50 protein-coding genes (1 of these 50 cut by a window edge) are annotated in these 57,021 nt (G+C 71.5%); 27 read left to right on the top strand and 23 right to left on the bottom strand.

The window, feature by feature from the left end; all coding sequences use genetic code 11:
* Positions 1-1,570 carry the 3' portion of a malate synthase A gene (gene aceB / locus EES42_RS29705; RefSeq protein WP_124721354.1) on the top strand. 50 nt of this gene lie to the left of the window's left edge, so 1,570 of the gene's 1,620 nt are visible here — the last part of the coding sequence; the start codon falls outside the window, past its left edge; it ends in the stop codon at positions 1,568-1,570.
* A gap of 71 nt (positions 1,571-1,641) precedes the next feature.
* Here aceB and EES42_RS29700 read toward each other — a convergent pair whose 3' ends face one another.
* A complete protein-coding gene (locus EES42_RS29700; protein ID WP_124721353.1) occupies positions 1,642-2,910 on the bottom strand; it encodes an extracellular solute-binding protein in 1,269 nt (422 codons plus the stop codon).
* 126 nt (positions 2,911-3,036) lie between these two features.
* On the opposite strand from EES42_RS29700, the gene EES42_RS29695 reads away from it, so the two are divergent.
* Positions 3,037-3,666: a TetR/AcrR family transcriptional regulator gene (locus tag EES42_RS29695; RefSeq protein ID WP_124721352.1), complete on the top strand. Its 630-nt coding sequence runs from the start codon at positions 3,037-3,039 to the stop codon at positions 3,664-3,666.
* A 108-nt stretch (positions 3,667-3,774) separates the two neighbouring features.
* On the opposite strand, the gene EES42_RS29690 is transcribed toward EES42_RS29695, so the two are convergent.
* Positions 3,775-6,063: a glycosyl hydrolase family 18 protein gene (locus EES42_RS29690; RefSeq protein WP_124721351.1), complete on the bottom strand. Its 2,289-nt coding sequence runs from the start codon at positions 6,061-6,063 to the stop codon at positions 3,775-3,777.
* A gap of 240 nt (positions 6,064-6,303) precedes the next feature.
* On the opposite strand from EES42_RS29690, the gene EES42_RS29685 reads away from it, so the two are divergent.
* The gene (locus tag EES42_RS29685; protein ID WP_124721350.1) at positions 6,304-9,750 is read left to right on the top strand and encodes an AAA domain-containing protein; all 3,447 of its coding nucleotides are present in this window, start codon (positions 6,304-6,306) and stop codon (positions 9,748-9,750) included.
* Between the two features lie 38 nt (positions 9,751-9,788).
* On the opposite strand, the gene EES42_RS29680 is transcribed toward EES42_RS29685, so the two are convergent.
* Positions 9,789-10,766, bottom strand: coding sequence for a fibronectin type III domain-containing protein (locus tag EES42_RS29680; RefSeq protein WP_124721349.1), 978 nt, complete (start codon positions 10,764-10,766; stop codon positions 9,789-9,791).
* 195 nt (positions 10,767-10,961) lie between these two features.
* On the opposite strand from EES42_RS29680, the gene EES42_RS29675 reads away from it, so the two are divergent.
* Both EES42_RS29675 and EES42_RS29670 read left to right on the top strand, forming a co-directional pair.
* Positions 10,962-12,023 (top strand): amidohydrolase family protein, encoded by a 1,062-nt coding sequence (locus EES42_RS29675; protein ID WP_124721348.1) that lies wholly within the window; start codon positions 10,962-10,964, stop codon positions 12,021-12,023.
* Between the two features lie 29 nt (positions 12,024-12,052).
* On the top strand, positions 12,053-12,658 hold the full coding sequence (locus tag EES42_RS29670) for a TIGR03086 family metal-binding protein (protein ID WP_124721347.1): 606 nt from the start codon (positions 12,053-12,055) through the stop codon (positions 12,656-12,658).
* Between the two features lie 92 nt (positions 12,659-12,750).
* Here EES42_RS29670 and EES42_RS29665 read toward each other — a convergent pair whose 3' ends face one another.
* On the bottom strand, positions 12,751-14,886 hold the full coding sequence (locus EES42_RS29665; protein ID WP_124721346.1) for a hypothetical protein: 2,136 nt from the start codon (positions 14,884-14,886) through the stop codon (positions 12,751-12,753).
* Positions 14,887-15,030: 144 nt separating this feature from the next.
* Positions 15,031-15,714 (bottom strand): alpha/beta fold hydrolase, encoded by a 684-nt coding sequence (locus tag EES42_RS29660; protein ID WP_124721345.1) that lies wholly within the window; start codon positions 15,712-15,714, stop codon positions 15,031-15,033.
* 291 nt (positions 15,715-16,005) lie between these two features.
* On the opposite strand from EES42_RS29660, the gene EES42_RS29655 reads away from it, so the two are divergent.
* Positions 16,006-16,314 (top strand): SH3 domain-containing protein, encoded by a 309-nt coding sequence (locus EES42_RS29655; RefSeq protein ID WP_124721344.1) that lies wholly within the window; start codon positions 16,006-16,008, stop codon positions 16,312-16,314.
* A gap of 212 nt (positions 16,315-16,526) precedes the next feature.
* Positions 16,527-17,405, top strand: a complete 879-nt coding sequence (locus tag EES42_RS29650; protein WP_124721343.1) for a chitosanase — start codon at positions 16,527-16,529, stop codon at positions 17,403-17,405.
* 100 nt (positions 17,406-17,505) lie between these two features.
* Here the strand turns inward: EES42_RS29650 and EES42_RS29645 are convergent, their stop codons facing one another.
* The 9 genes from EES42_RS29645 to EES42_RS29605 all read right to left on the bottom strand — a co-directional run bounded on the left by EES42_RS29645 (position 17,506) and on the right by EES42_RS29605 (position 26,087).
* Entirely contained in the window at positions 17,506-18,966 is a 1,461-nt protein-coding gene (locus EES42_RS29645; protein WP_124721342.1) for a nucleobase:cation symporter-2 family protein, read from the bottom strand.
* Positions 18,967-19,212: 246 nt separating this feature from the next.
* A complete protein-coding gene (locus tag EES42_RS29640) occupies positions 19,213-20,610 on the bottom strand; it encodes an 8-oxoguanine deaminase (protein ID WP_124721341.1) in 1,398 nt (465 codons plus the stop codon).
* 42 nt (positions 20,611-20,652) lie between these two features.
* Positions 20,653-22,047, bottom strand: a complete 1,395-nt coding sequence (locus tag EES42_RS29635) for a nucleobase:cation symporter-2 family protein (RefSeq protein WP_124721340.1) — start codon at positions 22,045-22,047, stop codon at positions 20,653-20,655.
* 67 nt (positions 22,048-22,114) lie between these two features.
* Positions 22,115-23,062, bottom strand: coding sequence for a factor-independent urate hydroxylase (pucL, locus tag EES42_RS29630; protein ID WP_124721339.1), 948 nt, complete (start codon positions 23,060-23,062; stop codon positions 22,115-22,117).
* 5 nt (positions 23,063-23,067) lie between these two features.
* The gene (gene uraH / locus EES42_RS29625; RefSeq protein WP_124721338.1) at positions 23,068-23,460 is read right to left on the bottom strand and encodes a hydroxyisourate hydrolase; all 393 of its coding nucleotides are present in this window, start codon (positions 23,458-23,460) and stop codon (positions 23,068-23,070) included.
* A 5-nt stretch (positions 23,461-23,465) separates the two neighbouring features.
* Positions 23,466-23,975, bottom strand: a complete 510-nt coding sequence (uraD, locus tag EES42_RS29620) for a 2-oxo-4-hydroxy-4-carboxy-5-ureidoimidazoline decarboxylase (RefSeq protein WP_124721337.1) — start codon at positions 23,973-23,975, stop codon at positions 23,466-23,468.
* A gap of 190 nt (positions 23,976-24,165) precedes the next feature.
* Complete coding sequence (locus tag EES42_RS29615; protein ID WP_124721336.1) at positions 24,166-24,543, bottom strand: helix-turn-helix domain-containing protein; 378 nt, start codon at positions 24,541-24,543, stop codon at positions 24,166-24,168.
* Entirely contained in the window at positions 24,540-24,791 is a 252-nt protein-coding gene (locus EES42_RS29610) for a YkoF family thiamine-binding protein (protein WP_124721335.1), read from the bottom strand. The genes EES42_RS29615 and EES42_RS29610 overlap by 4 nt, the downstream gene beginning before the upstream one ends.
* A 57-nt stretch (positions 24,792-24,848) precedes the next feature.
* Positions 24,849-26,087: a lactonase family protein gene (locus EES42_RS29605; RefSeq protein ID WP_124721334.1), complete on the bottom strand. Its 1,239-nt coding sequence runs from the start codon at positions 26,085-26,087 to the stop codon at positions 24,849-24,851.
* A gap of 236 nt (positions 26,088-26,323) precedes the next feature.
* Between EES42_RS29605 and EES42_RS29600 the strand changes: the two genes are divergently transcribed.
* From EES42_RS29600 to EES42_RS29590, 3 genes are all read left to right on the top strand, one after another.
* Positions 26,324-27,163, top strand: a complete 840-nt coding sequence (locus tag EES42_RS29600; RefSeq protein ID WP_124721333.1) for a TIM barrel protein — start codon at positions 26,324-26,326, stop codon at positions 27,161-27,163.
* 47 nt (positions 27,164-27,210) lie between these two features.
* On the top strand, positions 27,211-28,110 hold the full coding sequence (locus tag EES42_RS29595; RefSeq protein ID WP_124721332.1) for a 2-hydroxy-3-oxopropionate reductase: 900 nt from the start codon (positions 27,211-27,213) through the stop codon (positions 28,108-28,110).
* A gap of 198 nt (positions 28,111-28,308) precedes the next feature.
* A complete protein-coding gene (locus EES42_RS29590) occupies positions 28,309-29,766 on the top strand; it encodes a catalase (protein WP_124721331.1) in 1,458 nt (485 codons plus the stop codon).
* A 406-nt stretch (positions 29,767-30,172) separates the two neighbouring features.
* Here EES42_RS29590 and gcl read toward each other — a convergent pair whose 3' ends face one another.
* Complete coding sequence (gene gcl / locus EES42_RS29585) at positions 30,173-31,948, bottom strand: glyoxylate carboligase (protein WP_124721330.1); 1,776 nt, start codon at positions 31,946-31,948, stop codon at positions 30,173-30,175.
* A gap of 338 nt (positions 31,949-32,286) precedes the next feature.
* Between gcl and EES42_RS29580 the strand changes: the two genes are divergently transcribed.
* The 3 genes from EES42_RS29580 to EES42_RS29570 all read left to right on the top strand — a co-directional run bounded on the left by EES42_RS29580 (position 32,287) and on the right by EES42_RS29570 (position 33,865).
* Positions 32,287-32,997 carry a hypothetical protein gene (locus tag EES42_RS29580; protein WP_124721576.1) on the top strand — a complete coding sequence of 237 codons (711 nt, stop codon included), beginning with the start codon at positions 32,287-32,289 and terminating at the stop codon, positions 32,995-32,997.
* 17 nt (positions 32,998-33,014) lie between these two features.
* Complete coding sequence (locus tag EES42_RS29575; RefSeq protein ID WP_124721329.1) at positions 33,015-33,569, top strand: GNAT family N-acetyltransferase; 555 nt, start codon at positions 33,015-33,017, stop codon at positions 33,567-33,569.
* A gap of 77 nt (positions 33,570-33,646) precedes the next feature.
* Entirely contained in the window at positions 33,647-33,865 is a 219-nt protein-coding gene (locus tag EES42_RS29570) for a hypothetical protein (RefSeq protein WP_124721328.1), read from the top strand.
* Between the two features lie 22 nt (positions 33,866-33,887).
* Here the strand turns inward: EES42_RS29570 and EES42_RS29565 are convergent, their stop codons facing one another.
* Positions 33,888-35,495 (bottom strand): AMP-binding protein, encoded by a 1,608-nt coding sequence (locus EES42_RS29565; RefSeq protein WP_124721327.1) that lies wholly within the window; start codon positions 35,493-35,495, stop codon positions 33,888-33,890.
* Positions 35,492-37,168 carry an AMP-binding protein gene (locus EES42_RS29560; RefSeq protein ID WP_124721326.1) on the bottom strand — a complete coding sequence of 559 codons (1,677 nt, stop codon included), beginning with the start codon at positions 37,166-37,168 and terminating at the stop codon, positions 35,492-35,494. The genes EES42_RS29565 and EES42_RS29560 overlap by 4 nt, the downstream gene beginning before the upstream one ends.
* Before the next feature lie 131 nt (positions 37,169-37,299).
* Between EES42_RS29560 and EES42_RS29555 the strand changes: the two genes are divergently transcribed.
* Positions 37,300-38,142: a helix-turn-helix domain-containing protein gene (locus EES42_RS29555; protein WP_124721325.1), complete on the top strand. Its 843-nt coding sequence runs from the start codon at positions 37,300-37,302 to the stop codon at positions 38,140-38,142.
* A 25-nt stretch (positions 38,143-38,167) separates the two neighbouring features.
* Here EES42_RS29555 and EES42_RS29550 read toward each other — a convergent pair whose 3' ends face one another.
* A complete protein-coding gene (locus tag EES42_RS29550) occupies positions 38,168-39,310 on the bottom strand; it encodes a winged helix DNA-binding domain-containing protein (protein WP_124721324.1) in 1,143 nt (380 codons plus the stop codon).
* A 129-nt stretch (positions 39,311-39,439) separates the two neighbouring features.
* Between EES42_RS29550 and EES42_RS29545 the strand changes: the two genes are divergently transcribed.
* Positions 39,440-40,315, top strand: a complete 876-nt coding sequence (locus EES42_RS29545) for a DMT family transporter (RefSeq protein ID WP_124721323.1) — start codon at positions 39,440-39,442, stop codon at positions 40,313-40,315.
* A 139-nt stretch (positions 40,316-40,454) separates the two neighbouring features.
* On the top strand, positions 40,455-40,880 hold the full coding sequence (locus tag EES42_RS29540; protein ID WP_124721322.1) for a cold-shock protein: 426 nt from the start codon (positions 40,455-40,457) through the stop codon (positions 40,878-40,880).
* A 12-nt stretch (positions 40,881-40,892) separates the two neighbouring features.
* Here the strand turns inward: EES42_RS29540 and EES42_RS29535 are convergent, their stop codons facing one another.
* Entirely contained in the window at positions 40,893-41,123 is a 231-nt protein-coding gene (locus tag EES42_RS29535; RefSeq protein ID WP_124721321.1) for a DUF6296 family protein, read from the bottom strand.
* A gap of 235 nt (positions 41,124-41,358) precedes the next feature.
* On the opposite strand from EES42_RS29535, the gene EES42_RS29530 reads away from it, so the two are divergent.
* Positions 41,359-41,811 (top strand): DUF5709 domain-containing protein, encoded by a 453-nt coding sequence (locus EES42_RS29530; protein WP_124721320.1) that lies wholly within the window; start codon positions 41,359-41,361, stop codon positions 41,809-41,811.
* A 141-nt stretch (positions 41,812-41,952) separates the two neighbouring features.
* Entirely contained in the window at positions 41,953-42,321 is a 369-nt protein-coding gene (locus tag EES42_RS29525) for a nuclear transport factor 2 family protein (RefSeq protein WP_124721319.1), read from the top strand.
* Positions 42,322-42,324: 3 nt separating this feature from the next.
* Here the strand turns inward: EES42_RS29525 and EES42_RS29520 are convergent, their stop codons facing one another.
* The 4 genes from EES42_RS29520 to EES42_RS29505 all read right to left on the bottom strand — a co-directional run bounded on the left by EES42_RS29520 (position 42,325) and on the right by EES42_RS29505 (position 45,347).
* Complete coding sequence (locus tag EES42_RS29520; protein ID WP_124721318.1) at positions 42,325-42,825, bottom strand: SRPBCC domain-containing protein; 501 nt, start codon at positions 42,823-42,825, stop codon at positions 42,325-42,327.
* A 93-nt stretch (positions 42,826-42,918) separates the two neighbouring features.
* Positions 42,919-43,836, bottom strand: coding sequence for an alpha/beta fold hydrolase (locus EES42_RS29515; protein WP_124721317.1), 918 nt, complete (start codon positions 43,834-43,836; stop codon positions 42,919-42,921).
* Between the two features lie 30 nt (positions 43,837-43,866).
* A complete protein-coding gene (locus tag EES42_RS29510) occupies positions 43,867-45,117 on the bottom strand; it encodes a beta-ketoacyl-[acyl-carrier-protein] synthase family protein (RefSeq protein ID WP_266489541.1) in 1,251 nt (416 codons plus the stop codon).
* A complete protein-coding gene (locus EES42_RS29505) occupies positions 45,114-45,347 on the bottom strand; it encodes an acyl carrier protein (protein ID WP_124721316.1) in 234 nt (77 codons plus the stop codon). Before EES42_RS29505 ends, EES42_RS29510 begins: the two co-directional genes overlap by 4 nt.
* A gap of 301 nt (positions 45,348-45,648) precedes the next feature.
* Between EES42_RS29505 and EES42_RS29500 the strand changes: the two genes are divergently transcribed.
* The 9 genes from EES42_RS29500 (at position 45,649) to EES42_RS29460 (ending at position 57,011) form a co-directional block, all read left to right on the top strand.
* A complete protein-coding gene (locus EES42_RS29500; RefSeq protein ID WP_124721315.1) occupies positions 45,649-46,365 on the top strand; it encodes a nitroreductase family protein in 717 nt (238 codons plus the stop codon).
* Positions 46,366-46,587: 222 nt separating this feature from the next.
* Positions 46,588-48,141, top strand: coding sequence for a peptidoglycan recognition protein family protein (locus EES42_RS29495; RefSeq protein WP_124721314.1), 1,554 nt, complete (start codon positions 46,588-46,590; stop codon positions 48,139-48,141).
* Positions 48,142-48,451: 310 nt separating this feature from the next.
* The gene (locus EES42_RS29490) at positions 48,452-49,894 is read left to right on the top strand and encodes an MFS transporter (RefSeq protein ID WP_241196649.1); all 1,443 of its coding nucleotides are present in this window, start codon (positions 48,452-48,454) and stop codon (positions 49,892-49,894) included.
* Positions 49,895-49,988: 94 nt separating this feature from the next.
* The gene (locus EES42_RS29485) at positions 49,989-51,560 is read left to right on the top strand and encodes an FGGY family carbohydrate kinase (protein WP_124721313.1); all 1,572 of its coding nucleotides are present in this window, start codon (positions 49,989-49,991) and stop codon (positions 51,558-51,560) included.
* A gap of 74 nt (positions 51,561-51,634) precedes the next feature.
* Positions 51,635-53,308 (top strand): glycerol-3-phosphate dehydrogenase/oxidase, encoded by a 1,674-nt coding sequence (locus EES42_RS29480; RefSeq protein WP_124721312.1) that lies wholly within the window; start codon positions 51,635-51,637, stop codon positions 53,306-53,308.
* Positions 53,305-54,858, top strand: a complete 1,554-nt coding sequence (locus tag EES42_RS29475) for an FAD-binding oxidoreductase (protein ID WP_124721311.1) — start codon at positions 53,305-53,307, stop codon at positions 54,856-54,858. The genes EES42_RS29480 and EES42_RS29475 overlap by 4 nt, the downstream gene beginning before the upstream one ends.
* A gap of 49 nt (positions 54,859-54,907) precedes the next feature.
* On the top strand, positions 54,908-55,567 hold the full coding sequence (locus tag EES42_RS29470) for a glycerol-3-phosphate responsive antiterminator (protein ID WP_124721310.1): 660 nt from the start codon (positions 54,908-54,910) through the stop codon (positions 55,565-55,567).
* Between the two features lie 5 nt (positions 55,568-55,572).
* Positions 55,573-55,875 (top strand): putative quinol monooxygenase, encoded by a 303-nt coding sequence (locus EES42_RS29465; protein WP_124721309.1) that lies wholly within the window; start codon positions 55,573-55,575, stop codon positions 55,873-55,875.
* Positions 55,872-57,011: a zinc-binding dehydrogenase gene (locus tag EES42_RS29460; protein ID WP_124721308.1), complete on the top strand. Its 1,140-nt coding sequence runs from the start codon at positions 55,872-55,874 to the stop codon at positions 57,009-57,011. Before EES42_RS29465 ends, EES42_RS29460 begins: the two co-directional genes overlap by 4 nt.
* Positions 57,012-57,021: the final 10 nt, after the last annotated feature.

Raw genomic sequence — 57,021 nt, 5'->3', positions numbered from 1 at the left:
GCCCCGGCAGGACGAGGTCCTGACCGACGCGGCCCTCGCGTTCGTGGCCGAGCTGCACCGGCAGTTCACGCCGCGCCGTGACGAGCTGCTCGCCCGCCGCGGCGAGCGCCGCGCCGAGATCGCCCGCACCTCCACGCTGGACTTCCTGCCCGAGACGGCGGCCATCCGCGCGGACGACTCCTGGAAGGTCGCGCCGGCCCCGGCCGCGCTGAACGACCGCCGGGTGGAGATCACCGGTCCGACCGACCGCAAGATGACCATCAACGCCCTGAACTCGGGCGCGAAGGTCTGGCTCGCCGACTTCGAGGACGCGTCCGCCCCCACGTGGGAGAACGTCGTCCTCGGCCAGCTCAACCTGATCGACGCCTACACCCGCTCCATCGACTTCACGGACCCGAAGTCCGGCAAGTCGTACGCCCTGCGGCCCGCCGACGAGCTCGCCACGGTCGTCACCCGCCCCCGGGGCTGGCACCTGAACGAGCGTCACCTCCAGCTCGACGGCACCCCGGTGCCCGGCGCGCTGGTCGACTTCGGCCTCTACTTCTTCCACAACGCCCAGCGCCTGATCGACCTCGGCAAGGGCCCGTACTTCTACCTCCCGAAGACGGAGTCGCACCTGGAGGCCCGCCTCTGGAACGACATCTTCGTCTTCGCCCAGGACTACGTCGGCATCCCGCAGGGCACGGTCCGCGCGACCGTCCTGATCGAGACGATCACCGCCGCGTACGAGATGGAGGAGATCCTCTACGAGCTCCGCGACCACGCCTCCGGGCTGAACGCGGGACGTTGGGACTATCTCTTCTCCATCGTCAAGAACTTCCGCGACGGCGGCTCCAAGTTCGTCCTGCCGGACCGCAACGCGGTGACGATGACCGCCCCGTTCATGCGCGCGTACACCGAACTCCTGGTCCGCACCTGCCACAAGCGCGGCGCGCACGCCATCGGCGGCATGGCCGCCTTCATCCCGTCCCGCCGCGACGCCGAGGTCAACAAGGTCGCGTTCGAGAAGGTCAAGGCCGACAAGGACCGCGAGGCGAACGACGGCTTCGACGGCTCCTGGGTCGCCCACCCGGACCTGGTCCCGATCGCCATGGCGTCCTTCGACGCGGTCCTCGGCGAGAGGCCGAACCAGAAGGAGCGCCTGCGCGAGGACGTCGCGGTGGCCGCCGGTGACCTGATCGCCATCGACACCCTGGACGCCAAGCCCACCTACGAGGGCCTGCGCAACGCCGTCGCGGTCGGCATCCGCTACATCGAGGCCTGGCTGCGCGGCATGGGCGCGGTCGCCATCTTCAACCTGATGGAGGACGCCGCCACCGCGGAGATCTCCCGCTCACAGATCTGGCAGTGGATCAACGCGGACGTGGTCTTCGAGAACGGCAAGCACGCCACGGCGAAGCTGGCCCGCGAGGTCGCCGCCGAGGAACTCGCCGCGATCCGCGCGGAGATCGGCGACGAGGCGTTCGCCGCCGGCAAGTGGCAGCAGGCCCACGACCTCCTGCTCCAGGTCTCCCTGGACCAGGACTACGCGGACTTCCTGACGCTCCCGGCGTACGAGCAGCTGGGCTGAGCCCCGCACCACCCGGCCGCACAGCTCCGCCCCCGGCACCGCACAGCGCCGGGGGCGGAGGTGCGTGGCCGTCAGGAGGTCGCCGCCTCCATGTCCGCCTTGACCGCCGACTCGTCGAGCGACGCGAGAACGGTCTCGGGCTCGCCGCCCTTCAGTACCGCCTGGCCCACATCGGTGCGGATGGCGCCCCGGACGGCGGGCCAGGAACGCATGTTGACCGGTGCGAACTGGGCGTTCGCCAGCTGCTCGATGAACGGTGAGAGCGGCTGCTCGGCGGGCTTCCCGGTCGCCGCGTCGGATGCGGAGTACGTCACGGGCAGCGCGGACTGGCTGCCGCCGTAGGTCAGGGCGGACTTCCCGCTGTAGAGGAACGAGAGGAAGGCGCCGCACTCCTTGCGGTGGTCGTTGCGCCGGAACGCCATCAGCCAGTCGCTGATCCCCACCGGAGGGGCGGCGCCGCCGTCCTTCTTGGGGAACGCGGCGTGCGCATAGGGGAGTTTGGCCTGATCGGCCGCGCCCATCAGCATGGGGTGGCCGATCATCATGCCGATCTCGCTGCGCATGAACTGGGTGTACGCGTCGGTCCGGTTGAGTTTCATGGGGTCGGCACCCGCCAGCCCCTCGGCGACCAGCTCGTCCCGCAGCCAGGTCAGGGCCTCGACGTTCTCCGGCTTCACGAAGTCGTACTCCGCGAGCTCACTCGTGTAGCCGCCGCCGGCCGCGAGCAGCCAGGACAGGGCCTCGTCCTCGGCCGCCTCGGGGCCGAGCTGGAGCCCGTACGGCGTCTTCACGCCGATCGCCTTCAGCGCCTGGGCGGACGCCCGCAGTTCGTCCCACGACGTGGGGGCACCGCTGATGCGGGCCCGCCGGAACAGCTCCTTGTTGTAGAAGAGCCGGGGCGTGCTGGCCAGGAACGGAATGCCGTAGGTGGCGTCGCGGACCGTGCCCGCGTCGGTGAAGGACCGGATGAAGTCGGCCTGAGTGGCGATGTCGAACAGCTGGCTCATGTCGTAGAGACGGCCGTCCTCGGCGTACGGCGCGAAGATGTTCGACTGCGCGATGTCGGGCGCCCGGCCCTCCTCGACCCGCTGGGCGAGCGTCTTGTCGATCTTGGTGTAGGAAACCCGCTCCAGCTCGATCCTGATCCCGGCGTGCTGCTTCTCGAAAGCCGCGGCGACGGCGTCCCACTGGTCGCCGAGCGAAGCACCGATGCTCTTGTCGTAACTGGCCACGAGCAGATGGAGCTTCACATCCTTGCTCGCCGAACAGCCGGTGAGCCCCAGCGCGGCCGTGGTGCCGGCGAGGCCGGCCGTCTGAAGAAGGAACTGCCGCCGACGCACCGCTCTTGCCACCTCTTGCTAGCCCAACACATGCACTAATGGCAGATTCTGCCACACAGGCAACTTCTGCCTAACGGTGACTTGGGCCCACCGGACCGAGGAGGTCGAGGGCATAACCTGATCCGCATGCAAGGTGGCTCATTGACGGAGCGGCGCAAGGCCGCGACCCGACTGGATATCGCCCGCACGGCGGCGGCGCTCTTCGTGGAACACGGCCTGCGGCCCACCCGCGCCGAGGACATCGCGCGCGCCGCGGGTGTCGCCCCGCGCACCTTCTACCGCTATTTCGCGACCAAGGAGGAGGCCATCGCCCCGCTGCTCGCCGCCGGGGCCCGGCAGTGGGTGGAGGCTGTCCGGGACGCCCCGGCCGGCCTGTCGCTGCCGGACGCACTGCGGCACGCGGCGGCACGGGCGCTGACTCCGCCGCCCGGTGACACGGCGGCGGCGGAGTCCCTGGAGTGGGTGCGGTCGCTGCTGAGGATGGCGACGCAGAGCCCGGCTCTCCAGTCGGTGTGGAACGACGCGTGCCACGAATCGGACGTCACCCTGACCGGGGTCCTCGCGGCACGCGCCGGACTCCCGGACGGAGCCGGTTCACTGGACATCCGGCTGACGGCCGGGGTGGCCGGCGCGGCGGTGCGGGCCGCGGTGGAGACCTGGGCGGCCGGCGACGCCCCGGCCGCCGGGTCACAGGGCCCGGCGGCACTGGCGCAGCGCTGCCTGACCTCGGCGGAGGGCGCGCTGAAGGGCGTCTGATCGCGGGTGCCGTACGGCCCGGCCGGGAACGGCCCGGTTCGCGGAGCCCCGCCCGGTTCGCGAAGCCCGGCGGAGCTCCGCGAACCGGCGACCGGTGTGCCGCTCCGGCTACTTCAGACCGGTGTCCAGCGCGTTCAGCAATGTGCCCTGTGACGTGTCACCGGACATTTCCCAGATCATCACCCCCAGCAGCCCCTTGGACTTCACGTAGTCGGTCTTCTTGCCGATGGACCAGGTGTCGTCGAAGGACCACCACTGACTGCCGGTGAAGCCGTACGTCGACACCGACTGCTCGTCGTGATGGACCGTCATCGTCGGGTACGCGCCGATGAGGTTGGAGTAGCCGCGGGTCCCGGCCTCCTCCGCGAACTGGCCGGGGGCGGCGCCGCCCGCCGGCTGCCATTCGCCGGCCGCCCCGCCGTCGGCGACGTTCTGCCAGCCCCGGCCGTAGAACGGGATGCCGAGGGTCAGTTTGCGGGGCTCGACGCCGGCGTCGGTGTAGGCCTTGACGGCGGCGTCGGCGCTGAAGTGGAAGTCGTAGGGGTCCTGGTCGTCCGTGTAGAGATTGGCCTGGTGGCCGGTGCGGTTCGGCTCCCAGGAGTTGTCACTGCCGGAGCCGTGGAAGTCGTAGCCCTGGACGTTCGCCACGTCGAGGGAGTCGAAGACCTTGCCCAGGTCCCAGCCCTCGCCGATCTTCTGCGGGTCGGCGGGGGTGAAGGCGGTGAGCAGGCGGTGTCCGCCGCCGAGGGCGTCGAGCTGCTTGCGGAACTCGGCGAGCAGCAGGGTCAGGTTGTCCCTGTCGTCGGGCGAGTAGTGGTTGCCGGGGTGCCCGGTGCCCGTACCCGGCCATTCCCAGTCGATGTCGAAGCCGTCGAAGATCCCGGCGGCGGTGCCGGGGCCGCCCGCGCCGTTGTACTCGGGCAGGTTGCCCTTGATGTACATGTCGATGCAGGAGGAGACGAACTTCTTGCGGGCCGCGTCGGTGGCCGCCACGTCGGAGAAGTACTTCGAGTACGTCCAGCCGCCGAGCGAGACCACGATCTTCAGGTCCGGGTGGAGTTTCTTCAGCTTCTTCAACTGGTTGAAGTTGCCGCGCAGTTTGCCCCAGCCGTCGTCCGCGACGCCGTCGACGGACTGGGCGGCGCTGAAGGGGCGCCCGTAGTCGGCGTCGGCGTCACCGGCTCCGGTGCCCTGCTCGGGGTCCTGGGGGTCGGCGGTGGTGCCCTTGGTGACACCGTTCAGGCAGGTGAGGTTGGACGGATCGATGTTGGCGAAGGCGTAGTTGACGATGTCGAGCTTGTCGGCGGCTCCCGAGTCGTGGAGGTTCTTGACGAAGTACTGGCGGCCGTAGATGCCCCACTGGACGAAGTAGCCGACCTTGGCGTAGTTGCCCGCGCCGACGATGTCGTCGGTCTTCGCCGTGAGCGCGTTGCCGGCCGGGGAGGCGTTGTCCGCCGCGTCGCGCGCCCTGACCGTGAAGGTGTACGAGGTCGAGGGCGAGAGCCCGCCGATGGTGGCGGTGGTCGTGGTGCCCGGGACCGTGGTGGCCAGTGCCCCGTCCCGGTAGATGTCGTACGCGGCGACGCGCTGGTTGTCCGTCGCGGCGGTCCAGGCCAGCGTGACGGACGAGGAGTCGGTCGCCGTGGCGTGCAGCGTGCCCGGTGCGGTGGGCGGGGAGGTGTCGGTGGCCGGGTCGACGGTGGTGACGGCCAGCGGTGCGCTCTCGGCGGAGGTGTTGCCCCGGGTGTCCTTGGCCCGGACGGTGAAGGAGTAGGCGGTGGCCGGGGTCAGCCCGGTGACCGTGGCGGAGGTCGCCGCGGTGGCCGAGCCCACCACCTTGCCGCCCGCCAGGATGTCGTAGGACGCCACCGGGAAGTCACCGGCCGTGGCCGCCGTCCAGGACAGTGACGCGGTACGGGCGGTGACATCGGTCTGCTTCAGCCCGCCGGGCGCACCCGGGGGCGCGTCCGCGGAGCCGTCGCACTTGTCACCGTTGATCCGGCAGCCGACGGGCGCGGCGATCGGCCCGGTCGCGACGAACCAGAAGCTGTACGGCTCGCTGGTGCCGTGCGCGCCGACCGTACCGTTGTAGTGGGCGTTGACGGCGGTGACGTGGCTGCCCTGGGTGGTGACGGTGCCGTTGTACGAGGTGTCGATCGCGACCCCGGCCGGCAGGTCGAATTCCAGGCTCCATCCGGTCACGGCGGTGTCGGTGTCGTTGTGCAGTACGTAAGTCCCCTTCCACCACGACCCGTTGTCGGCCGAGGCGAAGGTGGCGGTCAGCTTGCCCGCCGCGTGCGCGGGTGCGGCCTGCAGGGACAGCAGCGCGAGAAGCAGTCCGAGAACGGCGACGAGGGCGGTCGCCGGTCTCCGTCTGAGTGTCATGTGCTCGAACATGGGGTTCTCCCTTGAGGCAGGGACCGGTGAGGCGGTCCTGAGGGGGAGCGGGATGCTTGGTGCCATGGAGCACAGGGGAAACTAAGAGGTCTGGACCACTACGTCAATAGGTACAGACCAAAGACATGGCCACATCACAACGGTGGTCGGTGCCCGCCCTGGACAAGCATCCCCCGCAGATCCGATCCTGCTCTCTCGACGAGACCGGGGGATCCGCACGTGCCGCGATGGCTGGACGAAATGACGCAAGCGGTCGCGGCCCTGTGCGGGACCCGGGCAGCCGAGCGTTCTTCCGGATCAACGGAGGACCGGCAGTTCAAATACTTCGGCGATGTCGTCCACCTGGAGGACGGGTGGTACGCGTTGAGTACCTACGCCCGCCAGGTCAACCCGGACGATCTCACCGAAATGTGCCTTGCGCCGCGCAGTGGCCCCCCGGCCGCGGGCGACTCGGCCTATCACGTCATCTCCCACGTCGCGGAGACCGAACGACTGCGCCTCCAGGTGGGAGCACACGCACCCGTTCACGGCCTCGGCCTGTGGGCCATGGGCCGGCCCGACGACTTTCTGGACAAGAGCCTCCACGAGGCGCTCTGCGCCATCGAGGACCCCGGCCTCGCCGAACAGCTGGTCTCCGATCGCCTCAGCCCCGTGGCGCCGCTCACCAGCACGGCGTGTGCCGGCGTGCTCCAGGGAGCACAGGCACAGACCTATCTCGCCTGCACCACGCCGGGCATCCGGCTCGTATGGGGGCCGCCCGGCACGGGGAAGACAACGGTGCTCAAACGCGCCATCGACCATCTCGCCTCCCGCAACAAGCGCGTGCTCCTGGTGTCCGGCACGAACATCGCGGTGGACAACGCACTCGAAGGCGCTGTCAAGACGCGTACGGGACTGCTGCCCGGCGAACTGGTCCGGGTCGGTACGCCCCACCTCGCCTCGGTCGCCGACGATCCCCGGGTCTGTCTCGCGCTGCTCGTGCGGGAACGGATCCGGGAGACGGAGGACCGCCGGCAGCAGACGGAGAGCGACCTCCTGGCCCTTCGCGATTCCCCGGTGCTCACTCGCCTCCGCGGCCTGGAGGACGCCCTGTCGGGCTACGACCCCGAGGCGTACCGGCAGGCACACGACCGCCTGGCCCACGGCAGCCGCCTCGCAGCCCTGACGGCCGACGTCGCCGACGCGGACACCGAGGTCAAGAAGGCGACCGGTCACCGCGACCACGCTGCCGAAGTGGTCCGGCGATGCCTCGCGGCCGAACGGTCGGTGGACGATCAGCGCGCTCAGCTGATGGAAGTGGTCCGCTTGCAGGCGGTGCTCGACTCCATGGAGCAGGAACTGCTCCCCGCGCAGTCGGCGGCCCGCAAGGCACGGCTCCCGCTGGAGAGGGCCCGGCAGGAACTGGACACGCTCGATCTGGAGCAAGGCGTCAGGGCTCGCCTGCGCAACCGGAAACGCCGTGCTGAACTCACGCAGGCACTTCCGGGCCTGGTCGCCCGCCAGGTGAATCTCGCCGAGGCGGCCTCCCGGGCCGCCTCGGCGTTCGACCGTCAGCGTGAGCTGCTCGATCCGCGCATCGACGAACTGACACGTCTGGCCCACCCGGTCGACGCCGCCGAGCTGACGCGGCTCGCCGAGGCCACCGCACGGGCTCGCTCGTCTCTCGACGACACGGAGGACTCGCTCTCCGAAGCACGGCAGAAACATGACGGACTGCGTGCGCGGTTCTCCCGCGCACAACAGCAGCAACCGGGGCCACGGCCCGACGACCGCACCACGGTGGAAGCGGCGGAGAGGGCCGACTTCCCGGCCCTGGAGGCGAAACGGACTGCCTTGCGCGGCAAGGCCGCGACGACGCTGAAGCGCTGCCGGGATCTGGAGAAGCAACACGAGCAACTGCTCAAGGAGATCAGCCGGCTTCGTGCCCGAGCGGAGCCCGACATCATCCGGAATGCGAAGGTCGTGGCAACGACCCTTGCCCGGATGCGGATCAACAAGGCGGTCGCGGCGGGCCCCTACGACGTCGTGCTGGTGGACGAGGCCGCCGCCGCCTCACTGCCGGAGCTGGTCGTCGCAGTGGCCAAGGCCGGCGAAACCGCTGTCCTGCTCGGCGACTTCTGCCAGCTCGGCCCGATCGAACACAGACGCACCCCGTCCGACACCGAGCTGTCACGCTGGCTCACCCGTGACTGCTTCGCCGTGGTCGGCATCGGTACGCCGGACGAGGCCATGGCACACCCCGGCTGTGCCGCGCTGCTCACCACTCACCGCTTCGGGCCCGACCTCACCGAGCTGGTCAACCGCATCGCGTACGGCAGCACGCTCCCCGACGGGCCGAGGCTCGACTCCGCCGTGGTGGCACGGAACCGGGAGGAGGATCCCGAGATCGTGCTGATCACCACCGACAGACTCGGCGACGAAGGACTCGGCATCGCCCGCACCCCCAGGAAGGGCAAGGGGCGTTGGTGGACAGCAGGCAGTGTGGTCGCCCAGGCACTCGCCGAACACCATCGTGACCAGGGGGAATCGGTCGGCATCGTGACCCCGTACAACGCCCAGGCCGACCTCACCCACGACTGGCTCGCCGATCAGGGCAGCCTGCACCGGTCACCGCCGGTCGAGGTCGGCACGGCGCATCGTTTCCAGGGCCGGGAGTTCGATGTCGTGGTGCTCGACCTCGTCGAGGACGGCAGGACACTCGGCTGGACCGGTCTCGGCGATCTGGGCAGCGACCGGGACTTCGCACGCACGGGGGCACGGCTGTTCAACGTCGGAGCGACACGTGCCCGTCGGCGGGTCTACATCGTCGCAGCGTGGTCGGCCGTGTCCCGGGCCGCGACCGGAACCGTACTCGCGCACGTCCGGGAGCTGGCCACGCCCGGCCCGGACCGCCGCATTCTGGGCGTGCGGGCCGCGCATCTGCTCGGCATGGAGGAGTCCGAGCTCTCCGCCGAGGATTCCACCGCGATCCAGCGCGAGATCTGGCAGGCGTTCGACGGACATGTGCGGTGGGACGCCGTCCATGACGAGCACGACTACTTCCCCGCCGCGTTGGAAGCCATCGACGCCGCCAAGGAGTCGATCTGGCTCTGGGCACCCTGGTACTACACCCGGCTGTGGGATGTCCTGCCCCATCTGAACGCGGCCCGGCTGCGCGGCGTGCGCGTCGTCGTCTTCGTCGTCGAGGACTCGGACGAAGGTCTGCGACGACAGCTGCGCCACCCCAATGCCGTCACCGCCGCCGATGCCGCCCGGCGCCTTCCCGAACTGCAGGCGGGAGTAGGGCAGGTGGTGCGCATCAGAACCATGCACCAGAAAATCCTCGTCGTGGACGAGCGGACAACCTTCCTGGGCAGCCTGAACACGCTGTCCCACAGCCCCAGGGGCAGCGGGGCCCGCCGCGAGATCATGGTCCGGTTCCGTGGCAGCCGATTCGCCCGGACACTGCTGGAACACGAACACGCCTCGGCCCTCTCCCGCCCGGCCGTATGCACACGATGCGGTTCCGAGATGGAAGCCAGGAAATACAAGATCAATCAGAAGAAGGCGCCACGGAGTCACTACTGGGTGTGGGCCTGCCCCACGAAAGCCACCGACCCGCAGACCGGAAAACCCCGTTCCTGCGGAGCGGTGCGTGAAGTCCATCCGCAGGACGCCGTGTTCGTACCGAGGCAGCGCCGGATCTGATCACCGGGCCTCACCGGCGCCCCGCGTCCGAGCACCCGTCAGCCGCCGAGCACGACCGTCCGCTGCGCGGAGAAGTCGCCCCACTTCCCGTCGGGCAGCTTGGCGCGGAGCTTCATCGAGTAGCGGGTGCCGCGCGGGTCGGTGACGGTGAGCCGGTAGTGCGCCCGGCCCTTGGGCGGGGTGGCGCCCCAGACGATCGTGGTGGTCAGCCGGCCGCCGATGAAGAGCTGGTACGAGGGGATCTCGCCGCCCGTCTCCGGCTGCTGCCAGTCCAGGTCGATCACGTACTCCTTGCCCTGGACGCGGTTGCCGATCCGCAGGTCGGTGGGGGCGGTACCGGCCGGTGCGCCCGGGGCGGAGGCGGTGGTGAGGTCGACGGCATTGCTGTCCGGGGAGGAGGTGTCGGCGGCGTCGCGGGCGCGGACGGTGAAGGTGTAGACGGTGCCGGGGCGCAGGCCGGTCAGATGCGCCGTGGTCCGGGTGCCGGGCACGCTGTGGATCCGGGAGTCCTCCTGGTAGATGTCGTAGGAGGTGACACCGATGTCGTCCGTGGAGCCGCCCCAGGAGAGGTTCACCGCCCGGCTGCCGTCCACCGTTCCGCGCAGCTTCACCGGGCGGGTCGGCGGTTCGTGGTCGGCGGGGGTGGGGGCGGGCGTGGTGACGCGTGCGGCGGTGCTCGGTGCGGAGAGGTTTCCGGCGGCGTCCCGGGCGCGGACGGTGAAGGTGTACGCGGTCGACGCGGTCAGCCCGTCGACGTCGATCATCACCTTGGCGGCCGGGACCGATTCGACCCGCTTGCCCTCGCGGTAGATCTCGTAACCGGTCACCGCCCTGTCGTCGGAGGCCCGCTCCCACATCACGTGCACGGAGGTGGCGCTGCTGGCCTGCGCCGTCACATGGCCCGGCACCGTCGGCTTGCGGGTGTCGGCCTCCGGGGCGGAGTCACATGCGGTGAGCGCGGCGAGCAGCAGGGCGGCGGAGCAGGCCAACGCGGCGCTTGCGTGGAGGCGTTGCACGGTCGTGCCTTCCGTCCGGAAGCAATGGTCCAGACCTGTATCGCATGGCGCGGGGGTCGCCGACAAGAGGGTGGAGCGGAAGCTTCCGCAATGTGGCGATGTGTGCGGGCGGCCGGTGCGCACGGATCGCCCGTCGGCCGGTTCACGTCGGCCGGTTCACGTCGGCCGGTGTTCGATGTGCCGTACGGTCGGACGATGTTGTGCGTACGAGGTGTTGTGCTGCCCGAGCGCGAGGAGCGCACGTTCTGGATCGACGGCGAGGTGCTCCGCGCGGGCAGTCCGCCCGGCGGGCTCGCCGGCCGGGACGCGGAGACGATCGTCGACGGCGGCTGGCTGCTGCCCGGGCTCGTCGATGTGCACACGCACCCGGGTGCACTGGGGCCGGACTCGCCGTTCGACGAGGAGTTGCTGCGCAGGCAGTTGGGCGAGCACCGGGACGCCGGGGTGCTCGCCGTGCGCACCCCGGGCACCGCGCGGCGGATGCCCGCGTGGGTGGCGAAGGACCCGGAGCTGCCGCATGTGACGTCGGCGGGGCGGTGGCTGGCCACTCCCGGACGGTTCTTCCCCGGTTTCGGACGCGATGTCGGCGAGGACGAGTTGGTGCGGGCCGCCGTGGAGGAGGCGGCGGCCTCGGGCGGCTGGTGCAAGGTCATCGGTGACTGGGCGGCCGACGAACCCGCCGTACCGCTGCCGCTGTTGGCCTCGGTGGTGGAGGCGGTGCACGCGGCCGGCGGCAAGGTGGCGGTGCACTGCCAGACCGCCGAGGGCACCCGCAACGCCGTACTGGCGGGCGCCGACAGCCTGGAGCACGGCATGCATCTCGACCCGGCGCTGCTGGACCGGATGGCCGCGCAGGGCACGGCGTTCGTGCCGACGCTGAGCGTGTTCGGGGCGAAGGAGGAGGCGATGCGGGCGCGGGAGCCGAGCGTGCGCCGGGATCTGTGGCTGGCCGGCTGGGACACCATGCTCGGCAATGTGCGCGCCGCCCACGAGGCGAAGGTGACGGTGCTGGCCGGGACGGACTCCTTCCCGTGCGGGACGGTCGCGGGCGAGATGGAATGGCTGGTACGGGCCGGCCTGCCGGCCCGAGCGGCACTCGGAGCCGCCTCTTGGACCGCACGGGCCTGGCTCGGACTGCCCGGCCTGGTGGACGGCGCGCCCGCCGATGTCGTCGCGTACGCCACCGACCCGACGCTCGACCCCGGCGCACTGAACCACCCGAGCCGGATCGTGCTCCGTGGACGCGTCGTGCGATGAGTTCCGGGAACGGGTGGAGTCAGCACTGTATGGACACGCACACGGAGACAACTCCCACGATCGACCTGGAGCCCGCCGCGCGGCAGATCGCCTCGCTGCTCGACGGCATCGACGGGCAGCAGCTGGACGATCCGACTCCCTGTCCCGACTACGCCGTGCGCGAGCTGCTCGCCCATCTGGTCGGGCTGACCACGGCGTTCCGTGACGCGGCGCGGAAGGACTTCGGCCCGACGACCGACACCGCTCCGGACGCGAGCGCTCCCGTGCTCGGTGACGACTGGCGCGAGGTGCTGCCGCCGCTGCTGGAGGAGCTGGTGACCGCCTGGCGCGAACCTGCCGCCCGGCAGGGGATGACCAGGGCGGGCAGCGTGGATCTGCCGGGTGAGGTGGCCCTGCTGGTCGCTCTGGACGAGCTGGTGATCCACGGCTGGGACCTCGCCCGGTCGACCGGCCAGAAGTACGAGGGGGACGAGGCGAGCCTTCGCGCCTCGCTGGCCATGCTGACGCCCGGCGACGACAACCCCCGGCCGGAGAGCATCTTCGGCCCGCCGGCCCCGGTCCCGGCCGACGCGCCCCTCGTCGACCGTGCCATCGCGATGAGCGGCCGCCGCCCGGACTGGGAACCCGGCGACTGAGCGGTACGCAGGGGGCGGGTGCGCCGGTCGGGGGTGCGCCGGTCGGCGGTTCGCCGGTCGGGTTTCCGGGTGGCGTGGCCGGGCGGGGTCGGTCAGGCTCCGGCCAGGGTTCGTGCCGCCTCGCGTGTCTGTTCCCGCAGCCGTTCGTCGGCCGGGGCGATCCTCGTCTCCACACCCGAGGCCCGCACCCGACGGTCCCGCTCGGCCAGGGCGGTCAGACGGCGGTGATGGTCCGCGGTGAGGGCGGTGGGCCCCAGCGCGACAAGGGCCTCCAGCGCGGTCACCGCGTCGGCGTCCCGCTCCGCGGCGTCCAGGAGCAGCCCGGCCGCGCGGCGGCCGTCGAGGGACTCTGGCGCTATCGCGTGCAGGGCGAGCACGGCCGACGGAATCTGCACCCGGTCGGTGAGCAGGCCCTCCAGCGCGGGGACCAGCGGCCGGGCCGCGCCGCCGATGCGGGCCGCCGCCCGCGCGGCACGGCCGAGCGTCCAGTGCATCCACGTCGGCTCCGCCTCCGCGAGCACACCGGCCAGCACCTGCACCGCAGTCTCCGGGTCGGCGGTGATCCGCCACAGGGCCGCGGCGATCTCGACATCGGCGTCCAGCTGCGGGGAATTGCGGGTGCCCCCGGACTCGCTGAGCGCGGACCGCAGGGCGGGCACCAGGCCGGTCGCCTCCGGGCCCAGCTCCGCGGCGAGGCGCGCGGCCTCCCGCACCGCGGGGCCGCCGGGGGTGAGATGGCCGGCGACGGCCGCCAACAGCGGGCCCGTCTCTCCCGTCAGCTCGCGCACCGCCGCCGCCGCGGCGAGCCGGCCGTCCTCCGGTCCGGTACGTGTCGCGGCGGTCAGGAGCTCCGCGGTCGCCGCCCGGTGCTCCGGCGGGCAGATCGCGGCCAGCGCCTTCGGCACGGCCTTCGGGGATCCGGGCAGCACGGACCTCAGCTCGGGCAGGGCGGCCGATGCCCGGCTCCCCCACGCGCCGAGCAGAAGGACGAGCCGGACGGTCTCGTCGGCGTCGGGGCCGGCCGAACCCAGCCGGGCACGGATCGCGTCGAGCAGTGCCGGGTCGTACGGGAACGAGGAATCGGCTGTACCGTCGATCAGGAACCCGCACGCCGCGCGGAGTGCGCGTGGACGCCGCCCCAGGTCACGGGCCAGTAGCGCCGCGGCCCGGTCGGGGGCCACGGCGACGAGTGCCTCCAGCGCGCGGTCCGCCGGATCGCCCTCGCCCGCGGCGAGCCGGACCAGCGCCGGAGCGGCCACCGCGGCCCGGACGCCCAGCTTCGCGAGCAGCGAGTACGCCGCGGGCGCGTCCGCCGGGTCGGCCATCAGCGCCTCCACGGCACCGGACAGCCGCTCCGGCGCGCTCCGCGACAGCAGGCACGCCGTCTCGGCGGCCCACAGCGCCTCCTCCCGCGCCTCGGGGTCCGCGTTGCGCAGGGCGGCGTCGAGCAGGGTGTACGTGGCGTCGCGGTCGGCGTCGGTGTCGCGCAACAGCAGCGCTTCGACGACGTACTGAAGCGGTTCGTTGCGCTCCAGGTCCATCCGGTCCTCGACCAGGCCGTTCACGGGCAGGAGGGAGAGCATCACCGCGTGGTGCGCGGGTCCCCACGGCAGTCCGCCGTCCACGCAGGCCAGCAGTGCCGCGATCCGTACCTCGCCGGGCTCGTCCGCGCCGAGGGCCGCGGTCGCCGTGCCGGCCGTGCCCGACGCGTCGAGGTGCGCCATTGCGCCCAGGAGTTCGGCCCGTACCAGGGGGTCAGTCTCGGTCTTCCAGCGCCGGTGGAGGACCGGCAGCACCTGCTCGGCCGCGCCGGTCATCGCGGCGGCCCACGCCGCGGCACGCCGGAGTCCCGGATCCCCGGCGTCGACCGCCGTGAGGATCAGCGCCAGCTCACCGACGACGGCCGCCCGGCAGGCGGCTTCGTCGCTGTCACCGCCGTCCGCCCCGCCCTCCGCTATCCCGCCGAGCAGCGCCACCAGGTCCTCCGTGCGGTACCCGGCCCCGGCGAGCCGGGCGAGGTACGGAACGGCGCGGGCCGTGGCCCCGTAGACCGAACCCTGGTGCAGGATGCTGCCGTACAGCTCGGAGACCGCCTCGGACGCGGCCTCCTCGCTGTCCCCGGCGAGCGCGCGCAGATGGCCGGGGACGTCCGCCGCGCTCCCGTAGGCATGCTGGAGATCCGCCCAGGGCTGGGCGTCGACGTCGGCGAGGAACGATGCGAGGTCCATGAAGCGGATCCTGCCACCCGGCACTGACAACAGCCGTCGGCCGGCTCCCGGTTGCCCCGGACACCGCGCCCGCTCCTGTTCCTGCCCCTGCCCCTGCTCCTGCTCCCGACGCCGGTCCGGCCCTTCTTCCCCGGACGCCGTTCCTCAGCTGGTGAAGAACTCCGTGATCTGCTGGGCGACCTGGTCGGGATGGACCTCGTGCACCCGGTGGCCGCCCCCGATCGTGATCAGCCGGCAGTCCGGGATCAGCGAGGCCATGTCCTGCAGCCGCCCCTGGGGCATGGTGGACTCCGGGCCGCCCGCGATCATCAGCGTCGGCGCGACGATCTCGCCGAGGCCGGCCGGCCACCCGGGGTCGGGGTCGGCCACCTCGGCCCTGAGGGGAGCGACGACGGCCCAGTCGTAGTCCACCGGACCCTCCGGTTCGGCGTCCGGCTTCGGCTCGCTCGGGAACGGCGGCGGGGTCTCCACCAGTACCAGCCGCTCCACCCGGTCCGCGTGCTCCTGGGCGAGCAGATGGGCGACGACGCCGCCCATGGAGTGGCCGACCAGGCCCACCCGGTCGAGCTCGCACTCGTCCAGGAAGCCGAGGACGTCGTCCCGCATCAGCTCGAAGGAGTACTCGTCCGGCCAGTCGCTCTCGCCGTGACCGCGCAGGTCCAGGGCGTACACCCGCCACTGTTCGCCGAGCAGGCCGGCGGCCGCCTCCCAGCTCGCGGCGGAGCCGCCGAGGCCGTGCAGCAGGACCACGGGCGAGCCGAAGGGGTCGCCCCAGGTCCGGTACGCGAGCCGTACGTCGCCGACATCCACTACAGACTGATCTTCCATACCCATGACGCTACAGGCGCACGGGCGAAGATCGTTCCGCCGCCTCCGCGGTGGCCCCGGCCGGCCGGTGTGTGGCGGCGTTTTCCGGATTCGGTGTCGCTCAAACCTGTGATCAACAGGCGCGGGAAGCGTCCGCCCGGTGCCTGCGCACGCCGGGGCGTAACCCGTATGACCTGCGCTTTCGCTCCTGTCCGAAGTCCGGCCCGGAGCCGTGACCGGCCGGTGGGCGGCGCCGTTGGGCTGATGGACGGCCCACGCCCACGTGGGCCGGAATACGGAGGAGAGAGCCACATGATGAAGAAGATGATGCTGGCCGCGATGGTGCTGACCGCCGGACTCGGGCTGGCGGTGAGCCCCGCCGCCCAGGCCGCGCAGAGCCCCGCCGCCGTACAGGCCGTGAAGGCGCCGGCCGCGGTCTGCACCGTCAACGACAACGGGGTGAACTTCCGCGGCGGACCGGGCACCGACTACCCGGTTCTGGGTACGGTGAACCGGGGCCAGAACCTCAACTACCGCGGCCAGCAGGGCAACTGGGTCATGGGTGACCTGTGGGGCGGTCCGACGGGCGTCTGGATCCACGTGGCCTACCTCGACTGCTGAGGCCGCCTCGACGCCTCGGTCCACCCGCTGCCGACCTGCACCTCGGCACCCGTTCCGGCCCCGCATCGCGCCTTCCGCGCGGTGCGGGGCCGTCGGTCTTCCAGGAGAACTTCTCAACTCCCCGGCGCCGGAGGGCTGTACGGCCACCCCGCACTCTGATAGGAAAGCTTCCTAACAGACCGTCGGAACGAAGAACTCCCTTTGGAGGACTGGTGCACGCTCCCCCTAAGCGCGCCGCACGTCGCAACACCCGCCCCGTGCGCATCACGGTCATCGCGGTCGGACTGGCCCTCACGGCCATTCCCGTCACCGCCTACGCCGGTGGCCTCTCACACCAGGCGGCCCCCACACCGGCAGCGGCGGCTCCGAAGGCCGCCGCCGCGACCGGGCTGGACGACCCGGCGAAGAAGGAGATCGCCATGCAACTGGTCTCCAGCGCCGAGAACTCCTCCCTCAACTGGAAGTCCCAGTACAAGTACATCGAGGACATCGACGACGACCGCGGCTACACCGCGGGCATCATCGGCTTCTGCTCCGGTACCGGCGACATGCTCGACCTCGTCGAGCTGTACACCGAGCGCAAGCCGGACAACGTCCTCGCCAAGTACCTCCCCGCGCTGCGGAAGGTCAACGGCACCCCCTCGCACAGCGGTCTCGACCCCAACTTCACCAAGGACTGGGTGAAGGCCGCCTCCGACTCCGCGTTCAAGAAGGCCCAGGACGACGAGCGGGACCGGGTCTACTTCAACCCGGCCGTCAAGCAGGGCAAGGCCGACGGCATCGGCACGCTGGGCCAGTTCGCGTACTACGACGCCATCGTCATGCACGGCGACGGCGGCGACAGCACCGGCTTCAGCTCCATCCGCAAGCGGGCCCTCTCGAAGGCGAAGCCGCCGTCCCAGGGCGGCAACGAGGTCACGTACCTCAACGCCTTCCTCGACGCCCGCGTCTGGGCGATGAAGCAGGAGGAGGCCCACGAGGACACCAGCCGGGTGGACACCGCCCAGCGGGTCTTCCTGAAGAAGGGCAACCTGAACCTGGACCCGCCGCTCGACTGGAAGGTGTACGGCGACAGCTTCCACATCGGCTGACGCACTCGCGGAACACGGCTGTGGCGCGTACGGCAGCACCCGCGAGGGTCGCCGTACGCGCCACAGCTCCGGGTCCGGCCCCGTACCGGGCCGGACCGGATCAGTGCGCGGCCACCGGGTCCGGGGCCACCGGGCCCTGCTCCCGCTCCGACTGCTCCGGTTCCGGATCCGGCTTCTTCCCGAGGTGGTTGAAGGCCAGGTTGAGCACGATCGCCACCACGCAACCGGTCGAGATCCCGGAGTCGAGCACCACCAGCAGGTCCTGCGGGAACGAGTGGTAGAACTCCGGCGCGGCGATCGGGATCAGTCCGATGCCCACGGCCGCGGCCACGATCAGCGCGTTCTCGCCCTTCTCCAGCGCGGCGGTCGCCAGGGTCTGGATGCCGCTCGCGGCGACCGAGCCGAAGAGCACGATGCCCGCGCCGCCGAGGACCGGCAGCGGTACGAGCGCGATGACGGACGCCGCGACGGGGACCAGGCCGAGCACGATCAGGATGCCGCCGCCGGCCGCCACCACGAAGCGGCTGCGGACCTTGGTCATCGCGACGAGCCCGATGTTCTGGGCGAAGGCACTGCACATGAAGCCGTTGAAGAGCGGGCTGACGGCGCTGCCCAGGGTGTCGGCGCGCAGGCCGCCCTCGATGGTCCGCTCGTCGGCCGGCCGGCCGACGATCCTGCCGAGCGCGAGCATGTCCGCGGTGGACTCGGTCATGCAGACCAGCATCACGATGCTCATCGAGACGATCGCGGCGATCTCGAACTGCGGCGCCCCGAAGTGGAACGGCGTCGGGAAGCCGATCAGGTCGGCGTCCTTGATGGCGCCGAAGTCGGTGATGCCGACCGGGATCGCGATCAGGGTGCCGACGACCAGTCCGAGCAGGATGGCGATCTGCTGGAGGAAGCCGCGCAGCAGTTTGCGCAGCGCCAGGACGATCACCAGGGTGACGGCGGCCATGGTGATGTTGGTCGTGGAGCCGTAGTCCGCCGCGGTGGCGTTGCCGCCCTGGGACCAGTTGAAGGCGACCGGCAGCAGCGAGACACCGATCAGGGTGATCACGGTGCCGGTGACCACGGGCGGGAAGAAGCGGACCAGTTTGCAGAAGTACGGGGCCAGCAGGAAGCCCAGCAGGCTGGCGACGATGATCGCGCCGAAGATGACGGCGATGCCGTCGTGCCCGCGGTCCTTGCCGATCGCCACCATCGGGGTGACCCCGGCGAACGAGACGCCGTTGACGAACGGCAGCCGGGCGCCTATCCGCCAGAAGCCGAGGGTCTGGAGCAGGGTGGCTATGCCCGCGGTGAACAGGCTCGCCCCCATCAGGAAGGCGGTCTCCTTGGCGGTGAGGCCCACGGCGGGCCCCACGATCATCGGCGGGGCCACCACACCCGCGTACATCGCGGCCACGTGCTGGAGGCCGCTGGTGAACATCTTCAGTGGGGGGAGCGTCTCGTCGACCGGGTGCTTCCGGTCCGGCGGGGCCGGATCGGGGGCGGCGTCGAGATGGGGGTCTCCATCGGATCCTGCGACTGCGTCGTTGCGAAACCTGGGCTTTGCTGCCACGGCGGTTCCTCCGGTCGGGTACACGTCTGCGGTGACGTGGGTGTCAGGGAGGTGGTGCAAGTGGTGCGTTGGAGCAGGTGGGGCAGGTCGTGCAGCTGGTGCGGGCAGCTTTGGTCACCGGTGCGGGGGCGCGTGCGTCACAGGCACGCGCCCCCGCACCGGTTGCCATGGACCCCGCTCGGGTCCACGGCGGCCGGCCGAGGGCCGTCCCCCTCGGCCGGCCGGTATCGGGGGTGCCGCGGAGGGTCAGGCTCCGGCGGCGATCTGCGCGAGGCGGCGGGCCTCGTCGCGGGTGGCCCGGGCGATGGCGTCCTCGTCCGCGGTGATCAGGTGGTTGTCCTCGACGACCGGCCTGCCGTTGACGAGGGAGAGCGTGACGGGGGCCGCCGCGCCGAAGACGAGCGCGGTCACCGGGTCGGCGATGGAGGCGTGGGCGAGGGTGTCGAGTTTCCAGAGCACCAGGTCGGCGAGCTTGCCGGGCTCCAGTGAGCCGATCTGGCCGGCGCGGCCGAGCACCTGGGCGCCGCCGTACGTTCCCAGGCGCAGCGCCTGGCGCGCGTTCAGGGCCTTCTCGCGGTGGGCGCCGAGGCGGTTGATGAGCAGGGCGTTGCGCAGCTCGGTGTGGAGTTCGCCGGACTCGTTGGAGGCGGTGCCGTCGACGCCGAGGCCGACCGGGACGCCGGCCGCGAGCATGTCGGGGACGCGGGCGATGCCCGCGGCGAGCCGGGCGTTGGACGAGGGGCAGTGCGCCACGCCGGTTCCGGTGCGGGCGAAGGCGGCGATGTCGGAGTCGTTCATGTGGACGCAGTGCGCCATCCACACGTCCTCGCCGAGCCAGCCGGTGGACTCGAAGTAGTCGGTCGGCCCCATCCCGAACAGCTCGTGGCAGAACTTCTCCTCCTCCACGGTCTCCGAGCCGTGGGTGTGCATGCGCACTCCCTTGCGGCGGGCCAGTTCGGCGCCCTGGCGCAGCAGTTCGGTGGAGATGGAGAACGGGGAGCAGGGTGCGGCCGCGACCTGGGTCATCGCGTCGAACGAGGCGTCGTGGTGCGCGTCGATGGTCGCCTCGGTGCCGGCCAGCGCGCCTTCGAGGGTCTCCACGGCGAAGTCCGGCGGCAGCCCGCCGTCCTTGACGCTGCGGTCCATGGACCCGCGGGCGAGGGTGAACCGTACGCCCATGTCACGGGCGGCCCCGATGATGGCGCCGGACAGGTCGCCGGACCCCTGCGGGTAGACGTAGTGGTGGTCCATGGCGGTGGTGACACCGCCGCGGGCCATCATGGCGAGCGAGCCCTGGGCGGCGGCGCGGACCATCGGCTCGTCGATGCGCGCCCAGGTGGGGTAGAGGGCGACCAGCCAGTCGAACAGGTTGTGGTCGGTGGCCAGGCCCCTGGTGATCCACTGGTAGAAGTGGTGGTGCGTGTTGATCAGCCCGGGGGTGACCAGGTGTCCGGTGCCGTCGATCCGGCGTACGACGTTCGCCAGGCCCTCGGGTGCCCGGCCGGCGCCGACGGATTCGATGCGGTTGCCCGCGACGACGACATGGCCCGAGGCGTACTCGGTGTCGTCGGCGTCGACGGTCGCGATCGAGCAGTTCTCGATGACGATGCGTTCCACATGCTCAGGGGCTGCCGATGCTGCCATGGCGCTTCCTTCTCTTTCCGGCGGTGTGGGCACGGCAGGACCCTAGGAGGATTTGAGTGCCACGGCCGGGCGGCCGTGGGTGCCGAGATGGTGGAAGAACAGGTTGAGCAGGACCGCGACGAGCGCTCCGGCGCTGATGCCGGAGCCCAGTACGGTCTGCGCCCAGGAAGGGAATCCGGCGTAGAAGCCGGGCGCGGCGAGCGGGATGATGCCCGCGCCGAGCGCCACGGCGACCAGGATGATGTTGGAGCTGTCGTCGAGTCCGGCCTCGGAGAGGGTACGGATGCCGCTCACCGCGATCGAGCCGAACAGTACGATGCCGGCGCCTCCCAGGACGGGCATCGGCACCGTGGAGACCACCGCGCCCAGCACCGGGAAGACGCCCAGGACCAGCAGGGCGCCGCCGGCCGCGGCGACGACGTAGCGGCTGCGGACCTTGGTCAGTGAGACGACCCCGACGTTCTGGGCGAAGGCGGAGGTGGGGAAGCCGCCGAAGACGGGGCCGAGGAGGGTGGCGATGCCGTCGGTGCGCAGGCCCCGGGTGATGGTCCTGCCGTCGGTCTCGCGGTCGCAGATCTCGCCGATGGCGAGCATTCCGGCGCTGGACTCCGTCATCAGGACGAGCGTCACCAGGCAGAGCGAGATGATCGCGGCGGGCTGGAACTCGGGGGTGCCGAACGCGAAGGGTGTGGGCAGTGCGGCGACGGGGGCCGAGCGGAGCGCTCCGAAGTCCGCCATGCCGAACGGGATCGCGGCCAGGGTTCCGGCCAACAGGCCGAGCAGCAGGGCGACTTGCTTGACGAAGCCGCGGCCGAAGCGCTGGATCAGCAGAATGACGAGGAGTGTGAAGGCGGCGAGTGCCAGATACTTCATGTCTCCGAAGTCGGCGGCGGTCTTGTCGCCGCCCTGCGCCCAGGCGACCGGCACGGGCATCAGGGTCACCCCGATGAGGGTGATGACGACGCCCGTGACCAGTGGCGGGAAGAAGCGCAGGAGCCTGCCGAAGAACGGTCCGATGGTGAGACAGAAGACTCCGGCGACCATCACCGCGCCGTAGATGGCGGGGAGTTGGTCCCCCGTGGCGTTGGTCTCGGCGATGGCGAGCATCGGCGCGATGCCGGCCGAGGAGGCGGCGTTGACGAAGGGCAGCCGGTTGCCGACGAGGCCCTTGACCCCGAGGGTCTGCAGGAGGGTGGCCACACCGGCGATGAGCAGACTCGCGGCGATGAGCCGGGTCTGGCCCGCGGTGTCGAGGCGGACGGCCTGGCCGATGATGAGCGGGGGCGTGACCACTCCCGCGTACATGGCGGCGATGTGCTGGAGCGCGGCGGGGACGAGCCGCGAGGGGTGGAGCTTCTGGTCGACCGGGTGGACCTCGGGTCCCTCCGGCCGGGTGGAACACGGGCCTTCTGCCGGCCCTTTTGCAGGCGTTGCCATGGCTGGTTGTTCCCTCCGGTGTGGCGCATCCCCGCCGACTGCGGGCGGCGGGGATGCGCGCCCCGCGTCAGAGGTTGGTCATGTCGACCGGGATGTGCGGCTCGCAGCCGTCGCGCAGGATGGTGGCCTCGATCAGGCCGTAGGGGCGGTCGGCGGCGTAGTACACGGCGCCGTCCTTGGCTTCGTTCTCCAGCCCGAAGGCGGAGAGGTCCTGCCGGAAGTGGTGCTTGTTGGGGGCGGAGAAGCGGATCTCGTCGATCTCGCTGCGGCTGTTGATGACCCGCGAACCCATCTGGTACAGCGTCTGCTGGAGCGAGAGCGAGTACGTCTCCACGAACGCCTGGAGGATGTGCTTCCTGGCCTGTTCGTAGGACTTCTCCCACTGCGGCATGCGCTGTTCGTCACTGGTCCAGTTGTGCCGCCACCACGTCGACAAGGACGTGGCGAGGATGCGGTCGTAGTCCTCCTGGAGCGTCGTGTACTTGTCCTTGATGTAGCCCCAGAACTCGGAGTTCGTGGAGTTCATCACGGTCAGGTCCTTGAGCCCGGACAGGACTTCGAACTTCGCCGCCCCGTCGCCTCCGGCGGAGTACGTGATCTGCGCGAGGCGGGTCTCCTGGCCCTTGCGCACGAAGGAGTGCTTGACCTCGTCGGCGCCGATGAACCTGGAGTTGCCGTCGGAGCCGGCGATGCGCTCCCAGGCGTACTCCTCGATGCGGATGCGCGCGCGGTGGATCGAGGGCTGGCTTTCCACGAAGTGCCGGGCGAGGTGGATGCCGTACTGCTCGGCCGACTCGATGCCGTGTTCCTTGGCGAACGCGAAGCAGGTGTTCTTCGTGGTGTCCGTCGGAAGGCAGTTGGCGTTCGAACCGTTGTAGTGGACGTCGTCCAGTTCGCCGGAGAGGGCGACGGAGACGTTCAGGTCCTTGATGTGGTGGGTGTCGCCGTCCCTGGTGATCTTGACGACGCGGTTCTCTGCTTTGCCGTACTGGTTCTGGCCGAGAATCGTGGGCATGTCTGCTAGCTCCCTCGGTAAACGGAGTAGCCGAACGGGTTGAGCAGCAGCGGTACGTGGTAGTGCTCGCCCGGTACGACGGCGAAGGTGATCGCCACTTCCGGGAAGAAGGCACCGCTGTCCCTTACGCGGGGGGCGTCCTGCTGCGCCTCGGCTTGCTTCTTGGCTGCGAAGTACGCCTCGGTCTCGAAGTCGAGACGTACGTGGGTGGTGCCCTCCGGCAGCGCCGGCAGGTCCTTGCATCGCCCGTCCGCGTCGGTCGCGGATCCGCCGAGTGCCGTCCACGGTGCGTCGCTGCCGCCGCGGGCGGCGAGCGTGACGGCGACGGCCGCGGCGGGGCGGCCGATGCTGGTGTCCAGGATGTGGGTGGACACCGATGCGGTGGTGTCGGTGCTCAAGACCGTCACTCTCCTTCGGTTACGAGGCGGGTCAGCCGGATGCGGTTGATCTTGCCCAGCTCGGTGCGCACAATCCCGCGCTCCTGCTCGGGCGAGTTCCCGATCCGGGACTTCACCGCGTCGCGCATCTGCTCACCGGTGGCTCCGGTGGCGCAGATCAGGAAGACATGTCCGAACCGCTCCTGGTAGGCCAGGTTCAGTTCGAGCATCTCGGCCTTGAGTTCCTCGGTGGCGCCGGCCATTCCGCGCTGTTCGCGGGAGGAGGTCGGGTCTCCGGGCTTCGGGCGGCCGATCGGCGGGTGACCTGCCATCGCGTCGGCCAGATCCTCGGTGGTCAGTGCGGCCGTGGCGGCGTCACTGGCACTCAGGAGGGCTTCGGCGGTGGCGTACGGGCGTCGGGAGAGGATCTCTCTGCCCCATGCCGCGCTGGCGCACACCTCGTGCAAGGCGGTGGTGGCCTCGTCGTCCGCCAGGGTGTTGAACCGGGCGAGGCCCGGCGTGGAGCTCGAAGTCACGGGAGCCTCCGTGGCTGTTTTCGCTGTGCGTTCTTCGCTTCGCGTCGGTCGGGCTGCGGATAGCTAACGCCCTCCACAACACCACGTCAACACTTTGTTGAAATTACGCGAATGTAAAAAGCCGTCGCCCGGCACTCCGGACGACGGCCCCTCGCGGCCTTGCACGGCCTTCGCTCACCTACCGCCTCAACTACTCGCCTTTGGCGGCATTTTCCCTGTTCAGGTAGTTGTAGACGGTGAAGCGGCTGACCCCCAGCGCGCCCGCCACCGTCTCCACGCCGTGCCGTACGGAGAAGGCACCACGTGCCTCCAGGGTCCGCACCACCGACTGCTTGGTGCGGCGGTCCAGCTCGGCGAGCGGCATGCCGTGCCGGCGTTCCATGGCGGCCAGGATGTGATCGAGCGACTCCGAGAGCTGAGGCAGCCGGACGGCTATGACGTCCTCGCCCTCCCAGGCCAGTACGACGTCGTCGGGCTGGGCCTGCTCGGGTCCGAGCAGCTCGGCGCCCATGGCGTCGACGAGCGGTTTGACCGCGGTGACGAGCGGGTGGTCGGCCGGTTCGGTCACTGGGAGTCCTCCCCGACCACATTCACCTGGAGGGACACCCGGGTGGCACCCGATGCCAGGGCGCGGCGCAGCAGCGAGTCCACCGCGGTGAGTACTTCGTCCGCGCCGCCCTCCGCCGTGTTGCCGAAGGGGCCGACGTCCACGGCGTCCAGGTCGGCCGACTGGATGATCTCGCGGGCCACGACCGCGTGGGCGGGCGCCTCGTCGAGATCGAAGGGCTCGGTGGTGAACTCCACTCTCAAGCGCACTGTGCCTCCCTCATGCGTTCGCCGCGTCGCTGTGAAGCCCGCGGCTCGCGCCCGACCCTAACGGACCTGCGCCGGGGCCGTGGGGAGATCGATCCGCGCTCGGTTACCGGCCGGGCGCACGCCCGCGTACGGCAGTACGCAGACGGCGACCGGGGCGGCGAACGCCGCACCCGTGCGGGTCAGACCGCCGTCGCGGGAGCCGACCCGGAAGACCGTCACCGTGCCGGACCTCTGGTTGGCCGCGAAGAGCAGTTTCCCGTCGGGCGAGAAGGCGATCTGCCGGGGGAAGTCGCCGCCGACGGGCACGGTGCCGAGCAGCCGGAGCGCGGCCCCGTCGTCCTCGACGGCGTAGCGCGTGAGGCTGTTGTGCCCCCGGTTGGCGAGGTAGGCGAACCGGCCGTCGCCGGTGACCAGGAACTGCGCGGGGTAGCTGGTGCCCGGGCCGGTCCCGGTGGGCTGCGGGGCGCCCGGGGAGAGGGTGCCGGTGGCCGGGTCGTAACCGCAGACGACCGCGGTGTTGTCGACCTCGCAGGCCAGGTAGGCGTGGCGGCCGCCGGGGTGGAACGTGAGGTGCCGGGGTCCGGCGCCGGGGCGCAGCGCCGCGCGGGAGACCTGGTCCAGGGTGCCGCGCCGTTCGTCCAGCCGGTACGTGTACACGGCGTCGTTGCCGAGGTCGACGGCGAGGACGTGGCCGCCGTCGGGGGTGGTGATGATCTGGTGGGCGTGCGGCCCGTCCTGGCCGGGGCCGGGCGGCGGGCTGTCGTGGGCGACCAGGTCGGTACGCTCCCCCAGCGATCCGTCACCCCCGATCGGGTGCACCGCGACGCTGCCCGAGGTGTAGTTCGCGCTGAGCAGCCACTTCCCCGTGGGGTGGACGGACAGATGGGTGGGTCCGGCGCCGCCCGTGGCGCGCGTGCCCAGCACCCGGAATCCGCCGTCCGGCGACAGGGCCACGGCGGTCACACCGCCCTGCTCCTGTTCGTCGACCGCGTAGACGGTGCCGCCCGAGGGGTGCAGGGCCAGGTACGAGGGGTCGGCGACGCCCCCGATCACCGGTCCCGCGGTGATCTCCCCGGTGGCGGCGTCGTAGCCGGCCGTCCCGATTCCGGTGCCGCCGCCCTCGGCGGAGGTGTAGGTGCCGATCAGCAGGCGCGGGATGGTGCGCGGGCGCGGGCCGACCCCGGCGGCGGGATCCGGCGCGGGAAGCGGGGCGCGGGGCGGCGCGGGAGCCGCCGACAGGGCCGCACCCGCGAGGAGCGCTCCGAGGACGGCGCGCCGGCTGGTGGCGTGGTTCATGCGAGGCACCTCGTGTGGGGGTCGGCTGCATCGGTCACACCGGCAACCCTGGCGCGCCCCGGACCGCGTCGGCAACCGGCGCAATTGGGGGCCACCTTGCGCAACCCGCACGAAGCACCTGACGAAAGACCTCGGCCCGAATTCCGGGCACCCCCTTGACAGTCTCCGCAGCTCCGGGGCAATCTTCCGTTAAGTAGAAACTAACTTCCGCAATACGGAAGGAGCGCCGAACCCTCATGGGCCACCCGGACCAGCGCTTCGATGTGAACCTCTCGATCCTCTTCACGGAACTCCCGCTCCTAGAGCGTCCCGCGGCCGCCGCCGCGGCCGGCTTCACGGCGGTCGAGCTGTGGTGGCCCTGGATCGAGACCCCCACCCCTCCGCAGGCCGAGCTCGACGCCCTCAAGAAGGCGCTCGACGACGCGGGCACACAGCTGGTGGGGCTGAACTTCTACGCCGGACAGCTGCCCGGCCCCGACCGCGGCGCGCTCTCCGTGCCCGGCACGGAGTCGGACCGCTTCCGCGCCAATATCGACGTGGCGGCCGGCTTCGCCGCCTCGGTCGGCTGCAAGGCGCTCAACGCGCTGTACGGCAACCGCGTCGACGGCGTCGACCCGGCGGTGCAGGACGAACTCGCCCTGGAGAACCTGGTGGCCGCCGCCCGTGCGGCCGACCGGATCGGGGCGGTACTGCTGATCGAGACCCTCAACGGGCCGGAGTCGCCGCGCTATCCCCTGGTGAGCGCACCGGCCGGGATCGAGATCGTCGACAGGGTCAACGCGGCGACCGGCCTCGGGAACGCGAAGTTCCTGCTGGACCTGTACCACCTGTCGATGAACGGCGAGGACCTGAGCCAGGTCATCACGGCGTACGCCGCGAAGACCGGCCACGTCCAGATCGCCGACAACCCGGGGCGCGGCGCGCCCGGCACCGGCGCGCTCCCGCTGGAGCGGCTCCTGGACGAGCTGACGAAGGCCGGTTACGACGGCTGGGTCGGCCTGGAGTACAAGCCGGGCGACCGGCCGAGCGCCGAGGCCTTCGAGTGGCTCCCGGCCACCGCGCGGGCCGCCCGCTGAGGGCGGCGGACTCCCCCTCGTACACACGCTTATCGGAAGGCACCCTCATGAGCAACAACCTCCCCAAGGTTGCGTGGATCGGGCTCGGCATCATGGGCTCCCCCATGTCCGAGAACCTGATCAAGGCCGGGTACGACGTCACCGGTCACACCCTGGAGCAGGCGAAGATCGACCGGCTGGTCGCGGCCGGCGGCACCGGCGCGGCTTCGGTCGCCGAGGCGGTCCGGGACGCCGATGTCGTCATCACGATGGTGCCCGCCTCCCCGCAGGTCGAGGCCATCGCCTACGGCCCCGACGGCATCCTGGAGAACGCGAGGTCCGGCGCGCTGCTGATCGACATGTCGTCGATCACCCCGCAGACCTCCGTGGACCTCGCGAAGAACGCGAGGGACAAGGGCATCCGGGTGATCGACGCCCCGGTCTCCGGCGGCGAGGCCGGTGCCGTCGAGGCGGTGCTGTCGATCATGGTCGGCGGCGAGCAGGCCGACTTCGACGCGGCCCAGCCCATCCTCCGGGCGCTCGGCAAGACCATCGTGCTGTGCGGTCCGCACGGCTCCGGCCAGACGGTGAAGGCCGCCAACCAGCTGATCGTCGCGGTCAACATCCAGGCCTGTGCCGAGGCCGTCGTCTTCCTGGAGAAGTCCGGCGTCGACCTCGCCGCCGCGCTGGACGTGCTGGGCGGCGGACTGGCCGGCTCGACCGTCCTGACCCGCAAGAAGGACAGCTTCCTGAAGCGGGACTTCGCACCGGGCTTCCGGATCGACCTGCACCACAAGGACATGGGCATCGTCACGGACGCCGCCCGCAATGTCGGTGCCGCGCTGCCCGTCGGCGCCGTGGTCGCGCAGCTCGTCGCCTCGCTGCGCGCACAGGGCGACGGCGGCCTGGACCACTCGGCACTGCTGCGCTCGGTCGAGCGCCTGTCGGGTCAGCCCGTCCAGGCCTGACCGGCCCGTCACCCCAGAGACTTCCGGACGGCGTCGGCGCTGACACCTGTCCTGTCGCGCCCAGGCGTCGGCGCCGTCCGGAACACCAGCCACCAAATTCAACAAACTGTTGACGTCGGGTTCGGGGCGTACTTACGCTCCTGGAGCCCCGAGCCGTCGCAGTTCAGCAGCTCCCGTACGGAAGGTCGCCCCGACACCATGACGCAGCGTGTGCTTACGACCGAGTCAGGCGCCCCGGTCGCCGACAACCAGAACTCCGCCACCGCCGGTGTCGGTGGCCCGATCCTCCTCCAGGACCAGCACCTGCTGGAGAAGCTGGCCCGCTTCAACCGGGAGCGCATCCCGGAGCGCGTGGTCCACGCCCGCGGCTCCGGCGCGTACGGCTACTTCGAGGTGACCGACGACGTCACCGGCTTCACCCGCGCCGACTTCCTCTCCGCCGTCGGCAGGCGCACCGAGACGTTCATCCGCTTCTCCACCGTCGCCGACTCGCTGGGCGGCGCGGACGCGGTGCGCGACCCGCGCGGCTTCGCCCTCAAGTTCTATACGGACGAGGGCAATTACGACCTGGTCGGCAACAACACCCCGGTGTTCTTCATCAAGGACCCGGTCAAGTTCCCCGACTTCATCCACTCGCAGAAGCGCGACCCGTTCACGGGACGTCAGGAGCCGGACAACGTCTGGGACTTCTGGGCGCACGCTCCCGAGGCCACGCACCAGGTCACCTGGCTGATGGGCGACCGCGGCATCCCCGCCTCGTACCGTCACATGAACGGCTACGGCTCGCACACCTACCAGTGGACGAACGCCGAGGGCGAGGCCTTCTTCGTCAAGTACCACTTCAAGACCAACCAGGGCGTGCGCTCGCTCTCCGCCGAGCAGGCCGCGGAGCTCGTCGGCAAGGACGCCAACTCCCACCAGACGGACCTGCTCCAGGCCATCGAGCGCGGGATGAACCCGTCCTGGACGCTGTACGTGCAGGTCATGCCGGCCGCCGAGGCCGCGGACTACCGCTTCAACCCGTTCGACCTGACCAAGGTGTGGCCGCACAGCGACTATCCGCTCCAGCGGGTGGGCCGGCTGGTGCTGGACCGCAACCCGGACAATGTCTTCGCCGAGGTCGAGCAGGCCGCGTTCTCGCCGAACAACTTCGTGCCCGGCATCGGCCCGTCGCCGGACAAGATGCTCCAGGGCCGGCTGTTCGCCTACGCGGACGCGCACCGCTACCGGCTGGGCGTCAACCACACCCAGCTCCCGGTGAACGCGCCGCGCACCGCCGTCGTCGACAACTACGGCCGTGACGGGCTGCACGCCACCCGCAACGGCGCCCGCCACGACAAGAACTACGAGCCCAACTCGTACGCGGGACCGGCCCAGACCGACGCGGCGCTCTCCGCCCCGCTCGCGATACACGGCTGGACCGGCACCCACGCGGCGCCCGCCCACACCAAGGACGACGACTTCTTCCAGGCGGGTGAGCTGTACCGGCTCATGTCCGAGGCCGAGAAGGGCCGTCTGGTCGCGAACATCGCCGGGGGCCTTTCCCAGGTGACCCGCGACGACGTGATCGAGAAGAACCTCGCCCACTTCCACGCCGCCGACGCCGACTACGGCAAGCGCGTGGAGGAGGCGGTCCGCGCCCTGCGCGAGGACTGAGCCTCCCACCGAGCCCTGCTCGCGCCGCGCACCCGGATGAGGGGTGTCACGCGGCGCGGGCAGGACGAGGCCGCGGCGGTCGTGCGATGCCAGTGCGGTGGTGAGGGCCGGGATGACTCCTCGTTCTCTGACCTGAAGAGGACGAACCCTCCCGGCCCGATCGCCGCCGCCGCGGCCCCTGTTGTGTTGTGTTTCCCGTGCCAGGGCGCGGAGTACGGATACGGTCCCGTACTCCGCGCCCTTCTTCGTGCGGGCGCGCAGGCGGTGTGCCGGCCCCCTGCTCCGCTCCCGCCCCGGGCCCGGCCCCCGCGTCCCCCGCACGCCCCGCGCGTCCGGCGTACCGGGGAACGGCCGTGGCCCCCGCCCCCGGAGTCGGGGACGGGGGCCACGGGCGGCCGGCGGACGGTCAGGACGCGGCGAGCGGGCGGATCGCGGTCGGCGCGTGGGACGGGTCCGTCGCGATGTCCTCGAACTCGTTGACGGAGGCGATGTCCGTACCGCTCATCGCGATGTTCGTGACGCGCTCCAGGATCGCCTCGACGACCACCGGCACCCGGAACTCCGCGGCCAGCTTCTTGGCCTCCTCGAAGGCCGGCAGCAGCTGGTCCGGCTCGGTGACCCGGATGGCCTTGCAGCCCAGGCCCTCGACGACCTTGACGTGGTCGACGCCGTACACGCCGAGCTCCGGCGAGTTGAGGTTCTCGAACTCCAGGTTGACCTGGAAGTCGATGTCGAAGTTGCGCTGCGCCTGGCGGATCAGCCCCAGGTAGGAGTTGTTCACCAGGACGTGGACGTACGGGATGCGGTGCTGTGCGCCGACGGCCAGCTCCTCCAGCATGAACTGGAAGTCGTAGTCGCCGGAGAGCGCGACGACGGAGCCGTCCGGGTCGGCCGTGGCGACGCCCAGCGCGGCCGGGATGGTCCAGCCGAGCGGGCCCGCCTGGCCGCAGTTGATCCAGTGGCGCGGCCGGTAGACGTGCAGCATCTGCGCGCCGGCGATCTGCGAGAGGCCGATGGTGGTGACGTACCGGGTCTCGGGGCCGAACGCCCGGTTCATCTCCTCGTACACCCGCTGCGGCTTCAGCGGCACGTTGTCGAAGTGCGTGCGGCGCTGGAGGGTGGCCCTGCGCTCCTGGGTGGCGGCGGCCCACCGTGAACGGTCCTTGAGCTTTCCGGCCGCCTTCAGCTCGCGCGCCACCTCGACGAACAGCTCCAGCGCCGCCTTGGCGTCGGAGGCGATGCCGAGGTCGGGGGCGAAGATCTTGCCGAGCTGGGTGGGCTCGATGTCGACGTGGACGAACTTCCGGCCCTCGGTGTAGACGTCCAGCCTGCCGGTGTGGCGGTTGGCCCAGCGGTTGCCGATGCCGAGGACGAAGTCGGACTCCAGGAAGTTCGCGTTGCCGTAGCGGTGCGAGGTCTGCAGGCCGACCATGCCCGCGTTCAGCTCGTGGTCGTCGGCGATGATGCCCCAGCCCATCAGGGTCGGGACGACCGGGACGCCGGTCAGCTCGGCGAATTCGACCAGGAGCCCGGACGCGTCGGCGTTGATGATGCCGCCGCCCGCGACGAGGAGCGGGCGCTCGGACTCGTTCAGCAGGTCCAGGGCCCGCACGATCTGCCTGCGGGTCGCGGCGGGCTTGTGCACCGGCAGCGGCTCGTACAGATCGGGGTCGAACTCGATCTCGGTGAGCTGGACGTCGATGGGCAGGTCGATGAGGACCGGGCCGGGGCGGCCGGTGCGCATCAGGTGGAAGGCCCGCTGGAAGACGCCGGGGACCTGCGCGGCCTCCAGGACGGTGGTGGCCGCCTTGGTGACCGGCTTGGCGATCGAGGCGATGTCGACCGCCTGGAAGTCCTCCTTGTGGAGGACGGCGGTCGGGGCCTGGCCGGTGATGCAGAGGATCGGGATCGAGTCCGCGATCGCGGAGTACAGGCCGGTGATCATGTCGGTGCCGGCCGGTCCCGACGTGCCGATGCAGACGCCGATGTTGCCCTGGCGCGCCCGGGTGTAGCCCTCCGCCATGTGGGAGGCGCCCTCGACGTGACGGGCCAGCGTGTGATGAACCCCGCCGGAGGCCTTGAGGGCCGCGTAGAAGGGGTTGATCGCCGCGCCCGGCACACCGAACGCGTTGCTGACGCCTTCGCGCTTGAGGATCTCAACTGCCGCTCGGGCAGCGGTCATTCGAGGCATTGAGTGCTCCTGCTCGGACCTGGTGGAGTCGGGCTCTGTCGCGCCACCTGAGAGCACCAATTCCGCATTACGGAAACTTGATTCTGCTATACGAAAGTCAATCTAAAGCGCTCTCCGGCGACCGTCAAGAGAGGCCGCACCCGGCCGCCGATGCGCGCGTCCGCCCGCGAAGTACGCCAAGTCCCTCCCCAGGACGTCGCTCTTGGTGGACGATGGAGTCCGGAGCGGAGCCGGCCCGTCACGGCCGGTGCGCACGTGTTTCGGTGCGCCGTGAGAGCGACCGCCGGCAGAGAACGCCGGGGCGCACCCGGGGCCGGAGGGAGAACATGGTGGAGTCGGTGCCGGTACGCTGCCCGGCCTGCCGCCGCGACCACACGTACAGTCCGCCGGCCTACCCCTGCCCGTGCGGCGCACCGACCGCCCCGCCCCTGCTCCCCGGTGCCCGGGCCGAGCCGATCACCCACCGCACCTGGAACGACGACTGGGTGACGGTGCGCTGTCCCGCCTGCGGGCGCCGGGACCAATGGCCGCAGCCGGAGCTGTGCTGCCCGTGCGGGACGGTGCTGCGCGTCCCGGTCCGGCCGGTGACGGCGCCGGACGACGAGCCCGGTCCGGCCGGCCCCTCGCACATCCCGCTGCCGCGCACGGCCCCGGCGCCCCGGCCCGCGTTCCGTGCCGTCGCCATCCACGGCGCGGGCGACGCACTGGAGACCGCGGCCCGTTATCTGAGGTGGCTGGGCTACCGCGACGTGGTGCAGTCCTCGAAGCCCTCCCCCGCACGGATCGACCTGCGGGCCACCGGGCTGATCGCCCAGGTCGACACGGTCGCCCGCCCGACCGCCCTGCGCGATGTCGAGTGCCTCTGGCTGAACGCGCTCAGCGCGTCGGTCATCTGCGTCTTCTTCTCGCTCCCGGGGTACGCGCCGGACGCCTCGGCGCGCGCCGAGGGCCTGGGCATGCCGCTCTTCGTACTGGACCCGGCGGGAACCCCGCAGCCGGTCAACAGCCCGGCCGACGAGCTGCTCAGCACCGGGGCCTGAGACGACATACTGGCGGCATGCGCATCCGTACCGCCCGCCGCACCGACCTCCCGCTGCTCCAGGACATCGAACGTGCCGCCGGCGAACCGTTCCGCACCCTCGGCATGACCGCCATCGCGGACGACGACCCTCCGGCACTCGGGTTGCTGGACGACTACCGCCGGGCCGGCCGCGCCTGGGTGGCCGCGGACCCGGACGACCTCCCGGTCGGCTATCTGATCGCCGACCCGGTCGACGGGGCGGCCCACATCGAGCAGGTCTCCGTGCACCCGTCCGTCGCGCGGCGCGGCCTGGGCAGCGCGCTCATCGACCATCTCGCCGGGTGGGCGGGCGAGCGCGGTCTGGGCGCGCTCACGCTCACGACCTTCTCCCACGTCCCCTGGAACGCGCCTTACTACGCCCGCCTCGGCTTCCGCGCCCTTGACGACGGCGAACTCACCGACGGGCTGCGGAAGATCAGGGCGCAGGAGGCCGAACACGGCCTGGATCACTGGCCACGGGTCTGCATGCGGCGCGAGATCCCGCACTCCGGGCACCTCCGGCAGCTCACCGGAACCGACCGGCAACAGTGAGTGCAATCGGTCACGTTCGGGCCAGGGGGCCACAAATGTTCGGCCTGCTGTCAGTGGCGGGCCTTAAAGTGGTGCGCATGGCTTTAACTCCACGGAACACACCTGACGACCGGCCGCGCACGACCCGGCCGGCACCCCCGTCCGCCGCCCGGGCGAACGAGGCGATACGGGCGTTCGTGGACGCGCGCGCCGGCCAGGACTGGTCCTCCGTGGAGTCCGCCGCCTACGAGGTGCTGCTGATCGAGTGGGCGGCCGCGACCCGGGGCGGCACCGGCGACATCATCGAGGCCGCCTGACCGCGCCCGGGGCGGTCCGGCCCTACTGCCCGTAGCCCTCCCGCAGTTCGATCTTCCGGACCTTCCCGCTGACCGTCATCGGGAAGGCCTCCAGGATCCGCAGCCGCCGCGGGATCTTGTAGTGCGCCAGCTGCTCACGGCAGTAGTCCGTCACCTCGTCCAGGGTCGGCGGGTCCGCCGGGCTCCTCGGGATCACGCAGGCCAGGATCTCCTCGCCGTAGGTGTCGTCCGGTACGCCCACCACCTGCACATCCGCGATCTTCGGGTGACCGTAGAGGAATTCCTCGATCTCCCGCGGATACACGTTCTCGCCACCGCGGATGATCATGTCCTTGATCCGGCCGACGATCTGTACGTAGCCGTCCTCGCGCATCACCGCGAGGTCGCCGGTGTGCATCCAGCGGCCGGCGTCGATGGCCTCCGCGGTCCGCTCGGGCTGCTCCCAGTAGCCGAGCATCACGCTGTAGCCACGGGTGCACAGTTCGCCGGCCGTACCGCGCTCCGTCGTCACCCCGGTCACCGGGTCGACGACCTTGACCTCGATGTGCGGCATCACCCGGCCGACGGTGCCGGTGCGGCGCTCCAGGTCGTCGTCGCGGCGGGTCTGGGTGGAGACCGGTGAGGTCTCCGTCATGCCGTAGCAGATGGACACCTCGTCCATGTGCATCTCGGCGACGACCCGCTTCATCACCTCGACCGGGCAGGGGGATCCGGCCATGATGCCGGTGCGCAGCGAGGAGAGGTCGTACGAGGCGAAGTCCGGCAGGTTCAGCTCGGCGATGAACATGGTGGGGACGCCGTAGAGCGAGGTGCAGCGCTCCTGCTGTACGGCGGTGAGCACGGCGGCCGCCTCGAAGGCGGGGGCCGGGATCACGATGCAGGCGCCGTGCGAGGTGGTGCCGAGGTTTCCCATGACCATGCCGAAGCAGTGGTAGAAGGGGACCGGCAGGCAGACCCGGTCCGCTTCGGTGTAGCCGACCAGTTCACCCACGAAGTAGCCGTTGTTGAGGATGTTGTGGTGGGAGAGGGTGGCGCCCTTGGGGAAGCCGGTGGTGCCGGAGGTGTACTGGATGTTGATCGGGTCGTCGCAGGACAGCTCCGCCTCGCGGGCGGCCAGTTGCTCCGGTGTCACGGATCCGGCGGTGGCCAGCAGTTCGTCCCAGGACGGGTCGCCGATGTAGTGCACGGCGCGCAGCGCGGGGCAGTCGGCGCGGACCTGGCCGACCAGGGCGCGGTAGTCGCTGGTGCGGTGCGAGAGCGAGGAGACCAGGAGCGAGATCCCGGCCTGCTTCAGCACGTACTCCAGCTCGTGCGCGCGGTACGCCGGGTTGATGTTGACCATGATGGCGCCGATGCGGGCGGTGGCGTACTGGACCAGCACCCACTCCGGGCAGTTGATCGCCCAGATCCCGACCCGGTCCCCCTTGGCCGCTCCGGACGCCATCAGGGCCCGGGCCAGTTCGTCGACGGCGGCGCCGAATTCGGTGTACGTCCAGCGCCGCCCGGACGCGACGTCCACGAGTGCCTCGCGGTCGCCGAACGCCTCGACGGCGCGGTCGAGATTGCGGCCTATGGTGTCGCCGAGGAGCGCCGTGGTGCCGGTGCCGTGCGCGTAGGAGAGCTCGGTCATCGCAGATCACCCTCGTCGTACTCGGTGCCGGTGCCCTTGGCGGTGCGCTCGCGGAGCTCGATGCGGCGGATCTTGCCGGAGACGGTCTTGGGCAGTTCGGCGAACTCCAGCCTGCGGACCCGCTTGTACGGGGCGAGGACCGAGCGCGAGTGCTCGAACAGCACCTTCGCGGTTTCCGGGCCGGGCTCCCAGCCCTCCGCGAGCACGACGTACGCCTTGGGGACGGAGAGCCGGACCGGGTCGGGGGCGGGGACGACCGCCGCCTCGGCGACCGCCTCGTGCTCCAGCAGGGCGCTCTCCAGCTCGAACGGCGAGATCTTGTAGTCGGAGGCCTTGAACACGTCGTCGGCGCGGCCGACGTAGGTGATGTAGCCGTCCGCGTCGCGCGAACCGATGTCGCCGGTGCGGTAGTAGCCGCCCGCCATGGCCTCGGCCGTGCGGTCCGGGTCGCCGTGGTAGCCGGTCATCAGGCCCACCGGCCGGCCGGACAGGTCGAGGGAGATCTCGCCCTCGGCCGCGCCGGGCTCACCCGTGACCGGGTCCAGGAGCTCGACCTTGAAGCCGGGGCTGGGCCGCCCCATCGAACCGGCCTTCAGCAGCTGGCCCGGGGTGTTGGCGACCTGGACGGCGGTCTCGGTCTGGCCGAAGCCGTCCCGGATGGTGACGCCCCAGGTGCGCCGCACCGTCTCGATGACCTCCGGGTTCAGCGGCTCGCCGGCCGCGACGACCTCGCGCGGCGGGGTCTTCAGCTGGGAGAGGTCGGCCTGGATCAGCATCCGCCAGACGGTGGGCGGGGCACAGAAGCTGGTGATGCCCGAGCGGTCCATCTCGGCCATCAGCCGGCCCGCGTCGAAGCGGGTGTAGTTGAAGATGAAGACGGTCGCCTCGGCGCTCCAGGGCGCGAAGAGGTTCGACCAGGCGTGCTTGGCCCAGCCGGGCGAGGAGATGTTGAGGTGGACGTCCCCGGGCTTGAGGCCGATCCAGTACATCGTCGACAAGTGGCCCACGGGGTAGGACACATGGGTGTGCTCGACGAGTTTCGGGCTGGCGGTCGTGCCGGAGGTGAAGTAGAGCATCAGCGGCTCGTCGGCGTCGGTCTCCCGGTCCGCCTCGAAGGTGTCCGGCTGCTCGTCGGCCCCGGCGTACGAGAGCCAGCCGGGCACCTCGGCGCCGACCGCGATCCGGGTGTAGTCGCCGGGCACCTCCTCGAACTTCGCGGTGTCGGCGTCCCGGACCAGGACGTGGCGGACCCGGCCGCGCTCCACCCGGTCACGCAGGTCGACCGGGCCCAGGAGCGGGGTGGCGGGGATGACCACGGCGCGCAGCTTCATCGCGGCGAGGGCCGTCTCCCACAGCTCGACCTGGTTGCCGAGCATGACGAGGATCCGGTCCCCGGCGCGCACGCCCTGGGCGCGCAGCCAGTTCGCTGCCTGGTCGGAGCGGGCGGACATCCGGGCGAAGGACACCTCGGTGCGGCTGCCGTCCTCCTCCACGATGTGCAGGGCGGTGCGGTCGTTGTTCTCGGCGATGGCGTCGAACCAGTCGAGAGCCCAGTTGAAGTGGTCGGTCCTGGGCCAGCTGAAGCCCTCGTAGGCCGCGTGGTAGTCCTCGCGGTGCTTCAGCAGAAAGTCCCGGGCGGCCCGGAACGTCTCCGTCGCGCTGGTTGCCGACATGTGCCCTCCTCATTGCGGACCGGACCGGTCACTTAACATCATGTAAACAGTGACCCAGGTCTCACCACCCCCGAACGGGGGTGCAGCGAGGGGTGGCCGAGCCCCCCGGAGCCGGGCAGGGAGGCGTCAGCGTGCCGGAATCCGTCGATGCGGTCGAGATGCAGGCGGCGTTGCTGCGGCTGCGCCGGAGCAGTGGGCTGCCGGTGGCCTTCGGCGGGCTGCTCGCCGATGCCCGGCATGCCCGGATCGCCGAGCTGAACGGGGCGCAGACGGCCGCCCTGCGCGGGCTGGTCATCTCGGCGGGCAGCGGGCTCGGTGGCAAGGCGATCGCGCTGTCCCGGCCGTGCGCGGTGACCGACTACCACTCCTCGCGCCATATCAGCCACGAGTACGACATGGCGGTCGCGGCGGAGGGGCTGCGCTCGGTGGTGGCGGTGCCCGTGGTGGTGCGGCGCAAGGTGCGCGGTGTGCTGTACGGGGCGCTGCGCGAGCCGATCACGCTCGGGGACCGCACGTTCGACGCGGCGGTCGCCGCCGCCCGCGACGTGGAGCAGGCCCTGGTGGTACGGGACGAGGTGCAGCAGCTGCTGTCCGTGACCCGGGAGCAGGTGACGGATCCCAGGGCCGCCCCGGAGGCGTGGGAGGACGTCCGCGAGGCCCACCGCGAGCTGCGGGCCCTGGTCCCGAAGGTCGTCGACCCGGCCCTGCGCGAGGAGCTGCTCACGGTGTGCGGGCTCCTCGCCTCGGCGGCCGGGGCCCGTGCCCCCAAGCCCCCCGCGGTCCAGCTGGCCCCGCGCGAGCTGGACGTGCTGGCCTGCGTGGCGGCGGGGGCGACGAACGGGGTGGCGGCGGAGCGGCTCGGGCTGCGGCCGGAGACGGTGAAGGGCTATCTGCGTTCGGCGATGCGCAAGCTGGGGGCGCACACCCGGCTTCAGGCGGTGGTGGCGGCCCGGCGCGCGGGGCTGCTGCCGTAGCCGCGACCGCGAAGCCCCGCCCGGTTCACTCCCCGAAGTCGACGAACGTCCCGAACCGGATGTCGTACCCGTCGGCGCCGCCCGCCGAGGGCGCCATGACGGAGAGCGTCCGTGCCGCCTCCTCCGTGACCGCGTCCCGCTCGGCCCGGCCCGGACTGCCGAGCGGCTGCACGGTGAGGGCCGCCCGGCCGGCCCCGTCGCCCAGCCGCCAGACCGCCGCGAGGAACCCGTCGACGAGCACCGTCCCGTACGACTGGTTGCCGTTCCCGTTGCGCCCCCGGTACCGCGGCGGGATCACCCGGGTGCGGTCCGCGTGGCCGAGGAGCACATTGTCGAACTCGGGCAGGAAGCGCGGCGGGGCCGGGGTGTCCTCGTCCGGGCGCGGGGCGTCCGGCAGGTCGAAGAGCTCGACCCCGTTCTCGTCCCGGAAGGTGACCAGCCGCGGCCGCAGCCGCTCGAAGACCTCCCGCATCCGGGTCAGCCCGGCCCAGGTCTGCATGTCCCGCACCGAGGCCGGCCCGAAGGCGCCGAGGTAGCGCAGCACCGCGGCATCGGGCGCGGCGGCCGGCCGCGACGGGGCTCCGAGCCAGTGCTCGGCGGTGGTCAGCGCGACCCGGCCGCTCCTCCCCCACACCCCGCGAGGGGTCACCTGGACCAGCGGCAGCAGACAGCGGGCGGCCACGCCCAGGGACTGCGGGTCCGCGTCGGGCCACTCGGCGAGCAGCGCCTCGCGGATCTCCTTGGGCGTACGGGGCCGCTCCTCGACGAGTTGCCTGCTGAGGGCCCTGAGCCGGTCCCGGTCCACCCCGACGAGTCCCTTGCGGAAGGTGTTGAGTTCCCGGTCGCGGGCCGACTGGACCAGTGGGCGCAGGGTGAGCGCGTCGGCGGCGGTGTGCAGGTGGATGGTGGAGCGCAGGGTGACGATGCGGACCGCCTCGCGGGACTCCATCAGCCCGGCGAGCTCGGCCGGGTCGAAGCCTTCGAGGCGGGCGCAGAGCTGGAAGTAGGGCGGTCCGGTGTTCTGTGCCTGGAGGCCGACGAGGTGCTCCACGGCGTCCTTCGCGGACATCGCGGTGCGGCGCAGCAGCAGCTGGCGCTCCAGCGTGGCGCGGTTCAGCGCGCGCGGGGACAGCACGGCGGGCCCGGCGGGGTTCTTCCTGACGACCATGGGTGCACGCTACGTGGACTCGCGGACAGCTTCGGTCCTCTTCCGGGATCGCGCCGCGGTCCGTGATCCCGCCATGCCGCCGTGCCGCAGGACCCGGGATCGACGGGCGGCCGCCCGCATCATGGTCCGGTGATCAGTGTCCTGTTCGCCGTCCTCACCGCGCTCAGCAACGGCGCCGCCTCCGTGCTCCAGCGCCGTGCCGCCCGCACCGTCCCCGACAGCGAGGCGATGCGCCTGTCGCTGATCGGGCACCTGGTTCGCCAGCGGCTGTGGCTCGCCGGGATCGGCCTGGTGATCGTCGCGGCCGTCTGCCAGGCGGTGGCGCTGGCCACCGGGCCGATCGCCGTGGTCCAGCCGATCTTCGTGATCGAGCTGCCCGCCACGCTGCTGATGGCCGCGTTCGTCATGCGCGTCCGGCTGCCCCGGCGGGTCCGGTACGGGGTGGCGGCCGTGACGCTCGGGCTGGCCCTGGGCATGGCCTCGGCGGCCCCCGGCGGCGGCAGCACGAGCGTGCACGGAGTGGCCTGGATCCCCGCGCTGATCCTGACCGGGCTCTTCGAGGCGGTGCTGATCGGCGCGGCCCTGGGCAGCCGGGGCAACACCCGGGGCGCGCTGCTCGGCCTCGCCGCCGCGTGCGGGTACGCCCTGACGGCCGCGCTCATGAAGGACGCGATGGCACGGCTCGAAGGGGGCGGCGGGGCGGCGGCGCTCCTGACCTCCTGGCAGCTGTACGCCACGGCGGCGGCCGGGGTGGGCGCCCTGTTCCTCCTCCAGAACGCCCTCCAGGCGGGCACGCTGGTCGCCGTGCAGCCGATGCTGACCCTCGGGGACGCGCTGATCAGTGTGGTGTACGGGGTGACGCTGTTCGGCGAGGAGCTGCGCACCGGGTGGTGGGTGCTTCCGGAGCTGGTCGCGCTCGTCCTGATCACGGCGGGCTGTGTCGAGCTGGCCCGCTCCCCGCTCGCGGCCGGAAACGCGGCGCCGCCCGCGCCCCGGGTCAGATGAGCGGGCCGTCGGTGTCCTGGCCCCGGGCGGTGGCGATTGCGCCCGACCGGGTCGCGCCGCCCGGCGGCTCGGGGCTATTCTCCGGTCGGGCCATGTGTGGCGTACGGGCAAGGGGCCCGGTTCTTTTCTGGGGGTCGGTGTGGTTTCTGGTCGCGTTGTGCGGTTCGACGGAGCTCGGGGTTACGGCTTCATCGCACCCGATCACGGAGGTGAGGACGTCTTCCTCCATGTGAACGACATGCTGATCCCCGAGTCCTACGTACACACGGGTACGGCGGTCGAGTTCGAGATCGAGGACGGGGACCGCGGCCTGAAGGCGTCGTCCGTCCGGCTCGCCGAGGGGCCCGACGGGAAGCCGCTGACTCCGCCGAGGCCCGTGGCCGTCTCCGCCTCCGGGGCGCCCGACGACGACGCCCTGTGCGATGTGCTCAGCGCTGCCGAGTACACCAGGGACGTGACCGATGTGCTGCTGGAGTCCGCACCCTCACTGACGGGTGCTCAGATCCTGCAGATCCGGCGCGGGCTGCTGCAGTTCGCCAAGAACCACGGCTGGACCGAGGGCTGACCGGCGCGGGGTTCAGCCGCTCGGCTCCCGCACCACCAGCGGGGTGCCGAGCACCTGGTGCCCACCGCTGGCCAGCATGCGCACCTCGCCCTGGTCGCTGATCTCCGCGCGCACGATCCCGGTCTCGTCCTCGTAGATCGGGAAGCCGCCCGCCCCCGACTGTGCCGTGCGCCGGACGGTCACCGTGTCGTCCTCCACCGCGGACGCCTGAAATACCAACTGGTAGCTCTCCGGGTAATCCATGACCGCTCTCCGTTGCGGATGGGGCAGGGCATCTTCCGCCCGCATCTTCCATGGTCCCCCCGACCGGCCCTCGGCGCCCGAGCAGCGGCCCTCCCAGGCCGGAGACCTTATCCTGAAGCCATACGGGCGGTTCGACGGCACTCGGGTGCAGACCGCAGGAACGATCCCCTTTTCTCCCGAGTCGTGTGCACGGCATGCACGCCCGGGATCCCCTGATTCGGGAAGGGACAACGCCATGATGGATGCCGACAGGGGAGACGATGTCTACCAGCCCCAGCAGCCGGAGGCCTCGGACCTCGCCGAGCAGCTCGACATCGAGGACACCCTCGACAACCGGCAGCTGACCGACGCGCTCGACGAGGGCTACTCCCCGCCCGAGCGGCCGTGGGCCGTGGAGGACCGGGGCACCACCGCCGCCGAACAGCACGACGGCGAGTCGCTGGACGGCCGCCTGGCCCGCGAACTGCCCGATTCCTCCGACACCGTCGGCGACGGTATCGGGGACCTGCCCGACGGCGACGGCGAGCTCTGGGACACGGAGGTCGGCACGGTACGCGCCGGCCGGCTCACCCGGCAGCTGGACATCGACGAGCCGGACACCATGGCGGGCGAGGACGTGGGGATCGACGGGGCCGCCGCATCGGCGGAGGAAGCCGCCATGCACGTGGTGTCGGACGGCCGGATCTGAGACGGCGCCTCTCCCCCGCCCCGGCCGCGCGGCCCATTACCCCGGAGGTAATCGACGCTCTCCGCGCCTTCGGACATCGTGTTCCTCACCAGCACACAAGAGCCCGGCCAGGGAGCCGGGACACGAGGAGAGGGCAGCACGATGACCGCATACGACGAGGCCGTCCAGCGCTACTTCGCCGCGTGGAACGCGGCCACCGACGAGGAGTTGGCCAAGGCTGTCGCGGCCGCCTTCACCGAGGGCGCCACCTACACCGACCCGCTGGCCGGCGTGCGCGGTCACGAGGAGCTCGCGGCCACGATCGACGGCGCCCATCAGCAGTTCCCCGGCTTCGAGTTCCGGCTCGCCGGAACGCCGGACGGACACCACGACATCGTGCGCTTCGGCTGGGAGCTGGTCTCCACCGCCGACGGCTCGGCGCCGGTCGCCGGCTTCGACGTGATCGCCCTCGCCGACGACGGGCGCATCACCTCGGTCAGCGGCTTCCTCGACCGGGTGCCCGGCGCCTGAGCTTCAGGCCGGCTCGTCGAGGAACCTGCCGCCCTCCAGCAGGGTCTTGAGCGTCGAGAGGATCATGACCCAGCCGCCGCTCACGCCCTCCAGCATCCTGCTGTCGGCGCTGTCGAACCCGTCGTGGGTGAGGGTCAGTTTGATGCCCATCTCGGGTTCCTCGGCCGGCTCCATGTCGAAGGCGACCTTCGACCGCTCCCGGACGGCCCGGTCCCACTCCTCGTCCGAGGCGAAGTCGAACATCTGACGGTGCATGGGCTGGAGGGTGTGCCAGGTGTACGCGAGCCGCTTGCCGGGGGCCGCTTCCAGGACCCGCTGACCGGTCTCCTCGAACTCGCCGTCCGGGTCCATCTTCCAGCGGACCGGCGCCCCGGTCTCCCAGCTCGACTCGGGGCCGTAACCGCCCATGTAGATCTCGATCGATTCGGGGTCGGTCAGCGCCTGGTAGAGCTTCTCGGCGGTGGTCTGGATGTAGATGACGTAGACGAACTCGGGCTTGCCCATGACCGTTCCTTCCGGAGTCCCGCTCCCGGCCTCCACCGTAGGCAGCCCGGCACCGGCCCGTCGAACGGAGCGGCACCCCGTGGCCCGGACGGACTACGGGGTGTCGGCGAGGTCCCGGCCGGCCGGTGTGCGCGAGGTCCGCGCCTGCGCCGGGAGCGCGGCGAGACCGGGGGCCGGCTCCAGCGGTCGGTCGGTGAAGAAGCGGGCCGCGAGGTCCGCGACGTCGTCCGGACGCTCCAGCACCACCCAGTGGTCGGACTCCCCGATCGTGACGAACCTGCTGTCCTCGATCGTGGCCGCGAAGGTGCGCTGCCGCTCCGGCGAGGTCACCGTGTCGTGCTCACCCGCGAAGACCAGGGCCGGTACGCCGGTCAGCCCACCGGAGAAGTCCGGGCGGTGCCCCAGCGCCCGGTGCAGCGACAGGGCGGCGTGCGGGGAGTGGGTGAGGGCGTACAGGAACGAGCGCCTCACATAGCGCCGCGCCAACTCGCCGCGGTGCACCTTGCGTTCGGGGTCCTGGCACATCAGTACCCCGGCGGCCAGTCCGGCCAGCCCCTCCAGGTCACCGGTCTCCAGCCGGTCGACGGCGCGGCCCCACCGGTCCCGCTGCTCGTCGGTGATGTGGGCGGGCACTCCGCCGAGCATCAGCCGGGCGATCCGGCCGGGATGCTGCTGTGCGCAGCCGAAGGCGATCGAGGTGCCGTAGGAGAACCCGAAGAGGTTGGCCCTCGGTACGTTCAGATCGTCGATGATCCCGGTGACGGCGGCGTGCAGGACGTCGTCGCCCGCACCGGGCGGGAGCAGGTCCGCGTCGCCCATGCCGGGCAGGTCGGCGGTGACCACGGAGGCGAGCGGCCCGAGATGGTCGTCCATCTGCGGCCAGCCGTACATGCCCTGGAGCGCGCCGCCGAGGATGATGACCGGTTCGGTGCGCGGCGAGGGCTGTCTCAGGACCCGGTAGCCGTAGCGCAGCCCGTCCACCGTCAGGGTCCGGATGATCTCGTCGGCCATGGTGGTTCGCCTGCCTCTTGGGTTTCCGGGTCAGGCCCTGGTGAGAACGAGTGCGGCGTTGTGTCCGCCGAAACCGAGCGAGGTCTTGACGGCCGCGTCGAACGTTCCCGGCCGGGCCTCCTTGCGCACCACTTCGACGGGGATCGCGGGGTCCGGGGAGTCGAGGTTCACGGTGGGCGGCACGAGCCGGTGTTCCAGCGCCAGCACGGTCAGTGCGGCCTCGATGCCGCCGGCGGCCCCCAGTGTGTGCCCGGTCATCGCCTTCGTCGAGGTGACCAGGGGGTGTTCACCGAGGACCCGGTGCAGCATCGTTCCCTCGATGAGGTCGTTGGAGACGGTCGAGGTGCCGTGGGCGTTGACATGGCCGATGTCCCGGGCCGCGACCCGGGCGTCCGCGAGCGCGAAGCGCAGCGCCCGCTCGATGCCCAGGCCCTCGGGGTCCGGGGCGACCGCGGAGTGGGCGTCGCTGGAGGCGCCGTAGCCGGCGATGTGCGCGCGGACGGTGGCGCCGCGGGCCAGGGCGTGTTCCGGACGCTCCAGCACCAGGAGCCCGGCTCCCTCGCCTACGACGAAGCCGTCCCGGTGGATGTCGAAGGGGCGGCAGGCCGCCTCGGGATCGTCGCGCCGGGTGGAGACGGCCTTGAGCTGGCAGGCGCTGGCGATCAGCAGCCGGGAGCAGACCGATTCGGCGCCGCCCGCGATGACGATGTCGCAGGCCCCGGTGCGGAGCATCTGGTGGGCGGTGCCGATGGCGACGGTGCCGGAGGAGCAGGCGGTGGAGACGGCCTGGCTCGGGCCGAGGGCGCCGAGGTCGGTGGCGACGCTGCTGGCCGCGCCGTTGACGACGGTGAGCGGGGCGAGCTTCGGGGAGACCCGGCGTGCGCCGCGTTCGGTGAGGGTGGTGTGCTGCTCGTCGTAGAAGGGCAGTCCGCCGTGGGCGGAGCCGATGACCACGGCGACCCGTCCGCCGTCCCAGACCGAGGGGTCGAGTCCGGCGTCGGCGACGGCCTCGCGGGCCGCGATGACGGCCAGTTGCGAGAAGCGGTCCATCAGCCGCGCGGTCGCCACCCCGAGCAGTGCCCGGGGGTCGAGGCCGGCGATGGTGTACATGAAGTCGCAGGGCAGGTCGTGGAGTTCGGGCCGGTGCGGCACCGAAGGGGCGGTCGACGCCTCGCACACCGTGCGCCAGGTCGCTTCGGCCCCGACGCCCGCGGCGGTGACCATGCCGATCCCGGTGACGGCGGCGGCGAACGGCTCGGGGCGGTACGGGCGGCCCGTCACGCGGCTGCCTTGCGGTGCACCATGTCGACGAGCCTGCCGACGGTGTCCCGCGAGGTCAGCTCGACGTCGTCCAGGTCGACGCCCATCCGGTCCTCGATGATCAGCCGCAGTTCCTCCAACGCCAGCGAGTCCAGGCAGAGGTGACGGAGCGACACCTCGGGCCGGATTTCGAGGGGATCGGTGCCGAAGTTCGCCACCAGCAAGGTGCTGATCTTTTCTGCCGTGCTCATGCGGCGCTCCTGCGTTCTCGTACGCGGTGACGCCCTGCCGCGTGAGGTGTGAGTGCCATCGGGGGACGCCGACTGGTCTCCGGAGGAACCATTTATACGCCTTCGCGAAGGTGAAGCCGATCCGCGTTCCCCCGTGCGGTGGGCTGCCGTCCAGGTGTGCGATTTCGGTGGTTCACGGGCGACCGGCCCGAGGGCCCGCGGCGGCCGTCACGATGGCGGGAGCGAACCCGTCCGGCCCCCTCCCCCGGGCCCGGCCGGCGGGCCTCCCGCGGCCGGTGCGCGGCCCGTACACTCCGCGATCATGACGATCGACACGACCCATGCCGACGGGCCCGCGCTCTTCCCGACGATGTCCACCATGCGCGCGATGCGCCGCCTGAAGCCGGAACCGGTGCCGGACGAGACGCTGGAGCAGCTCATACAGGCCGCCGTCTGGGGCCCCAGCGGCGGCAACATGCAGTGCTACGAGTACGTCGTGGTGACCGACCGCGAGGTGATGGCCCGTCTGGCGCCGCTGTGGAAGCGGTGCGTGGACGCCTATCTGGCGACGACCGGGAAGTACGCCCCGAAGGGCATGGACGACGCGGCGTACGGCCGGATGGTCGCCGCGATCGAGTACCAGCGCGACCACTTCGCCGACACCCCGGCTCTGATCCTGCCCTGCTACCGGTTCCCGGAGCCGCGCCTGGACGAGGAGGGGCTGCTGGCCTCCGCGCAGGCGCTCGGCCCGGCCGCGACCGAGCGGATGATGAACACCCAGACGCGCTTCCAGGCGCTCGCCGAGGGCTCGTGCGTCTACCCGGGCGTGCAGAACGTCCTGCTCGCCGCGCGGGCCCTGGGGCTCGCGGCGAACATCACCATCTGGCACCTGATGCTGGAGCAGGAGTGGAAGGAGGCTCTCGGCATCCCCGAGGACATGCACACCTACGCCGCCATTCCGGTCGGATGGCCGCAGGGCAACTTCGGCCCCGTGCGGCGCCGCCCGGTGGCCGACGTCATCCACCGCGACCGCTGGTAGGGCGGACCCACCGCCGGTGCTGCCCGGTGACGGTCCGTCCGTCCGCCGGGCGGGCCGCCGGGTTCCGTATCAACTCCGTTGGAGTGAAAGGCAGTTCGACACACCAAGCAGATGATTGTCATGCCCTGAACAGATGGTTACGCTGAGCGGGCTTCACGGCCCTCGGCCCACCCCACTCGGCCCGGGGGCCGTCCTCTTTCCCCCCACCGAGCAGGAGCAGGTATGCCCAGCCACGCCGCCGCCCACACAAAGGGCCGCGCATCCGTCCTGGCGGCCCTCACCGCCACCGTCCTCACCGTGACCGGCACGCCGGCCTTCGCCGCGCCGGACGACGGCCACCCGATGGACCGGGCGTTCGCACTCGCCGCCGCACGGTTCGACGTACCGCGCGATCTGCTCGCCGCCGTCGGTTACGGCGAGACCCGGCTCGACGGCCACTCCGGACGCCCCAGCCAGGCGGGCGGCTTCGGCGTGATGCACCTGGTGAGCAACCCCACGAACCGGACACTGGAGCGGGCCGCCGCCCTCACCGGCAAGCCGCTCGCCGAGCTGCGCACCGACACCGGGGCCAACATCATGGGCGGCGCCGCGATGCTGCGCGGCTACGCGGACAAGCTCGGCCTCGACGCCCGGGACCGCGACGACATCGACGCCTGGTACCCGGCCGTCGCCCGGTACGGCGGTGCGCAGGGCCCCGCCGCCGTCCTCTACGCCGACGCCGTCTACACCTTCCTGGCCTCCGGGCTCGACGCGGTCGTCCCCGGCGGCGAGCGGATCTCGGTGACGAGCCGTCCGGTGGCCCCGCACAAGGGCACGCTCGCCGCCTCCGGCGTACGCACCCAGAGCCCCGACTACCCGTCGGCGCTGTGGGTGCCGGCCGACCCGAACAACTTCGCGGCGGGCCGCTCGGCGAAGATCGACAAGGTGATCGTGCACGTCACGCAGGGCTCGTACGCGGGGTCGATCAGCTGGTTCCAGAACCCGGCCGCGGAGGTGAGCGCCCACTACGTGGTGCGCTCCTCCGACGGTGAGATCACCCAGACGGTGCGCAACAGCGACACCGCGTACCACGCCAAGAGCGCCAACGCCTCGGCGCTCGGGATCGAGCACGAGGGGTTCATCGACGACCCGTCCTGGTTCACGGACACGATGTACCGCTCGTCCGCGGCCCTGACCAAGTCGCTGTGCGACCGTTACGGGATCCCCAAGGACCGGGCGCACATCATCGGGCACAGCGAGGCACCGGGCAACGACCACACCGACCCCGGACCCTACTGGGACTGGAACCGCTACATGGAGCTGGTCGGCGGAGCCGCCGGCGGCGGCGAGGGCGCCGACAGGCTGAGCTTCACCTCGTACGCGCCCCAGCAGAGCGGCTCGACGGGCGCCCAGGTCGAGGCGGTCCAGCAGCTGTTGAACGACCAGGGCTACTCCGCGGGGGCCGTGGACGGCAGCTTCGGGCCTGCCACGAAGACCGCGGTGACCGCGTACCAGGCGGCCCGCGGGCTGAACGCGGACGGTGTGGTGGGCGCCAGGACCTGGACCGCGCTGCTGTCGGCCGGCGCGACACCGAGCCTCCAGCAGGGCGCCTCGGGCGACGAGGTCAAGCGGCTCCAGCGCGCGCTGACCGCCGCGCTCGGCTCGACGGTGGGCGTCGACGGCAGCTTCGGCCCGGCGACCGTGACGGCGGTACGCAACTACCAGACGAGCCGGGGACTGACGGCCGACGGTTTGGTGGGTCCGGGCACCTGGACGGCGCTGCAGACGGGCCGCTGACGGCCGTATCCGCAGGTGGGGCGGGGCGGGGCAGGCGCGGCTCGCCCCGCCCCGCACGCGCCCCTCCCGGGACACCGCCACCGCTCCCGGGGCCGATGTCACGTTCAGGTAACCTGCCGGAAACCCTTGACGTTTGTCCTGGCGCGTTCTTAACCTCACTGCGTAGTTCGCATTCCTTGCAGTTCACGTGCTGCGGCGCTTTCCGCAGTGTTTTGACAGGCACAGACATAGACCACCTGTCGGTGGTTTCGTCATGCCTGTTTTTTTGTGCTCCCCGTGCCGCCGATGGGTCTTCCTCGAAGGCGGATTCATGGCACAACGTCCGAGCGTCAAAGGCGTCGCCGACGTCGTTGCGCTCATCGATGGGCTGGGAAAGATCACCGGCCGGGCGCAGGTCATCTGGTTTCTCGTGTTCGGCGGGCTGTTCCTCGACGCCTATTCGAACGCCGCGCTGAGCGCCGGTCTGGGGCCGATGACGTCCCAGATGGAGCTCACCAGCACGCAGGTCTCGATCCTCACGGCCACCGCTCCGGCCCTGGCGATCATCTTCAATCCGGTCGGCGGCTGGCTCGCCACCCGGATCGGCCGGGTCCCCCCGCTGCTCATCGCCAAGGTGTTCGCGATCGCGGGCGCCCTGCTGGCCGCCTTCGCCGGTGACTTCACCGTGGTCTGGCTCGGCCGGGTCCTGGTGGGTGTCGCCTACGGCATCGACTTCGCCGTCGCCATGGCGCTGCTGGCCGAGTACACGCCCGCGAAGCTGGGCGGCCGGCTGAACCTGTGGCAGGCCGTCTGGTACGTCGCCACCACCAGCAACCTCGCGCTCGCCCTGGTCTTCTTCAACCTGGATGTCGGCGCGGACATCTGGCGCTGGTCGGTCGGCTCGGCCGCGGTCGTCGCCGCCGCCCTGCTGCTGGGCCAGTGGCTGATGCTGCGGGAGAGTCCCACCTGGCTGGCGAGCAAGGGCCGGCTGGACCAGGCCGTGGTCAATCTGGACAAGATCTACGGCATCAAGGCCGTCGCCGGGAAGCCGGACGAGGCCACCCGCGCCGCCACCGAGGCGCCCGCCATCGGCTTCCGTCAGGCCGGGGTGCTCTTCAAGGGCGAGTACCTGCCCCGGACGGTCCTCTCCTCGGTCATCTCGCTCGGGCAGTCGATGCAGTACTTCGCAGTCGGCTGGTACCTCCCGCTGATCAGCCTGACGATCTTCGGCGAGAGCTTCGAGAAGGCCACGATCGGCTCGATGGTCTTCAACGCCTTCGGCATCGCGGGCGGTCTGCTCTCCGCGTACTTCGGCCGCCGGCTCGGGCTGCGGCTCAGCTCCGCCGCCGGTTTCGCCGGGGTGTTCGTGGCACTGCTGGCAATGGGGCTGACCTTCGAGAAGGTGCCCACGGCCGTGGCGTTCCTGCTGCCGGTGCTGTTCATCCTCTGCCACTCCGCGGGCCCCGGCGCCAACGGCAAGTCCATCGCCGCGCTCTCGTACAGCAGCGACGTCCGGGCGCTGGGCACCGGTGTCACCGGGATGGTCGGCAGCTTCGGCAGTGTCGTCGGGCTGTACGTCTTCCCGCAGATCAAGGACTCCCTCGGGCTCGCCGACACCTTCCTGGTGCTCTCCGTCGTGCCGCTGCTCGGCCTGATCACCTGTCTGGCGATCAAGTGGGACCCGACGAAGGCCGCCTCCCCCGACGAGGCCGCCGGACAGGACCGAGGTGCCGTCGCCGCACCGGAATCCGCCGGGTCCGCGACCGCGCGCTGACCGGCCGCCGGGCCCGTCGCACCACACGATGGTCACCTCCCCTCCCTCTCCCTCCGCACAGCTCGCTCGCGATGCTCGCAATGAAAGGGCTGCAATGACGCAGACGCTTCCCGGCGCCGCCGCACGGCGCGGTGTGCTGTCCATCGACGAGGGCACCACGGGCACCCGGGCCGGAGTCGTCCTCGACTCCGGCGCCGCCCACGAGGTGTTCTACCGGTCGATCAAGGTCAGCCATCCGGACGACCTCTCGGTCGAGCAGGACCCGATGGAGATCTGGACCGCCACCGTCGAGGTGGCGCGCCGGGCCGTCGGCCGGGCCCGCGAGGAGGGCATCGGGATCACCGCGGTGGCGCTGTCCACCCAGCGGGCGACCGCGATGCTGTGGGACCGGGTGACCGGGCGGCCGCTGCTGCCCGCGGTGGTGTGGCAGGACCGGCGGTACGCGGCCGACCTCACCTCGTACGAGGCGGAGTGGGACACCGCCCTGCTGGCCCGTCAGGGCCGGCCGGTCGGCGCCCGCGCACCGTTCCTCTGGGCCGCCCGGCAGATCGCCGCGCACCCGGAGGTGGCCGCCGCGCACCGCGAGGGCCGGCTGCTCTTCGGCACCGTCGACACCTGGCTGATCTGGCGGCTCACCGGCGGCGCCGTGCACGCCACGACGCCGACGAACGCCGCCTCAACCGGTGGCTACCTGCTGGAGCGGCACGCCTGGGACGAGGAGTGGATCGGCCACCTCGGTTTCCCCCTCGACCTGCTGCCGGAGCTCCGCTCCGACGACGCCGGTTTCGGCACCACCGACCCGGCCGCCCTCGGCATCGCCGTCCCGCTGGCCGCCTCCATGGGCGACCAGCACGCCGCACTCGTCGCGCTCGGCGGTCTCGCCGCCGGGCAGGGCATGTGCGTCTACGGGACCGGCGCCTTCGTCGACGCGGCGACCGGCACCACGCCCGCCCTGCCCCGGCCGGACATCTCCGGGGTGCTCGCCCAGCCCGGCCGGCGGCAGGGCGACATCAGCCACTACAGCCTGGAGGCGTACACCTCCACGGCGGGCTCGGCGCTGAACTGGCTCTGCGACGACCTGGGCCTGTTCGCATCGCCGAAGGAGCTCGGTGAGGAGGCGGGCCGGGTCCCCACCCGGCCGGGCCGCACCCCGCGTTTCGTCCCGGCACTCGCCGGGGTCCGTACGCCGGTCTGGCACCCGGAGGCCACCGCCGCCCTCACCGGGCTCACCCTCGCCACCACCCGCGCCGATCTCGCCCGCGCCGTGCTCGACGGGATCGCGCACTCGGTGTGCGACCTGATCGACGGCGTCGCCGACACCATGGGCACCCCGTTCACCCGGCTCCGGGTCGGCGGCGGGGTATCCGGCAGCGACCCGCTCATGCAGACCCAGGCCGACCTGACCGGCCTGCCGCTTGAACGGGTCTCCGACTCCGCGACCGCCAGCCTGCGGGGCACCGCGTATCTCGCCGGTGTCGCGCAGGGCCTGTGGTCCTCGCTCGAAGAGGTCGTCGAGGCCCAGCCGCTCGGCCGGATCTTCGAACCCGCGATCACCGCGGCCGAACGCGCCGCCCAGCGGTCCGCCTGGCGCGACGTGCTCATCGCCCACCTCGGCGACCCCGCGCTCCTCCCCCTGAAGGCCCCCGAACCTCACACCCCCCACTGACGGCCCCCCGACCGTCACCCGGCGGCCGGTACCGACCACGCGGCCGCCGCACCGAAACACCAGGAGTTGATGTTGTGATCACCATGCCCGCCCGGAAGCCGCGGCGCAGCGCCGCGGCGACCCGCCGAACGCCCCTGCTGCTCGACCGGGCAGCCCTCAAGCGCCGGCTGGCCGACGACACGTACGACGTACTCGTCATCGGCGGCGGCATCACCGGGGCGTACGCCGTGCTCGACGCCGCCTCGCGCGGGCTGCGCGCGGCGCTGATCGAGAAGGACGACTTCGCCTCCGGCACGTCGTCGAAGTCCTCGAAGATGGTGCACGGCGGTCTGCGCTACATCGAGCAGGGCAACGTCAACCTGGTCCGCCACTCGCTCCTGGAGCGGCACCGCTTCCGCAAGAACGCCCCGCACCTGGTGCACCGGCTGCCGTTCCTCTTCCCGATCCTGGAGAAGGAGGGCATCTTCGACGCCCGCCTGGCCAAGGGTTTCGAGGGCCTGCTGTGGACGTACGACCTGGTCGGCGGCTGGCGGATCGGGAAGCTGCACCAGCGGCTCACCGTTCCCGAGGTCCTCGCGCAGGCACCGACGCTGCGTGCGGAGAACCTCAAGGGCGGGCTGATGTACTTCGACGCCCGCACCGACGACGCCCGTCTCGTCCTCACCATCGTCCGGACCGCCGCCGCGCTCGGTGCGACGATCCTCAACGGGGCCAGGGCCGAAGGTCTGCTGATGCAGATGGGCAAGGTGTCCGGCGCCCGGGTCTCGGCGGACGGCGACAGCTTCGACATCCGTGCCCGGGCCGTCGTCAACGCCACCGGCGTATGGACCGACGAGCTCGACGCGAAGGCTGACGACGGCCACGAGCCGCAGGTCCGGCCCGCCAAGGGCGTCCACATCGTGGTGCCGTGGGACAAGGTGCGGATCAACTGCACGGTCACCGTGCCGATCCCCGGCCGGGCCCGCCGAGCGACCTGCACCCGCTGGGGCAACAGCGTCGTGCTCGGCACCACCGACGAGGACTACCAGGGCTCCCCCGACGACGTGCACTGCACCCGCGAGGAGATGGACTTCCTGCTGGAGGGCGCCAACACCGCCTTCGAGGGGAAGCTCACCCCGGACGACGTGGTCGGCTCCATCGGCGGTCTGCGCCCGCTGGTCGGCGGCAAGGAGGGCGCGACCCTCGACATGCGCCGCGACCACCACATCACCGTGGGCCGCACCGGCATGGTGACGGTGACCGGTGGCAAGCTCACCACCAGCCGGCACATGGGCGAACTCGTCATCGACAAGGTGATGACGGTCCTCGGCCGCAGGGCGAAGAGCCGCACCACCGACCTCCCGCTGCTCGGCGGCGCCGGTTACGACGCCGAGGCCGTCGCGGCCTCCGGTGGCATCGCCGCCCACCTCGGCGAGCGCTTCGGCACCGAGGCCCGCTTCGTCGGCGACCTGATCCAGGACGACCCGTCGCTGGCCGAGCCGATCGTCGCCGGACTCCCGTACACCAGGGCCGAGGTCGTGTACGCGGCCCGCGCCGAACTGGCCCGCTCGGTCGACGACGTGCTCTCGCGCCGGATGCGCGCCCGGCTGTTCGCCCGGGACGCGTCCGCCGACGCCGCCGGGGCCGTGGGCGCGATCCTCGGCCGGGAACTGAACCTCACTCAGGCCGAGGTGGAGCGTTCGGTCTCCGAGTACCTCGCAGCCGTCCGTCACGAAAAGTCCGTACTCCTCGAAGGGGCAGCAGCATGATCAGCCGTCAGACCATCACCCACCCGTTCAACCGGGGCAACTACACGATCGGCGCCCCCAGCTTCGCCAAGTGGGCGCAGAACACCCCGATCGGGGACGGCGAGGCCGCCCTCCAGGTGAACCCGGTCGAGGTCCCCGAGACCGTGATCGAGGCGCTGCGCGAGGCCGCGCACGCGGTGCACACCGCCCGCGAGGAGGTCGTCACCCGGACCCGTGACTGGTGGGCCGGCTCGATGATCGGCGAGACCGAGGGCCGTCCCGCGACGCCGGACGCCGTGATCGTCGAGGCGGCCGACGCCGACCAGGTCGCGGCCGTGCTGCGGATCTGCCACGAGGCGGGCGTCCCGGTCACCCCGTCGGCCGGCCGCTCCAACGTCACGGGCGCGGCGCTGCCCGTCTTCGGCGGCGTCGTCCTGGACGTCTGCGGGCTGAACGAGATCACCGGCTTCGACGCCGAGTCGAACGTCGTGGACGTCCAGGCCGGCATGTTCGGGGACCTCTTCGAGAAGCAGCTCCAGGAGGAGTACGGGGTCACCACCGGCCACTGGCCGTCCGCGTTCGCCGTGTCCACGGTCGGCGGCTGGATCGCCTGCCGCGGCGCCGGTCAGCTCTCCACCCGGTACGGCAAGATCGAGGACATGGTCGTCGGTGTGGACGTCGTGCACGCGGACGGCACGCGTGCCACGTACGGCGACTACGCCCGTGCCGCGGTCGGCCCGGACCTGCGCCAGCTGTTCGTCGGTTCCGAGGGCACCCTCGGCGTCATCGTCTCGGCCCGGCTGCGGGTCCACCCGCTGCCCGAGTACGCCGACGCCGTCGCGTACGGCTTCAAGACCTTCGCGGAGGGCCTGGACGCCTGCCGCAGGATCATGCAGCGCGGCGCGACCCCGGCCGTGCTGCGGCTGTACGACACCCTGGAGTCGGGCACCCACTTCGGCCACCCGGAGACCAACCTGCTGCTCGTCGCCGACGAGGGCGACCCGGCCGTCGTCGACGCGTCGATCAAGGTGGCGAGGGAGGTCTGCGAGACGTACGGCCCCGAGCTGGACAGCAAGGCGGTCTTCGAGCGCTGGCTGGACGAGCGGATGCTGGTCGGCAAGTCCGCGGACGGCTTCAAGCCCGGCCCCGGCTTCGTCGCCGACACCCTGGAGATGGCCGCGTCCTGGACCGACCTGCCGGTGATCTACGACGAGGTGGTCGCCGCGATCCAGTCGGTGCCCGGCACCCTGGCCGCCTCGGCGCACCAGTCCCACGCGTACACCGACGGCGCCTGCGTCTACTTCTCGCTGCGCGGCGACGTGGCACCCGAGTCGCGCCGCGACTGGTACCGCTCGGTGTGGGACGCCGCCAACGCCGTACTGATCGAGCACGCGGCGGCGCTCAGCCACCACCACGGCTGCGGTCTGCTGCGCGGCCCCTACCTGGAGGAATCTCTCGGGGCGGGCTTCGCGACGTTCGTCGCGGTGAAGAAGGCCCTGGACCCGGCCGGCATTCTCAACCCTGGCAAACTGGGCCTTCCCAGCCGATTCGGTACGTCTCCGCTGAACTGACCGCAGGATCTCAGCAGCCACGAACCCCTTCCCCAGGCAGGCCCTTGCCATGACCCCTTCCCCCTCCCGGTCCGGTGCCCCGCTCGACCCCCGGCTCACCGCGGCGTTCGCCGAGGTGCCGGTCGTCGCGTCGGTCGTCGGCACCCAGCCGCTGCGGCAGTTCCTGACCGCACCGGCCAAGGTGTGCATCCTCGCCTCGTTCGCCGTGGGGCAGCTGCCCCAGGTCGTGCCGGCGCTGGGCCGGGCGGGGAAGACCGTGTTCGTGAACGTGGACAGCAGCCCCGGTCTGGCTCAGGACCGGGGCGCGCTGGAGTTCATCAAGAACATGGGCGCGCACGGCGTGGTCAGCACCCGGCTCTCCCTCATAGAGAAGGGCCGTCCGCTCGGCCTGCTGACGATGATGAAGGTGTTCGTCACCGACCGGTCCAATCTGCGCCGCTCCACGGACGCGATCTCGCGCGGGGCGCCGGACCTGGTCGAGATCATGCCCGCCCCGATCATCGCCCGGATGAGCGCGCAGGCACAGCGCGCGATGTCCCCGTCGGTGGCCGCGGGCTTCGTGGAGAACGCCGCGGACGTCGCGCTCGCGCTGGCCCTCGGGTCGGCCGCCGCCGCCACGTCCGACCCCCGCCTCTGGCATCTGCGCCGCGACCAGCTGCCGCCGGTCCCGCCCGCCGCTCTGAAGAGGCCCGCCCCACCCCAGGAGTAACCCCCATGACATACGTGGTCGTAGCCCGCTACCGCACCAAGGAGGGCGAGGAGAACACCGTTCTCCCGCTGCTCGACACGATGGCCGCCGCCTCCCGCGAGGAGCCCGGCAATCTCGCCTACCGGGTCCACCAGGGCACCGAGGACCCGCGGGCGATCGTGCTGTACGAGGAGTACGCCTCCGAGGCCGACTTCACCGCGCACTGCGCCACTCCGCACTTCCAGGAGATCGTGCTCGGCCGGGTCGTCCCGCTGCTGGAGAGCCGTGACGTGCTGCGCTGCGCCCCGCGTCCGGAGGCGGTCGCGTGAAGACCCGTGCGGTGGTGCTGCGCGGGACATCGACGGCCCGCCCGTATTCCGATTCCCGTCCGGTCGAGGTGGAGGAACTGGAGCTGGGCGCCCCGCGCGAGGGCGAGGTGCTGGTACGCGTCGCGGCCGCCTCGCTCTGCCACTCGGACCTCTCGGTGGTCAACGGCGACCGGGTCCGTCCGCTGCCGATGGCGCTGGGCCACGAGGCGGTGGGCGTCGTCCAGGAGACCGGGCCGGGCGTCGGCCGGGTCGCCCCCGGCGACCATGTGGCGCTGGTCTTCGTACCGAGCTGCGGCTTCTGCGGCGACTGCGCGGCGGGCCGGCCCGCCCTGTGCGCCCAGGCCGCGGCGGCGAACGGTTCCGGTGCGCTGCTGCACGGCCCCTCACTGCTGACCGATGCCTCCGGCGCCCCGGTCCATCACCAGCTGGGCGTCTCGGCGTTCTCCGAACACGCGGTGCTGGCCCAGGAGTCGGTGGTCCCGATCCCCAAGGACATCCCGTTCGCCGTCGCCTCGATGTTCGGCTGCGCGGTGCTGACGGGCGCGGGCGCGGTCATCAACACGGCGGCCCTGCGTCCGGGGCAGTCGACGGTGGTCTACGGCCTGGGCGGGGTGGGCCTGTCCGCGGTGCTCGGCGCCCGTGCGGCTGGCGCGTATCCGATCATCGCGGTCGATCCGGTGCGGGAGAAGCGCGAGCTGGCGCTCCGGCTGGGTGCCTCACATGCGTACGCCCCCGACGACGCGGTGCGGCAGATCCGCGAACTCACCTCCGGCGGGGCCGAATTGGCGGTCGAGGCGGTGGGCAGCCCCAAGGTCATGGCCGAGTGCCTGAGCGCGGTGGCCCGGGGCGGCAGGGTCGTGTCGGTGGGCCTGCCCGCCCCGGACCGGGTGCTGGAGGTCCCGGCCCTGGCGTTCGCGGGCGAGGGAAAGTCCCTGCTGGGCTCGTACATGGGCGACGCGGTGCCGCGCCGCGACATCCCGAGGTTCCTGGAGCTGTGGCGGGCGGGCCTGATGCCGGTGGAGCTGATGCACACCGGCACGCTGCCGCTGTCCGACATCAACGCGGCGTTGGAGGAGCTGGCCTCCGGCCGGGCGATCCGTCAGGTCATCGACACCTCGGGCATGCTGGACGCCTGACGCCCGGCCG

It is taken from the genome of Streptomyces sp. ADI95-17 (assembly GCF_003846175.1).
Taxonomy (GTDB): Bacteria; Actinomycetota; Actinomycetes; order Streptomycetales; family Streptomycetaceae; genus Streptomyces; species Streptomyces sanglieri.
This window is presented reverse-complemented; position numbering and strand designations above follow the sequence as displayed.

Bases quoted from the DNA above. Each gene is read 5' to 3' on its own strand.
- EES42_RS29695 (WP_124721352.1), top strand. From the start codon at position 3,037: ATGCAAGGTGGCTCATTGACGGAGCGGCGCAAGGCCGCGACCCGACTG.
- EES42_RS29690 (WP_124721351.1), bottom strand. From the start codon at position 6,063: ATGTTCGAGCACATGACACTCAGACGGAGACCGGCGACCGCCCTCGTC.
- EES42_RS29685 (WP_124721350.1), top strand. From the start codon at position 6,304: ATGACGCAAGCGGTCGCGGCCCTGTGCGGGACCCGGGCAGCCGAGCGT.
- EES42_RS29675 (WP_124721348.1), top strand. From the start codon at position 10,962: ATGTTGTGCGTACGAGGTGTTGTGCTGCCCGAGCGCGAGGAGCGCACG.
- EES42_RS29670 (WP_124721347.1), top strand. From the start codon at position 12,053: ATGGACACGCACACGGAGACAACTCCCACGATCGACCTGGAGCCCGCC.
- EES42_RS29665 (WP_124721346.1), bottom strand. From the start codon at position 14,886: ATGGACCTCGCATCGTTCCTCGCCGACGTCGACGCCCAGCCCTGGGCG.
- EES42_RS29660 (WP_124721345.1), bottom strand. From the start codon at position 15,714: ATGGAAGATCAGTCTGTAGTGGATGTCGGCGACGTACGGCTCGCGTAC.
- EES42_RS29655 (WP_124721344.1), top strand. From the start codon at position 16,006: ATGATGAAGAAGATGATGCTGGCCGCGATGGTGCTGACCGCCGGACTC.
- EES42_RS29640 (WP_124721341.1), bottom strand. From the start codon at position 20,610: ATGGCAGCATCGGCAGCCCCTGAGCATGTGGAACGCATCGTCATCGAG.
- EES42_RS29635 (WP_124721340.1), bottom strand. From the start codon at position 22,047: ATGGCAACGCCTGCAAAAGGGCCGGCAGAAGGCCCGTGTTCCACCCGG.
- pucL (WP_124721339.1), bottom strand. From the start codon at position 23,062: ATGCCCACGATTCTCGGCCAGAACCAGTACGGCAAAGCAGAGAACCGC.
- EES42_RS29605 (WP_124721334.1), bottom strand. From the start codon at position 26,087: ATGAACCACGCCACCAGCCGGCGCGCCGTCCTCGGAGCGCTCCTCGCG.
- EES42_RS29600 (WP_124721333.1), top strand. From the start codon at position 26,324: ATGGGCCACCCGGACCAGCGCTTCGATGTGAACCTCTCGATCCTCTTC.
- EES42_RS29595 (WP_124721332.1), top strand. From the start codon at position 27,211: ATGAGCAACAACCTCCCCAAGGTTGCGTGGATCGGGCTCGGCATCATG.
- EES42_RS29590 (WP_124721331.1), top strand. From the start codon at position 28,309: ATGACGCAGCGTGTGCTTACGACCGAGTCAGGCGCCCCGGTCGCCGAC.
- gcl (WP_124721330.1), bottom strand. From the start codon at position 31,948: ATGACCGCTGCCCGAGCGGCAGTTGAGATCCTCAAGCGCGAAGGCGTC.
- EES42_RS29575 (WP_124721329.1), top strand. From the start codon at position 33,015: ATGCGCATCCGTACCGCCCGCCGCACCGACCTCCCGCTGCTCCAGGAC.
- EES42_RS29570 (WP_124721328.1), top strand. From the start codon at position 33,647: ATGGCTTTAACTCCACGGAACACACCTGACGACCGGCCGCGCACGACC.
- EES42_RS29565 (WP_124721327.1), bottom strand. From the start codon at position 35,495: ATGACCGAGCTCTCCTACGCGCACGGCACCGGCACCACGGCGCTCCTC.
- EES42_RS29560 (WP_124721326.1), bottom strand. From the start codon at position 37,168: ATGTCGGCAACCAGCGCGACGGAGACGTTCCGGGCCGCCCGGGACTTT.
- EES42_RS29550 (WP_124721324.1), bottom strand. From the start codon at position 39,310: ATGGTCGTCAGGAAGAACCCCGCCGGGCCCGCCGTGCTGTCCCCGCGC.
- EES42_RS29535 (WP_124721321.1), bottom strand. From the start codon at position 41,123: ATGGATTACCCGGAGAGCTACCAGTTGGTATTTCAGGCGTCCGCGGTG.
- EES42_RS29530 (WP_124721320.1), top strand. From the start codon at position 41,359: ATGATGGATGCCGACAGGGGAGACGATGTCTACCAGCCCCAGCAGCCG.
- EES42_RS29525 (WP_124721319.1), top strand. From the start codon at position 41,953: ATGACCGCATACGACGAGGCCGTCCAGCGCTACTTCGCCGCGTGGAAC.
- EES42_RS29520 (WP_124721318.1), bottom strand. From the start codon at position 42,825: ATGGGCAAGCCCGAGTTCGTCTACGTCATCTACATCCAGACCACCGCC.
- EES42_RS29515 (WP_124721317.1), bottom strand. From the start codon at position 43,836: ATGGCCGACGAGATCATCCGGACCCTGACGGTGGACGGGCTGCGCTAC.
- EES42_RS29505 (WP_124721316.1), bottom strand. From the start codon at position 45,347: ATGAGCACGGCAGAAAAGATCAGCACCTTGCTGGTGGCGAACTTCGGC.
- EES42_RS29500 (WP_124721315.1), top strand. From the start codon at position 45,649: ATGACGATCGACACGACCCATGCCGACGGGCCCGCGCTCTTCCCGACG.
- EES42_RS29495 (WP_124721314.1), top strand. From the start codon at position 46,588: ATGCCCAGCCACGCCGCCGCCCACACAAAGGGCCGCGCATCCGTCCTG.
- EES42_RS29490 (WP_241196649.1), top strand. From the start codon at position 48,452: ATGGCACAACGTCCGAGCGTCAAAGGCGTCGCCGACGTCGTTGCGCTC.
- EES42_RS29485 (WP_124721313.1), top strand. From the start codon at position 49,989: ATGACGCAGACGCTTCCCGGCGCCGCCGCACGGCGCGGTGTGCTGTCC.
- EES42_RS29475 (WP_124721311.1), top strand. From the start codon at position 53,305: ATGATCAGCCGTCAGACCATCACCCACCCGTTCAACCGGGGCAACTAC.
- EES42_RS29470 (WP_124721310.1), top strand. From the start codon at position 54,908: ATGACCCCTTCCCCCTCCCGGTCCGGTGCCCCGCTCGACCCCCGGCTC.
- EES42_RS29465 (WP_124721309.1), top strand. From the start codon at position 55,573: ATGACATACGTGGTCGTAGCCCGCTACCGCACCAAGGAGGGCGAGGAG.